The sequence below is a fragment of the Burkholderia sp. Se-20373 genome (assembly GCF_017104705.1).
In the GTDB taxonomy this organism is placed as follows: Bacteria; Pseudomonadota; Gammaproteobacteria; order Burkholderiales; family Burkholderiaceae; genus Burkholderia.
The window spans coordinates 113,357-159,188 of the sequence record NZ_JAAGPH010000001.1; the positions used below are offsets into that span (position 1 = coordinate 113,357).

Below are 45,832 nucleotides of genomic sequence, written 5' to 3' on the forward strand. Positions count from 1 at the left end.
GATGCCGGCTCATCGCGGCGGCGAGATCACGGACGTAGGTGTCCTGGCCGCCGCCGTAGTCGCCGTGGAAGTTGGTATACAGAATGTTCATCACGATGCCGCCTTTCCTCGATCATTCATTGGGCAGGACTGCTGAGAAAATGAGCGCGTCCGCCTGTTGAAAGCAATGACTCGAACCTGGTCCCGCGTGGTCGATGCGGGATCGCGCATCGACGCCCGGGCGGGGCGTCACCGCGAATCGTTTCCAAATATTACAGAAGCATTACGTACCGTAGTGTCAAGGTCTGCGCATCTTTGTGAACATGTGTCGCGATCGTTCGCGGTGTCGTCACGCGGTGCGATGCCGCCGGGGAGGAGAGGAGTTCGGCGATAGGGTTCCTGTCGCCGGTGCGTGGAGCGTGGCGAGCCCGATGCGACCGGTGATGCGGCCCGATTACCCTCGCCGGCGGGGGCAGGAAGCGGGCTGGATCGCGACAAAACCCGCCTTTTCGACGGCATCCGGACGCAGATCAACGCGACGGACTTTCAGATTTGAAAGCCGGACGGCCATTTGCGTTAGAATGCCCCCCCTTGTCCGCCATGGCGACTGCCGAAGGCGGACGCGTCGCACCCAGAGAGACGTGGGTTTCGATTCGTAGCCGGGCGCGGAAGATGTGCCAGCCGTTAGCAACATACGCTTTGTGATTTGGATTACTAATGAAGAAGAAGCACAACATCACCAAGTACATCGTTGTCGCGATGATTCTTGGAATCGCAGTGGGTTACGCCTGTCATAGCGCGTTTCCCGACCCGAACATGGCGAAGGAGGTCGCCGGCTACGTATCGTTGCTGTCCGACGTGTTCCTGCGCCTGATCAAGATGATCATCGCGCCGCTGGTGTTCGCGACGCTGACCGTCGGCATTGCGCAGATGGGCGACGGCAGTGCCGTGGGCCGCGTCGGCGTCAAGGCGTTCGGCTGGTTTTTCATCGCGTCGTTCACGTCGTTGCTGCTCGGCCTGCTGACCGCCACGATCCTGCAACCGGGCAGCCATCTGAGCCTGCCGCTGCCGGCGTCCGATGCGTCCCTCGGGCTGAAGACGGGCGCCTTCACGCTGAAGGACTTCGTGGTGCACCTGGTGCCGAAGTCGATCGCGGAAGCGATGGCGAACAACGAAATCCTGCAGATCGTCGTGTTCTCGATCTTCTTCGGCACCGCGCTGTCGGCGCTCGGCGAGTCGGGCAAGCGCCTGACCGGCGTGATCGACGATCTCGCGCAGGTGATGCTGAAGGTGACGGGCGCGGTGATGTGGTTCGCGCCGGTCGCGGTGTTCGCGGCGCTGGCGTCGACGATCACCACCCAGGGGCTCGGCATCCTGCTCACGTTCGCGAAGTTCATGGCGAGCTTCTATCTGGCCCTGGCGCTGCTGTGGGGCGTGCTGACGCTCGCCGGCGTGACGTTCCTCGGCAAGCGCGCGTTCACGCTGATCCGGCTGATCCGCGAGCCGTTCCTGCTGTCGTTCGCGACGGCGAGCTCCGAGGCCGCGTATCCGAAGCTGCTGGACGCGCTCGACCGTTTCGGCGTGAACCGCAAGATCTCGAGCTTCGTGCTGCCGATCGGCTATTCGTTCAACCTCGACGGCTCGATGATGTACTGCACGTTCGCGGTGCTGTTCATCGCGCAGGTGTACGGCATTCATCTGCCGCTGGGCACGCAGATCACGATGCTGCTGATGCTGATGGTCACGTCGAAGGGGATGGCGGGCGTGCCGCGCGCGTCGCTGGTCGTGATCGCGGCGACGCTCAACCAGTTCAACCTGCCCGAAGCCGGGTTGCTGCTGATCATGGGCGTCGACATGTTCCTCGACATGGGGCGCTCGGCCACCAACGCGGTCGGCAACTCGATCGCGGCGGCCGTGGTCGCGAAGTGGGAAGGGCAGCTCGACGATCCGCGCGACGACAACGGTCCGGGCAATGAACGTGCAATGCAGGTGAAGGTGCAGGAGACCTCGGCATCGGCATGATGTGCGGCAGTGCAGCACTGCGGCAACGCAGCGATAGTGGTGCGCTGCCTGCTTCCCGGTAGTGGATGATCGCCGGCCTGGATTCGAAGCGGATTCAGGCCGGCGATTTGTTTTGGGACAATGATTCCGTCCTGAATGCGGTCGTTTTCCCCGATTCCCCGATTGATACCTGGCGCTCGCCGTTTCAATCCGTCGTCGTTGAACACACGGCGATATTCCCGCAGGCACGCGCAAGCCTGATTTTCCCGATCCACGATTCGACGTGTAAGTGATCGTTCACTGTCGCGCTGTCGCGCTCGCCGTCAGTGCGCATGGGTGCCAACGGCAATGCCGTCAAAGCCGATTCCTCGAAAAGCGCAATGACGCGAGCGATTCGCAATTTTTTTTGATTTATATAACGCTATTCTCGCGCTGCGCATTATCGAACGCATGCTGCACGTAATACCGACTGCGCCGGATGATTCAGGGGAAGTATTTACGCATTACGGTTTTCGAGTCATCCGGCCAGCCCTTCATATGAGTGTTCGCACCATTCAGGAGAGCATCCGTCATGGTCGCCAGACAACGCTTTAAGGCTGCGCTTCTCGCCGCAGCGATCGTCGCGATGACTCCCGCCGTTCACGCAGGCAACACCACCGACTGGCTGGCGAATACGTACGGCACGCTCGCGGCCCACGTCGGCAACGTCGCGCGCGCGATGTGGGTCGCGCCCGAAGGCGTGATCTATACGGCGTCGATGTGGGACGAGGACGAGGGCGGTGTCGCGATCTACCAGAACGGCAAGAGCATCGGCTCGATCGGCACGCACTCGGAGTTCCAGGGCAGCGCGATCACCGGTAACGCGACGTCGCTGTTCGTCGCGCTGCAGCCCGGCAAGACGTACGGCAGCGGCGTGGTGGGACGCTACAACCGCGCGACGAAGTATCGCGACCTTGTCATCCAGGTCAGCGCGGCGACCAACCAGCCGCGCATCGACGTCGTCACCGGGCTCGCGACGGCCGGCTCGCTGCTCTATGCAAGCGATTTCTACGGCAATCGTGTGCGTGTATTCACCACCGACGGCGTGTGGCAGCGGGACATCAACGTGTCGGCACCGGGCGCGCTCGCGGTGGATGGCGCGGGCAACGTGTGGGTCGCGCAGAAGAGCGCGGGCACGATCGTCGGTTTCGGCCCGGCCGGCGCGCTGCTGAACACGATCCGGATGCCGGCCGGGTCGCAGCCGTCGGCGCTGGCTTTCGATGCGGCGGCCGGCCAGTTGCTGGTGGGCGACGAAGGCCCCGACCAGAACATCAAGCGCTATACGGTGTCGGGACGGCCCGCGCTGGCCGGCACGTTCGGGGTGCGCGGCGGCTATCTCGACACGACGACGGGCATCAAGGGGCAGGTCGGCGCGCAGCGCTTCACGCGCATCGTCGGGCTTGGCAAGGACACCGGCGGCAATCTCTATGTGCTCAACAATCCATGGGGCGGCAGCTGGGATCTCGGCCGCAACGGCGCGACCGACATTCACGCGTACAGCAGCACCGGCAGCCTGCGGTGGACGCTGCAGTCGCTGAACTTCGAAGGGATCGCCGCGCCGGACCCGGTCACGGACGGCGCGCTGTTCTACGGCGGCACGCATGTGTACAGCGGCAGCGCGGGCGGCACGTTCGTCGCGAACACGGTCGACCCGTTCACGTATCCGGCCGATCCGCGCATCAACATGAGCGACACGCAGCGCGACGAGCATTTCGGGCTGCTCACGTCGGTGGGCGCGAACCGCATTCTCGTCGCGGCCGGCCAAAACCCGCCGATCTTCTATTTCTTCCACTTCAACGCGGCGAACGGCTATGTCGCGATCCCGGACGGCGCGATCCCGGGCCCCGCGTTCAACACCACGCGGCGCGTGACGAGCGGCTTCAGCATCGACAGCAAGGGCGGCGTGTGGGCCGGCCTCGACAAGACCGGCGCGATTACCCACTACCCGCTGACCGGTTTCGACGCGAGCGGCAAGCCGTCGTGGGGGCCGGGCGTCGCGACCCGCGTGCCCGACAGCATCCAGCCGCTCACGCGCATCGTCTATCTCGCGGACAGCGACACGATGGTGCTCGCGCAGGGCGCCATCGGGAGCAACGACTGGACGTCGATCGGCACGCGCATCGAGGTGTATCACGGCTGGAGCGCGGGTAACACGACGAAGCCCGACCCGGTGATCACGCTGCCGCACAGCGGCGCGAAATCGATCGACGCGGTGGGCAACCATCTGTTCGTCGGCTACTGGTTCAGCAGCAGCGGCCCGCTGTGGCCGAACGTCGACGCGTTCAACCTCACCACGGGCAAGCTCGACACCACGCTGGTCAACGCGAGCCCCGCGACCGTGGATACCAGCAGCGCGATCGATGCGATGTACAGCATCCGCGCATACCGCCGATCGAATGGCGAGTACGTGGTGATGAAGAACAACGTGAAGGGCAACAGCATCACCGTGTACCGGTGGACGCCCTGACGTTGACGATTCACGTTCGGCCGCGTCGGCTTCGGTCGGCGGCCGGGCTCGCGACGCCATGATGTGATTCATCGCGATTTCGCGGGATTTCCATGCCGCTTCCACAGAATTTCCACATCCCGCGTTCGTAATGGCCGGCGTGCGCAACGCGCGCCTCACCGCCCGCCGGGCGGCTGTCCTGAACCTCCCGACACGGAAAACCCGATAAGGGCACAATGACAGCGGCGTCGGCGGCACTGCGCGTGCGCACGACGATGAACCGAATCGACCGAATGGTTGCACCGACGCATTGCCGCGCCGGTGAATGTGCGCGGCAACCCCTGCCGCGTTTTTTGAGCCGAAGTGACGAAAAGATGAAGACGAAAACCACCCCGAATCGCCTGTTGCTGATCGCTGCGCTGGCCGGCGCGCTGAGCGGGACTGCCCACGCAGAGACGGCGGCGACCACGACGACGACCGTTGCGACGGTCAACGGCACGCCGATCACGCAGGCCGACGTCGATACGCTGCTGCGCGCGTCCGGGCAACCCGACTCGCCGCAGATCCGCCAGGCGATCAAGAATCAGCTGATCACGCGCGTGCTGGTTCAGCAGGCCGCCGAGAAGGCGAACTATGCTGACAAGCCCGAGGTCAAGGCGGCGGTGCAGCAGGCGAAAACGAATGCCGAAGTGCAGCTTTACCTGCGCGACAACGTGAAGCCCGAGCCGGTGACCGAAGAACAGGTCAAGGCGCGCTACGACGAACTCGTGGCCACGCTCGGCAAGAACGAGTACAAGCCGCGGCTGATCATCGTCCAGGATCCGGTGACGGCCGCGACGGTGCTCAGCGAGCTGAAGGCGGGCAAGTCGTTCGAAGGGCTGGCGCGTCAGTACAGCATGGCGCCGAGCCGCGACGCCGGCGGCGAACTGCCGTGGGTGAGCTTCCACACGCCGGCGACGGAAGGCAAGACGTCCGGCCTGCCGCTGCCGGTCGCGCAGGCGCTCGAGAAACTGAAGGTCGGTGCCGCGACGAGCGATTCGATTCCGGTCGATGGCGTGCGGGCGATCGTGAAGCTGGATGCGAAGCGGCCGACGCAGGTGCCGGGCTTCGCGACCGCGAAGCCGGGGCTTCAGCAGCAACTGCAGGCGGCGGCGGTGGAGAAGGCGAGTTCGCAGATGATCGGCAACTTGCTGAAAGACGCGAAAATCACGCAGTAATGCCGTCACGCGGTGGCGTTGAAACGCCGGACGTCACGCGCGCCAGATCATGCTCGCGCTCGTGTCGGTGTCGGATTCGCTGCGGAAGCCGAGCCGTTCGTAGAGCCGCCGCGCCGGGTTGCCGTGCAGCACGCTGAGCGATACCGGCACGTGCGCGCGTGCCGCATCGTTCAGCAATGCGTTCAGCACGGCTTCGCCGATGCCCCGGCCCTGATGCGCGGGGAGGATCTGGATCTGGTGCACGTGCCACTCATCGGTGGCGCGTGTCACCTTCAGCAAGCCGATGGCTTCATCGCCTTCGCAGACGATCATCGCATCGTCGAAGTGCGCGCGGATGCGCCGGTCGTGCGCATCGTCGTCGGTCGGCATGCCGGCGCGTTGCAGGTGCTCCGTCATCGTGAGCTTGCGAAGCGTCAGCAGGAACGGCAGGTCGGCGGCAGACGCCGGGCGCAGGCGGATTGCGTATGTCATCGTGCGGGCTCGTTCGTTCGGGAAGGCAGGAGCGTCGACGGGAAGGTCGAACCCCCGCGAATGATTGCCGAATGAGGAAGGCCGGTCAAAGCCCCGGCAACTGAATCTGCCGGCCGCCCGGGCGATGTTCGAGGACGTCCGTGACCTCGTATTCGGTTTTTGCGCCGTCCGAGGTTTGCCACTGCTGCATGCGGACATTGCACACGAGCACGTCTCCCTTGCTGAAACTGATCTGGCCGTTGTGTACGCGCGACAGGAAGCCGGTATCCGTGATCGCTGCATGAATCGTCGACGTGCCGTCGTACAGCCCCCACTTGTTGTCGTCCTCGAATGCGAGCGACACGATCGAGAACGCCATCTTGCAATGTTCGTCGAGGATGAGCGAGTGGGCTGCTGCGGGCGCGTGAAACCATGCGATCTCGCTCCGGTCGACCGTTTCGACGATTTCCGTATCGGTGCCGACCGCAAACATCACGATGCCTTCGTGCGCGAGCGGGGCAAGCACGTGCTCGATGGCGCGGCGCACGCCGACGTCGCGCAGCAGCGTGAGGACGGGCAGGTCGATTTCGAGGGTGTCGCCTTCGACATGCAGGATGGCGGTGTGGCCCTGCATCCGCACCTGCAGGATCTCGCGCCCGCGCAGCCATTTGAGGACGGCGAAGAGCCCCTTTCCCGCCTTCGGCACGGCGATGCCGAGCGCGGTCAGGATCGTGACCGCATTGGCGCGCGCCGTGCCTTCGTTGCCGCTCAGCATGCCGCGCATGCGGCCGAGCAGTGACGTTGCGAGCGTGAAGTCGATGCCGAAACTGCCGGTCTTGAAGCTGCCGCGCACGTTCACCTGCGGCCGCACCTGATCGCCGCACAGCGCGCGGGTCGATGCGTCGAGCAGATCCCCGATGGCAAGCAGCGCGGGCGCGAGTTCGCGCACGTCCCTTTCCGACGATTCGAGCGCAGGCCCGTCGTAGGTGGCGCGAAAGCGGCTCATGGCGCAGAGGGGGCCGGGATCGGCCGGGCCGGTACGGTTTTCATCGAGTGCGGTCATGCGGAAAGTGGGTGGATGACGTGGACGATACTTGAAGCAGATGCTTTCGAATATCTTTCATGCTAGATGCGATCCACCGGCCGCGGGCGATTTTGGCCGTCCGGCCAAGACGACGTTCTGACGTGTCCCAGCCGAACCCGGCACACACCGAACTTTTGCGATAACTTCCCGGTCACAACCGCCAGCGCGCGGGCGCCCCGGCGCCCCTCACGCGGTTCCGGCCCCGGTATTCCCCGGCCCGCCCCGTCCGCATATCATTCGCACATCGCGCGCCTGCCGACCGCGGGCGCAGCACACAGGGATTCTCGATGGACACCAAACGATCGCGGCCGGGCCTCGTAGCCGCGCTGCTCTGGGCGACGCTGTATCTCGCGACCGGCTACATCTCGCACCAGTTCAACGGCCCCGTCCGGCTGACGGGCTACATCTGGCTGCCGGCCGGCGTGACGGTCGGCGCGTTCATGCTGCGGCCGATGCGCGAATGGCTGACGCTGGCCGGCGCATTCCTGGTCGGGCAGCTCGCGCTGAGCGCCATCGAACAGGCCAGCCTGGTCAACGCGGTGCTGTTCACGGTCGACGAGGTCGGTGCGGCCGCGCTCGCGGTGTGGCTCGTCCAGCGCGTGCGCTTCTCGCTCGAAGGGCTGTATTTCCTGCGCTCGGTGATCCTCGCCGGCCTGATCGCGGGCGTGGTCGGCGCGATCGGCGGCGCGGCCTGGTACACGGTGGTCAAGGGCGCGCCGTTCTTCGACGTGTGGTCGGTGTGGGCCGCGTCCGATTTCGTCGGCGTGCTGCTGGTCACGCCGGTGCTCGCGTCATGGTCGCGCTTTCGCGCGCACCGCTCGGGCGATCACGAGCGCTTCGACCTCGTGCTCGGCATGGTCTCGTTCGTGCTGGTCGTGGGCGTCGCGCTCGTGATCTTCGACGGCGACACGTCACGGAAATTCGGCACCGGCGCGGGCTTCGCGCTGACGTATATCCCGTTGTTCCTCACCGTCGCGGTGACGCTGCTGCTCGGCGGCCGCGCGGGCTCGTCGTCGGTGCTGGTGCTCGCGCTGATCGTGATCGAGCAGACCGCGCAGGGCGACGGCCCGTTCTCGTCGTTTCACGAGCATTACGGCAGTGCGTTGCTCGAAGCGCAGCTTTATCTGGCAGTGGCGTCGCTGCTGGTGCTGACGGTGAGCACGCTGAAGACGACGCGCGAACGCGTGCACGAGCATGCGGCCGTTCTGCAGAACAACATGGAGCTCGCGCTCGCGAGCGCCGGCCAGATCGCGTACGTGCTCGACCCCGAATCGGGGCGGATCGAGTGGAGCGGCGACGTCGAGCGCGTGTTCGGCGTCGGCGTCGATGCGTCGCAGATCGCGAGCGTGCCGCTCGTGCTCGAACGCGTGCAGCCGGGCGACCGCGATGCGCTGCGCGACTACTGGGATGCGGAGATCGCCGGCGAGGATCGCGCGTCGCTGTTGCTGCGCGTCGTGCAGCGCGACGGCAGCACGCAGACGATCACCGATCATGGTGCGCCGCTACTCGATTCGAATGTCGACGTGACGGTGGTGGCGGGTGTCTGGCAACTCGAACGCGTGTGGCCGACGGCGGACGAATGAGCGGACGCACATCATGACGGGCCGCACGGGCGTCCTGCTGATCCACGGGCTCGGCGGCACGCAATACGATCTCGGTTCGCTGCACAAGGCGATGCGGCGCGCGGGCGCCGACACGCACATGATCACGCTGCCGGGGCACGGCACGCGCCCCGAGGATCTGGTCGGCGTGCGCGCGGAGGCGTGGCTCGACGCGGTGACCGAGCAGTATCGCGCGCTGGAAAACGAGTACGACACGCTGCATGTCGCGGGCATGTGCATGGGTGCGCTGGTCGCGCTGCTGCTGTGCCACCGCGTGCAGCATGCGCGCGGCCGGCTCGCGCTGCTGGCCACGCCGCTGTTCATCGACGGGTGGTCGACGCCGTGGTATCGCGCGTTGCGGCACGTGCTGTACCGCGTGCCGGGTGTGGCGGAGCGGATGCGTGTGGAGGAAGGCGATCCGTTCGGCATCAAGAATGCGACGATCCGCGCGATCGTGAAGAAGAAGTTCGAGCGCGAGGACAGTTTTCACTATGCGTGGGTGCCGCTCGCGTGCGTGCGGCAGGTCGACCGGATGCGCGGCTGGGCGCTCGAGGCCGCGGCCGGCACGCCGTGCCCGACGCTCGTGCTGCATGCGCGCGAGGACGAACTGACGAGCCTGCGCTCGGCCGATTTCCTGCTCGAGACAATGCCCGATGCGCGCGGGATCGTGCTGGAGAACAGCTATCACATGATCTGCGCGGACAACGATCGCGACGACGTCGCGCGCCACGTGCTCGACTTCTTCGGGTTCGATCCGGTGCATGCGGTCAGCCCGGCGATGGCGCGCCGGATGGGACGGCCGGCATCCTGACGGCGACATGCGCGGCCCGGGATGCGCGATATTCGCTGCCCCCGGTACGCCTCGGATCACGCATGCGTACCGAGGCGTGGCGCATTCATGCCGTTTCCGTCGCGCGTCGCGCCAGCAGGGTCGATGCGGCCAACTGGGCGCGTACCGCATCGATGGCCGCGTCGCTCGGCGCAATGCCTTCGAGGTAGATGAAATCGACCGTCGACAGGCCGATGACGGCGAGCACCTGCTTCAGGTACGGGGTCAGGAAATCGGGCTGCCGTGCCGCCGCGCCGGTGCAGATGCCGCCCGAGCGCACCAGCACGAGCACGGGGCGATCGGCGAGCAGGCCGAACTTGCCTTCCGGCGTGGCCGTGAACGTGCGGCCGATACGCAGCACGAAATCGATCCACAACTTCAGCGCGGCAGGTACCGTGAAGTTGTGCATCGGTGTGCTGATCAACACGCCGTCGCTGTGTTCCACTTCCGCGATCAGTTGTTCGGAGTACGCCAGCACGGGATCGGCATCCGGCCGCCTCGCGACCACCGCATGCGCATAGTCGGCCGATAGCGAAGGCAAGCCGGGTTGACCGAGGCTGCGCGACACGACCCGCGCATCGGGGCGGGCCGCCCGCCATTGCGTGATGGCTTCGTGCGCAAGGCGTGCACCCAGCGAATGACTGCCATGCGGACTGGCATTGACAAAAAGAAGGTTGTTCATCAGAGCGCCTGTAGTGACTGACTGAAATGCACGCCGCGGGACAGCAGCCCCTGGCGGAAATAGAAACGCTGCGCGAGCGCGTTGGAGAGCCCGGTATCGAGCACCAAGTGCCGGCAGCCGTGTTGCCGCGCGTCGTCGCGCACCGCATCGAGCAGCCGCTCGCCCAGCCGTTGACTGCGCGCGTGTTCGGTCGCGACCAGATCGTCGACGTAGACGAAGCGCCCGTACAGCGTGTTTTCGAGGTGGCGGTATCCCGCCAGCGCGACGACCGCGCCGTCCGGGCTGCCGTGCCGCGCGGTCAGCAGCACATAGCCTTGTTCGGCCTGACGGCGCATCTGCCGCACGAACGCATCGGCATCGGTCAGGTGCGGGCGCAGTTCGCGCATCACGTCGAACGTCGACCGGTAATCCGCGTCCGTCACGGCGCGTTTCAAATGGATCTCTGGCATCACGATTGCTCCACGGTAACGTCGTTACTGTACGAATCGGATGGCGTATCCTGAAGGTCCAAAAAGTGACTATTTGACTGGGACATGAAATTCGACGATCTGATGCCGGACCGTCATCTCGACATGCCGGTCTATCGGCAGTTGGTCGGGCGCTTCCGCGATGCGATCGAGACGGGCAAGCTCGCGCCGGGCAAGCGCGTGCCGTCGGTACGGAGCCTGGCCAGCGAACTCAATCTCGCACGCGGCACCGTCGAAGCGGCCTATCAGATCCTCATCGGCGAGGGGTACCTGGTCGCACATGGGCCGGCCGGCACCGTCGTGTCGCCCCAGTTGCCGGATGCCCGGCAGCCGCGCGCCGCGGCGACCCGGCCGGACGAACCGCCGCGCGGCGATTCGGCAGCGAGCGGGCCGAAGCCGTTCCAGATGGGCATTCCCGCGCTCGATGCGTTTCCGCGCATGCCGTGGATACGGCTCACCGGCCGTCATGTGCGGGCGATGGCGATCCCGTCGCTGGACTACGCGCCGCCGCAAGGTCACGACGGGCTCAGGCGTGCGCTGTCCGCGTACCTCGGCGTGTCGCGCGGCATCGACTGTTCGGCCGGGCAGATCTTCATCACCGCCGGGTATCGCGGTGCGCTGGACCTGATCTGCCGGACCTTGCTGCGTCCCGGCGACGCCGGCTGGTTCGAGGATCCGGGGTATATCCACGCACGCCGTGTGCTCGAGCACGCGGGGATGCGGCTCGTGTCCGTGCCGGTCGACGACGACGGCCTGTGCGTGGAAGCGGGGCAGCGCCGGGCGGCCGATGCGCGTTTTGCCGTGGTGACGCCGACCCATCAAAGCCCGCTCGGTGTCGCGCTGTCGCTGCCGAGGCGTCTGGCCTTGCTCGACTGGGCCCGGCAGCAGCGGGCCTGGATCGTCGAGGACGATTACGACAGCGAGTTCCGGTACCACGGCCGCCCGTTGCCTGCGCTCAAAAGCCTGGATCGCCACCACCGCGTGCTTTACACCGGATCGTTCAGCAAGGTGCTGTATCCGGGCTTGCGGCTGGGCTATCTCGTCGTTCCCGACGAGCAGGTCGCAGCCTTTCGCGACACCGCCGGCTGGCTCGGCGGCAGCGGCCAGATGCTGATGCAATCCGTCGTCGCCGATTTCATGGAGCAAGGGCATTTCGCGCGCCATCTGAAGAAAATGCGGGCGCTTTATGCCACCCGCCGCGCGTGGCTGATCGATGCGTTGGGCAAGGTCTTCGGTGATGCGCTGGACATTCCGGCCCGCGCGGGCGGCCTGCATGTGGTGGCCTATTGGCGCACGGCGGTCGACGATCGCGCCGTCGCACGGATGGCTGAGCTGCAGGGCTTGTCCGTCCAGCCGCTGAACGACTGGAGCCCGGGCGGCCGGATGCCGCCCGGCATGCTGCTCGGCTTCACGAACCTGACGTCGGCGCAGCAGGCGTTGACGTTGGTTCGACGCCTGTATCGGCTCGTTCGTGCGTGAACCGGGTGTGGTGGATGACGCACCGGTATGGCGAGCTCGATCCGTCGGTCATCATCGATCGGCCGAACCGAGCCGATGCCGCTACCCGGCCTCCGGCCGCCGTGCGATCCGCGCGCGGGTGGCCGGCGACGCAAGACAGGTCGCCACCGCTTCGTAGCCCGGTGCGCCGGGGTACGGCGCGACGCGGGCCGGCGGGCTATGGTTCGCAGGACACAGAATGATCGCTTCGTCGGGGCCGACGGCCGACAGATCCAGCACGGCCGACGACCGGGTCAGCATGAACAGCGGCCGCATGTCGCCGGTTCTGGCTCGCTGGCGAAGGCACGCGATCAGCGCCGCCTGCGTCGGCTGGTCGAGATCCTGTTCGATCATGTCCACGACCCGGGCGCCGGCGCCGTCCGCCTCAAGGCCGGCGAGCAGCACGGTCAGCGCCACAGACGGCGTGGCGCCTTCGTCCCCGAGCCATGCCGACGTGCGTTCGACGCGCGCCTTCAGCGCCGGATCGGCCCGCAATGCAGCGAAAGCAGCCGCGCCGTCGTCGTCCAGCCGGTCCAGCCCGATGAACGCGGCACCGGGCAATGCGTCGGCGAGCCGATGCGCGAGCCGGGTCTTGCCGCTGCCCAGCGAACCGATGATGTAGTTCAGCGGACGGATATCACGAAATTCGAACCATTCGCCGTCCCACGGCCAGGGGAGGCTGAATGCGACGCCCGCGACTGCCGGAGCGAGCAGGCGCGTCAATTCGCCGTCATCGGGCATGCGGCCGCGTGCAAGATCGGCGCGGATCGCGCGAACCCTGTCGACCTTGCCGACCAGATCCTGAATGCCGCGCTCGAGGGTGTTTTCATGCGTGGCCAATGCGTCGCTCAGGCTGCGGGCATCACCCTCAAGCACGCTCGCGACCTGGGCCAGGCTCAAGCCGAGCGCGCGAAGCGCCGCGACGTCGGCCGCACGTGCCAGATCGTCCGGGCCGTAGGACCGGTATCCGGCTGCCGTTCGCCCCGGCGTGACCAGTCCTTGCCGCTCGTACAGCCGCAGCGCCTTGACCGATACGCCGAGCCGCATCGCGGCTTCCGATGCGCTCAGGCCGCGCGTGACATCGCTCATGGCTCACCTTCAGGTCGTCGATTCGTTGCGACCAGCATAAAGGCGATCCCAAGGGCCGGGTCAAGCGGGTTTCCGCAGGTTCTGGCCGAGTGTGAGGTGGGATCGATGGCGGCGAACCATGCGCCATCGCTCAGTCGGCGGCCGCGAACTCTTCCCGCAGCGCGCGATACAGCCGCCGATACCGCGCCAGCCGCCCCGCCAGCAGATCGACCATGGCGGCATCGGGCGCGACCGTCTCCGTGACGGGCGGCGCGACGCAGACTTCCTCAAGCGTGTCATCCGTCGCGGCGAGGCGTGCGAGCCGCGCGGCACCCAGCGCCGCGCCAACCGCGCCGTCCGCGTGGCGCTGCATCGCGAGCCCGGTCGCATTCGCGCACAGCCGCGCCCAGAACGCGCTCTTCGAGCCGCCGCCGATGAACGACACCGCATCAAGCGTCGTGCCGGCCGCACGCAGCGCGTCGTAGCCGTCGGCCATCGCGAACGCGACGCCTTCCATCACCGCATACGCGAGATCGTCCGCATCGTGCTCGTTGGACAGCCCGAAGAACACGCCGCGCGCGTGCGCGTCGTTGTGCGGCGTGCGTTCGCCACCGAGATACGGCAGGAACAGCGGCGCGCGCGCCGGCTCCGCGCGTTCGGCGCGTACGGCCAGCTCGGCGGCGGTGGTACCGTGCGCACGGGCGAGCCAGTCGAGGCTCGCGGCGGCCGACAGGATCACGCTCATCTGGTGCCAGCGCCCTTCGACGCAGTGGCAGAACGCGTGCACGGCCGCATCCGGGTTCGGCGCGAAGCGATCGTTGCCGGCGAACAGCACGCCCGACGTGCCGAGCGACAGGAAGCCGCTGCCGGCGCCCGTGACGCCCATGCCGATCGCCGAAGCCGCGTTGTCGCCGGCGCCGCCGGCGATCGTCACGGGCCCCGCGATGCCCCATTCGCGCCTCAGCGTGTCGCGCAGCTGCGCGGCGGGCGCGTTGCCTTCGACGAGGCGCGGCATCTGCGCACGCGACAGCTCGGTCGCGGCGAGCATCCGGTCGGACCAGTCGCGGCGCGCGCAGTCGAGCCACAGCGTGCCCGACGCGTCGGACATGTCGGACACGAATTCGCCGGACAGGCGCCAGATCAGGTAATCCTTCGGCAACAGCACCTTGTGCACCGCGCGGAACACGGCGGGCTCGTATTTCGCGAGCCACAGCAGCTTCGGCGCGGTGAAGCCGGGCATCGCCATGTTGCCGGTGATCGCGCGCGACTCCGGCACCAGCGCCTCGAGTTCGACGCACTCGGTGCCGGCGCGCGTGTCGTTCCACAGGATCGCGGGGCGCAGCACCTGGTCCGCGCGATCGATCAGCGTCGCGCCGTGCATCTGCCCCGAGAGCGCGATGCCGCGCAGCGCGGCGAAGCCGGCCGGGTGCGCGGCGCGCACCGCCGCGATCGCGTCGAGCATCGCGTGCCACCACGCCTGCGGGCGCTGTTCCGACCAGTGCGGATGCGGGCGGCTGATCGACAGCGCGGCCGAGCCGGTCGCGAGCGGGGCCGAACGGGAATCGGTGAGGAGTACCTTGACCTCGGACGTGCCGAGATCGATGCCGAGAAAAGTCACGTGTGAAGCATCCTGTCTGGGGCGCGCGGCGGCGTGCGTCGCGGGGGCGGCGCGTCGTCGCGGCCGTGCGGTTCGTTGAGCCGGTGCAGCGCGCGGAACCTCGACGGCGGCACCTGCTTCATCGCGAGAAACTGACGGTTGAAATTCGACAGGTTGTTGAAGCCAACCCGGTAGCAGATGTCGGTCACCGTCAGGTCGGAAAACATCAGCAGCTCGCAGGCCTCGTTGATGCGCAGCCGGTTCAGGTAGCGCACGAACGACGAGCCGGTATGGCGGCGGAAAAACCGCGTGAAGGTGCTGACGCTCATCCCGGCGAACGCGGCGACGTCGGCCTCGCGCAGCATGCCGGGCAGGTTCTGCTGCAGGTACGACAGCACCTGGTTGATGGTCGACGACATGTAGTGCTGCGCGTCGCTGCGGTAGCCGGGGCCGGCGAGCACGCGCCGTTCGCGGCACGACGACAGCCGGTCGAACAGCGACATCAGGATCTCGACGCGCCGGCAGCCGTGCGCGTTCGCGAGTTCGAGCATCAGCGGCGCGACGTCGCGGCCGACGCGGTCCGGAAACTGCACGCCGCGCGCCGCATCGTCGATCAGGTCGATCACCGGCTGCAGCTCGCTGAACGCGCCGACCATCTTCTCGATCGCGTCGCGCGAGAACTGCAGCACGACGTCGCGCGACGGCACGCGTTCGCCGTCGGCGAGTTCGCTGACCCAGTTGTGCGGCAGGTTCGGCCCGGTGACGATCAGGTTGCCGGGGCCGAAATCGCCAATGTGATCGCCGACGAACATCTTGCCGTGCGACGACTGGATCAGATGGATCTCGTATTCGGGATGAAAGTGCCACTTCGCGACCGAGTGCGGATAGTCGTGGACCCACGCGCGGAACGATTCGTCGCGGTGGGTGGGAACGATCTCGAGATCCGGGTTCATCGTGTGCTCCGTCGGGGGCGTGCCGGCGTGCTACGAACGGGACATCGACCAGCCCGTCGCGGCGGGCGGCGTGGTGCGCGTCGCGGCCGCCGGCGGCGCCGCGTGCGCGATCGGGTTCGCGTCCGGCAGCGTGACGTTGCGCTCGGTGCCGGCGTCGAACAGATGCAGGGCTTCTTCGTCGAAGCGGAACGCTACCACGGCCCCCGGCGCCGGGGCCATCGGGGCCGGCACGAGGGCCGCGCACGGCTGGCCGTGCCAGTCGAGCGTGACGAGCGCCTCGGCGCCGAGCAGCTCGACGAGCTCGACCGTGCCGGTCAGAGTAAGCGCGCCCGGGGTCGGATCCGCTTCGGTGACGAGCCGCAGGTGGTTCGGCCGGATCGCGGCCTTCACCTGCTGGCCGTCGTGCAGCCGGGCGAAGCGCGGCGATGCGAGCGGCCAGCGCGCGCCGTTGCAGTCGAGCAGCACGGTCGCGCCGCGGCGCTCGATCGTGCCCGCCGCGAAGTTCATCGCCGGGGTGCCGACGAAGCCGGCGGCGAACACCGTATGCGGTTGCCCGTACAGCTCGGCCGGCGTGCCGATCTGCTCGATGTGGCCGCCGCGCATCAGCACGACGCGATCGGCCAGCGTCATCGCCTCCAGCTGGTCGTGCGTGACGTACAGCGTGGTCGTCTTCAGCCGTCGATGCAGCCGCTTGATGTCGCCGCGCAACTGCGTGCGCAGCTTCGCGTCGAGGTTCGACAGCGGCTCGTCGAACAGGAACACGGCGGGCGTCTTGATCATCGCGCGCGCGATGGCCGCACGCTGCTGCTGGCCGCCCGACATCGCGCGCGGGCGGCGGTCGAGCAGCGCGTCGAGGCTCAGGATGCGCGCGACGTCGCGCACGCGGCGGTCGATCTCGTCGGCCGGCACCTTCAGGCGCCGCAGGCCGAACGCGATGTTGTCGTACACCGTCATGTGCGGGTACAGCGCGTAGTTCTGGAACACCATCGCGACATTGCGCTCGCGCGACGGCAGGTCGTTGACGACCGCGTCGCCGATCACGAGCTCGCCGCCGGTGATCGCCTCGAGGCCCGCGATCATCCGCAGCATCGTCGACTTGCCGCAGCCGGACGGGCCGAGCAGCACGATGAATTCGCCGTCGGCGATCTCGAGGTCGAGCGGGTGCAGCACGGCGGGGCCGCCGTCGTAATGCTTCGACAAACCTTTGCAGGTGATCTGGGCCATGGCTCAATCCATTTCGATCTGAATCTTGACGTCGCGCGGGTGGCCGCTCGCCGCTTCCTCGAACGCGCGCACGCCTTCGGAAAACGGGAACGTGCGCGAGATGAACGGCTTCACGTCGATCGCGCCGGACGCGATCAGCGCGAGCGCGCGCGGAAAGATGTTCGCGTAGCGGAACACCGATTCGATGCGGCCCTCCTTCGCCTGCAGCGCGACCACGTCGAGCGGCACCGGGGCGACCGGCATCCCGATCAGCACCGCGCAGCCGCCCGGGCACATCAGGTCGACGAGGCCCGCATACGCGTTCGCGCTGCCGCTGGCCTCGAACACGACGTCCGCGCCCCAGCCGCCGGTGGCTTCGGCCACGACGTCGGCGAGCAGCTGCGTGCGTACGTCGACGGTCGTGACGGCACGGTTGCCGGCGAACAGCGCGAGCTTGTCGGGCACGACGTCGGCGAGGATCACGCGCGCGGCGCCGCCCGCAAGTGCGGCAAGCGCCGTCATCGCGCCGATCGTGCCGGCACCGATCACGACCGCGAGGTCGCCCGGCTTCATCGCCGCCTTCTTCGCGGCCTGCAGGCCGATCGACAGCGGCTCGACGATCGCGCCTTCGGCGAACGAGACGTTGTCGGGCAGCCGGTACGTGAACGCGGCCGGATGCACGACGTACGGCGTCAGGCAGCCGTGGATGGGCGGCGTCGCCCAGAAGCGCACGTCGGGATCGAGGTTGTAGAGCCCGCGCAGCGTCGCGGGCGAATCGAGGCGCGGCACGCCGGGCTCCATGCACACGCGGTCGCCGATGCGCAGGTGCGTGACGCCGGCGCCGGTCTCGACGACGGTGCCGGACGCCTCGTGGCCGAGCACCATCGGCGCGTCGACGCGAAACGGGCCGATGCCGCCGTGCACGTAGTAATGCACGTCGCTGCCGCACACGCCGACCGTATGCACCTTGATCCGGACGTCGCCAGGGCCGACCGCCTGCGGCAGGTCGATGTCGCGCAGCGCGAGTTCGCGCGTGCGTTCGAGTACGAGTGCTTTCAACACATCCTCCTTATTTTCCCTTGACGATCGAATTGAGCAGGCGGCTCAGCATGCCGACGAACACGAGCGGCGGCAGCGCGAGCAGCACCGTCGACGCGTTGATCACGCCCCAAGGCACTTCCTGGCCGAGCGACGTGAACGCGGACGCGACCACCGGCAGCGTCGCGCTGCGCGACGACGTGAGCGCGAGCGCGATCATCAGCTCGTTCCACACCAGCACGAAGCTGAACACGATGCCGCCGAGCAGCGTGCTCGCGCATACCGGCAGCGCGATGTGCCAGAACACCGCGTACGGGCCGTAGCCGTCGAGCGCGGCGGCTTCCTCGATCTCGCGCGGCAGCCGGCGGAACACGGGGATCGACAGCCACGTGATGGTCGACAGCGTGACGAGCAGGTACGTGACGATCATCGACAGCTTCGTGTCGTACAGCCCGAGATCGACCCAGATCGCGATCAGCGGCAACGCGACCGCGACCGGCGGCAGGAAGCGCAGCGACAGCAGGAAGAACTGGATGTCGCGCTTGCCGCGTATCGGGTAACGCGCGATCGCATACGCGGCCGGCACGCCGAGCACCGCGCCGATCAGCACGGCCGCGCCGACGATCGCGATGCTGTTGCCGAGGCCGATCAGCACCTCGGGGCTCGACAGCACCTGCTCGTAGTTCGCGAGCGTCGGCGTGAAGATGAAGCGCGGCACGGGCGTGACGATGTCGAGCAGGTGCTTGAGCGAATTGAGCACGGCCCAGAACAGCGGGAACGCGGCGACGAGCAGGATCGCGCCGGCGATCGCGACAGTCGTTGCGGTCGAAACGGTCGCGGCGGTGCCGCGGCGGGCCATCAGTCGTCCCATTTGTTGACCCTCTTCCAGATGAGCGTGAAGACGAGCGTGGTCGCGACCATCATCAGCACGGCCATGCCCGACGCATAGGACACCTTGCCGGCGAGGCCGATGCCCTGCTGGTACGCGTACAGGTCGAGCGTTTCGGTCGCGATGCCGGGGCCGCCCTTGGTCATCACGTAGATCAGGTCGAACGAGCGCAGCGACTCGACCATCTTGATGAACACGAGGCTCACGAGCGGCGCCTTCAGCATCGGCAACGTGATGTACGCATGCACCTGCCACGTCGTCGCGTAGTCGAGCCGCGCGGCTTCGAGCGGTTCGGGCGGCAGCGTCTCCAGCAGCTTCAGGATCACGACCGCGAAGAACAGCCCCCATTGCCACACGTCGACCAGCGCGACCGCGTAAAGCGCGAGATGCGGATCGGCGAGGAACGCGGTGTTCTCGATCCCGAGCATGCCGAGCAGCCAGCTCAGGATGCCGGTGAGCGGCGCGTACATGAACTTCCAGATGAACGCAGCCGACACGCGCGGCAGCAGCACCGGCATGATCAGCACCAGCGACGCGAGGCGGCGCCAGCGGCCGTGCACGCGCTCGAACAGGAACACGGCCAGCGCGATCCCGACCAGCACCGCGCCGGCCACCGTGACGACTTCCCACAGCACCGACACCTCGATCGCGTTCAGGAAACGCCGGTCGGACGCGAGCCGGATGAAATTGCGCAGGCCGACGTATTCGCTGTCCGGGTAGCGCAGCACACGGTTGCGCAGCGCGAGGTTGATCGCGGCGACGGTCGGGACGAGGCTCAGGACGGCGAGCAGCGCGAGCGTCGGCGCGAGGAACACCCACGGCAGGCTCGTGCGGTCGCGGCGTGCGCGGCCGCGCCGGGCGGACGGCGCGGAAGGCGGGGCAGGGGCCGGACGGACGCCGAGCGCGCGTCCGCCGGCGCCGTCATTTGCGAGCGCCATGTTCGAGCGCATCCTTCGCGTACTGGTCTGCGTCGTCGAGCGTGCCGCGCACGTCCGTCTGCGTGCCGGTGAACACCTGCTCGAGCGCGATGCCGAGGTTGTCGCCGATATCCGGCCACTGCGGCGTGCGCCAGATCGTCACCTGCGTGACCGGGTTGGTGTCGTTCAGCCCGGCCTGGATCTGCGGCGCGACATGCTGCTTGAAGTACGGGCTCGCGATCGTGCTCGACCGGTTGTAGTCGCTGAACACGCCGTTGCGCAACCGCGCCTGCTCCTGGTCCTTGCTGGTCGCCCACGCGATGAAGCGGCCGGCGGCCATCCGCGTGCAGTCGTCCTTCGCGCCGACCGCCGAGATCGCGAAGCCGTGGCCGTGCGCGGCCGACGGCAGCGGCGCGGGCGGCCGCGTGTAGCCGACCTTGCCGGCCACGTTCGACTTGCTCGCATCCTCCATCCAGTCCGCGAACGGCGTCGATTCGATCATGAACGCGACCTTGCCCGAGCGGAACGCTTCGAGCGCGTTGCTCCAGTCGTAGGTCGCCGCGCCCGGCGGCGCGTACTTGAACAGGTCGCTGTAGAGTTGCGTGGCTTTCACGGCGGCCGGCGAGTTGAACGCGGGCTGGCCGCCCTTGTCGGTCCACGCGCCACCCATCCCGAGCATGAACGGCGACCAGCGCCACACGTTCATCCCGGAGCCGCGCTGGCCGCGCGCGACCCAGCCGTACAGTTTCGGCGGCGCGTTGAGCTTCTTGATCGCGGCGACGAGCTGGTCGAGCGTCTTCGGCACCGGGATGTGCGCGGCGTCGAGCAGGTCGCGGCGGTAGAACAGGAAGTCGCCGCCGCCGATCAGCGGCGCGAAGTACGCGACGCCGTTGTAGCTTGCGACCGCGCGGCGGCCGGGCAGGAAGTCGTCGTAGTCGTATTCCTTCGGGTAGTACTTGAGGAGCGGCACGATCCAGTTGGCCGACGCGAATTCGGCGACGTTCGCCTCGTCGACGTAGTAGATCTGGTAAGAGCCCGCGCCGGTCGACGCGTCGAGCCGCGATTTCGCGCGGCGGTCGTTCTCGCCGAAATAGCTGATCTCGACCTTGGTGCCGCTCTTCTTCTCGTAGTCGGCCAGCGATTTCTCCATCACCGACAGGCCGAGGCTCTTCTGCGCGAGCACCCGAAGGGTCGGCACCTTGCAGACCTGCGCGGCCGCGACGCCCGGCAGACAGGCGCCGAGCAGCAGGCCGGCTGCGACGATTCGCATCTTGTTCACCCGTGTCTCCTTGATTCTGCTTGTTCGAATGCCGTCGATGACAGCAGGAACAATGGTGTGACGGGGGCGATGCGGGCACCACATCAAAAGAAAACGCCAACCGATACTTTTTGCTCAGGGTTGGTCGTGCGATGCACAAAATGTGGTGGTGGAGGGAGGCGGGACAGTGCGTGATATCCGCGTGACGTGGCGTGACTGCATCAGTCGCTACGACCGGCCGCACACGCTTTTCTGCCGCGATTCGAGTGACTGGCGGGCCGGGGGCTACGGCGTTGCTTTCCCGTTCGGAGAGTACGAGCAGGTGGCGACTGCCATGCGCACCTGCGCCGGCCGGGCTGATCCAGGCGATGCGGTAAAGTAGCGCCTTCGCAGGGGGCACCCGCTGAGAGAGCAGCGCTCTTGCTGGATCAGGAGAAAAATGAATGAGTGAAAACAGGTACACGTACGGCACTTGGCGGGATTTGCGGCCCGTCGACGTGTTCGCCTTGGTGGCGTTCGACGAGACACGCAAGCAGCTCGGCCTGGACGATCTCGCCGCTGCGTCGGCAATGCTTCTCGGTCAGGCCGACGTCCCCGTCCCAGGCAAGTTCACTGGCGCTACGCCGGGCACGTCCGTCGCCTCCCTTGCAGCTCGGAAGTTGTTTCCTCAAACGTTGCCGTTTCGCCTGCCGATGATCATGGGTGTCGGCTTGTCCGGTATTCGGATCGCCTTCACTCGCCGCCTCGGCGCGTGGGTCGGTCGGGCGATCCCCGTCGTGGGCGAGGTGTTCCTGGCTCGCGACGCCTATCTGATCATGCGCAACACCGTGTCGACCTACAACCGATTCGTAAAGCCCGAGGACCGGATGCTCTGAACCATGAAAGACGATACCTGGGAACGCCTCGAAGCCTTCACACGCGAAGAACTCGGTCGGCCGCTGCTCGGCGGCAGGCTGAACCTGCAGCCGGAATCCCGGCTTGAGCAGGATCTCGGCGTCACGGGTCTCGATGGGGTGGAGTTCATCGACAGGTGGGCAGAGACATTCGGCGTCGACGCCCAAGGATTCCCGTACCGGCGCTATTTTGGCCCCGAAGGTCAGGAACTGCTGTCGTCACTTATCGGGTTGTTCGTCAAGCGCCTCCGGCACCCGGAGCGGCGGCCGCTGACCTTGGGGATGCTGGCAGAGGCAACGCGACGCGGGAAGTGGGACACCGACGCGATCGAGGCTGCAGCGGGGGAGTGATCGTATATGGCAGGGCCGGTTGATGTATTGACCGGCCCTTTTCGCTGGCGGAAACACAATTACGTCACGCGAAATTTTTCTGCCTGTCTATTTATTGCGCTTGAGCCGGTGCATTTATCGCGCGCGCGGCTTCATCCGCGCGCCGGCCCGTGCGGCGTGTCGAGCGCGATCCGGTACACCCGCAGCGCGTTGTCATGCCAGACCGCGCGTCGCTCGGCATCATCGAGATGCGTCATCGCACGAGCGAACGTGCGCAGCAGCGCCGGGTACGACACACGCAGCCCGGCCACCGGAAAGTTACTGGCGAACAGGCAGCGCTGCGCGCCGAAGATCGCGATCGTGTCGCGGATGATCCGTGCGTTGTCCGCTTCGTTCCACACTGCATCGCGCAAGCCGAGTTCGGAGATCTTCACGGTGACGCGCGGCGACGCGGCAAGCGCCTCCATGCCGCGTCGCCAGCGCGCGAGCCCTGCATCCGAGCGATCCCACGGCAGCCCTGCATGTTCGAGCACGACGTCGACATCCGGTGCATCGGCGAGCATCGAAGCCGCTTCCTCGAGATGCCAGAACGGCACGCGCAGATCCCAGCACAGCCCGTGCGCGGCGAGGCGCGCCAGCGAAGCCGGCCAGCGCGGATCGCGCAGCGTGCCCGGCCCGTCGACCGACGCATCCGGCTCGGCCGCCGTACGAGGCTTGAAGCGCACGCCGCGCACGCGCGGCCACGCGGCCTGCTCGGCAAGCCGCTCGTCCGCATCACCCGCGAGCAGGTCGACCCACGCGACGACCGCCGACGGCAGCCCACGCGACGCCGCGACTTCATGCAGCCAGCGCGTTTCCGCCAGCGCCTCATCACGCGCACGTTCGGCCTCGACGTGCACGCTCGCGACGATCGGTGCGCCCCGCGCCGCGTGCCGGAGCGCGTCCACCCCGAAATCGCGGCACAGCGCCGCGTAGTCGCCGAACATGAAGCGCGCCGGATCGTAGTCCTCCTGCAGCCACGGATAGCGCGCACCGGCATCGAGCCGCCACAGGTGATGATGCGCATCGACGAGCGCATCCGGCATGCCGTCGAGCGGCGACGTGTCGCGCATGTCAGCGTGCCCCGGCGAGCACGTACGACGCATCGGGCTCGCGCAGCGTCGGCAATGCACTGACGAAACGCCACGTATCGAGATCGAGCTCGCGCACGTAGTCGTCCTGGAACGACACGTACGCGACGCGCCGCGACGGATGAAACGACAGCGCGGTCGGGTTCGCGGGCAGCGCGATGCGTTCGATCTCCTCGAGCTGCCGCGCATCGAACACGGAGATCGACTGCTCGCCCGAATTGGTCAGCAGCAGCAGGTCGCGGCCGTCGGGCGCGCTCGTGCGGTAGATGCGGTTCGGATCGCTGCGCGTCTTCACGCGGCGCCCGCAGGTCATCGTGTCGGTGTCGATCTCGACCAGCGTGTCGTCGCCGCGATTCGCGACGAACAGCGTGCGTTCGTCGCTCGACAGCGCATTGCCTTCGGGGCGCGGGCCGGGCATTACCGCGCGCGGCGCGACCGTCGCGTCGCGCGGATGGAATTGCGTGACCGTATTCGACAGCAGGTGCACGCCGTATGCGCGGCTCGCATCGCGCGTGAGCGTGACGAGGTGCGTCTTCACGCCGCCGGACGGCACGGCCATGTTCGGCACGGGCTGTCGGGTCGGCTCGTCGAACACGAGCAGCATGTCGTGCGCCTCGCTCATCGCGTACAGCCGGCCGTCGCGGTCGCTCGCCATCCCGTGTGGCCGGTAGTACGGCCACAGGTCGAGCATGCGCGTATGCGTGCGTTCGACGAGATCGATCTCGGCGATCCGGTGATCGCCGTCATGGCCGCGCGACCACGCGGTCTCGATCCCGAAGATGCCGACGTACGCAAAGCGCTCGTTCACGTCGACGGTGAACTCGTGCGGGAAGTTCGGCAGCACGACGTGCTTGAGCGCGGCCTTGGTGTCGAGGTCGTAGAAGCTGAAGGTGTGGGCGCATTTCTGCACCAGCAACAGGATGTCGTTCATGGTGGGGTCTCCGTCAATTCGTCAGCAAGCCTGCGTATTCGTGTATCCGGTCTCAGTCCTCGCAGCGTTTCGGCAGCGTCAGCGCGAGCAGGCCGGCCACCGCGAGCGTGATCGCGAGGCTGTACACGCCGGCCGCCGCGCTCACGTGCTGGGTCAGCACGCCGACCGCATACGGGCCGCAGAAGCCGCCGAGATTGCCGAGCGCGTTGATCAGGCCGCGCGCGCTGCCGGCCGTCTCGACGCTGCAGAGCTTCGGCGGAATCGCCCAGAACACGCCGGCGGCCGCCTGCAGGAAGAAGCCGCAACCGATCAGGAACGCGAACGACACGGCCATCGACGCATGCGTGAGCACCGACAGCGCCAGGCACGCGGCGAAGCCGACGAGCGGCAGCAGCACGAACAGGCGGCGCTTGCCGGTTCGGTCAGACAAATACGACGTGACGAACATGCCGATCACCATCGCGACATACGGCAGCATCGCGAGCAGGCCGATCTTGCCCATCCCGGTGTGCGTGAGGTTTTTCAGCAGGGTGGGCAACCACATCGTATAGCCGTAGATGCCGACCTGATAGCAGAAGTTGATGGCGATCAGCAGCCAGATCGTCGGGTTGCGCAGCAGCTCTCCGAACGACGCGGCCGCCGGCGTGCCGGCCGCGCGCTTGCGTTCCTGTTCTTCGCGCAGCGCGTCGAGGATGTACGCCTTCTCGCGCGGCGACACCCAGCGTGCGGTCTCCGGGCCGTCGTCGGCGAACATCAGCCACACGACGAGGCACAGCAGCGACAGCGCGCCCGCGCTGAAGAACAGGTGATGCCAGTCGTACGCGGCGAGGATGAAGCCGGACAGCGGCGCGGTGATCATGCCCGCGAGCGGCACGAACATGATGACCATCGCATTCGCGCGGCCGCGTTCGCGGTCGGGAAACCAGTGGCTGACCATCGTCAGCACGACCGGCAGCATCCCGCCCTCGGCCACGCCGAGCAGGAAGCGCAGCGTCAGCAGTTGCCAGGTGTGCGTGACGAGCCCGGTCAGCACCGACAGCACGGCCCAGCTCACGAGCGACCACGCGATGAAGGTCTTGCCGCTGCCGAGCGCCGCGCGCCGGCCGCCGGGAATCTGCAGGAACAGGTAGCCAAAGAAGAAGATGCCGCCGGCGAGGCCGGCCATCGTCGCGTCCATGCCGAGATCGGCGTTCATCCCGCCGGGCATCGCGAACGCGATGTTCACGCGGTCCATGTACGAAATGATGCAGGCGAGCAGCAGCGGCGGAATCACGCGCAGCCAGCGGCGGCGCGGAATGGCTTCGCCGGCTTCGTAGGCCGGGGTGGCCGGGTTCAACAGGGTCATGGTGTCTCCAATCTGGGTGATGGCGGCGGCGGTCTTCTGATGGACCGCTGTCACGCCGTGACGCGCCGATGCGCAACGCCCTGCGGCGTTGCACGTGTGAACCGATGCCGGGTGCCTAGCGCCCCCAGCGCAGCACGAGCGGATCGAGCCGCCGCGCCGCGTCGAGCAAGCCGGTGCGCACCTGTGGGTGCAGCTCGGGCCACGGTGCGCGCGGCGCGTCGCACGCGATCACGCCGCCTTCGCGCATCAGCGCCTTCGCGGTCAGGAATCCCGACTGACGGTTCTCGTAGTTGATCAGCGGCAGCCAGCGCGCGTACTGCGCGACGGCTTCGTCGCGACGGCCGGCGAAATATGCGTCGGTGATTTGGCGAATCCCGTCCGGATAGCCGCCGCCCGTCATCGCGCCGGTCGCGCCGGCATCGAGATCGGCGAGCAGCGTGATGCCTTCCTCGCCGTCCCACGGCCCCTCGATCGCATCGCCGCCGAGCGCGATCAGCTCGCGCAGCTTCGACGCGGCGCCTGCCGTCTCGATCTTGAAGTACGACACCGCGTCGATCTCGCGGGCGAGCGACGCGAGGAACGGCGCGGACAGCGCGACGCCGCTCGCGGGCGCGTCCTGGATCATCAGCGGAATGTCGAGGCCGTCGGTGACGTCGCGGAAGAACGCGCGCACCTGCGCCTCCGGCACACGGAACGTCGCGCCGTGATACGGCGGCATCACCATCACCATCGCCGCGCCCATCGCCTGGGCGTGTCGGTTACGTTCCGCGCAGATTCGCGCGCTGAAGTGCGACGTCGTGACGATCACCGGCACGCGGCCCGCGACGTGCTCGAGCGTGGCGCGCGTGATCAGTTCGCGTTCGTCGTCGCCGAGCGCGAACTGCTCGGAGTAGTTCGCGTGGATGCAGAGGCCGTGCGAGCCGGCATCGATCATGAACTCGATGCAGCGGCGCTGGCCGTCGAGATCGAGCGCGCCGGTCGCGTCGAAGATCGTCGGCACGACCGGAAAGACGCCCTGGTAGCGTGCGTGCATGGCGGGCCTCACTCGACGATGTCGAACTGGTCGAGGAATTCGGTCTTCAGCGTGAGGCCGAGGCCCGGCACGTCGTCGCGCAGTTGCACGAAGCCGTTCTCGGCCACCGGCTCGCCGGCGAAGATGTAATAGAACAGCTCGTTGCCGACCTCGACATCGAACATCGGGAAGTACTCGCTCATCGGCGACGCAAGCGTGCTCATCGTCAGGTGATAGTTGTGCATCTGGCCCGCATGCGGGATCACCGGCACGCTGTACGCCTCGCACAGCGCGTTGATCTTGTGCGCCATCGTGATCCCGCCGACGCGGTTCGTGTCGTACTGGACGACCGACACGGCCTTGCGGTCCAGCAGCTGCTTGAAGCCGTACAGCGAGAACTCGTGCTCGCCGCCGGAGATCGGGATGCGCGTGAGCTGGTTCAGCTCCGCGTAGCCGTCGATGTCGTCGGCGATCACCGGTTCCTCCAGCCAGCGCGGCTGGTATTTCTCGAGCTTCGGCAGGATGCGCTTCGCGTATTCGAGGTTCCAGCCCATGTAGCACTCGAGCATCAGGTCGTTGTCGTAGCCGATCACCTCGCGGATCGCCGCGACCGACTTCAGGTTCTCGGTCACGCCCTGCTGCCCGTGCGCGGGCCCGTAGCCGAAGCGCATCTTGAACGCGCGGAAGCCTTCCTTCAGGTAGCGCTGCGCCTCGTCCTGCATCTCCTTCAGGTCGGTGCGGTAGAGCTTCGAGTAGTAGCAGGGGATCTTTTCCTTGGTGCGGCCGCCGAGCAGCTTGAACACGGGCTTGCCGACGCTCTTGCCGAGGATGTCCCAGATCGCGATGTCGACCGCCGAGATCGCCGCCATGCCGATGCCCTTGCGGCCCCATGCATGCGTCGCGCGATACATCCGCTGGTTCAGGTATTCGTAGTCCCACGGGTCCTGGCCGATCACGAGCGGCGCGAGGTACTGGTCGATGATCACCTTCGCGACATGCGGCGCGAGCGCGACGTTGCCGAGGCCGACGATGCCGTCGTCGGTCTCGACTTCGACGACCGTCCACGCATGGAAGCGGAACGTGCTCATCGTTTCCTGCGGCGCGTACAGCAGGTCCATCGCGTTCGAGCAGAAGTTGCCTTGCGGCGGGACGGTCTTGCCTTTCCACTGGAATACGCGGGCGCGCACGGAACGGATCTTCATCGGGTGTCTCCGGAGTTCGGTGTGATGTTGTCGTGTTGAAAAGCGGTCGGCCGGCGGGGCCGTCGGGTCAGGCGGAAACGGGCTGTGCGCGGCGCGCGGCGCCCATCCGGCACGCGATCTGCAGCGCCTGCCACGTCGCGCCGACGTCGGCCGTGCCGCGGCCCGCGATGTCGTACGCGGTGCCGTGCGCGGGCGTCGTGATCGGCACCGGCAGCCCGCCCTGCACGGTCACGCCGCGCGAGAAGCCGAGCAGCTTGATCGCGATCTGCCCCTGGTCGTGGTACATCGTGACGATCGCCTGATAGTCGCCGGCCTGCGCCTTCAGGAAGATCGTGTCGGCGGGGAACGGGCCGTGGAACGGCGCGTCGGTCGGCCAGTCGCGCGACTGCAGCCGGCGTACGGCCGGCTCGATGATGTCGACTTCCTCGCGGCCGCAGCTGCCGCCGTCGCCGCCGTGCGGGTTGAACGCGGCAATCGCCACCTTCGGCGCGGCGATGCCGTTCGCGAGCAGCGACCGGTAGATCAGTTCGGATGCCTGTTCGATTCGCTCGATGCTCAGGTAGCCCGGCGCATCCTTCAGCGGAATGTGCGACGAGATGCGCGCGGTCCACAGCTCGCCGAGCGTGTTGAATTCGCAGAAGTAGCCGGACACGCCGAGCGCCTCGGCGAAGTGGTGCAGCTCGTCCTCGTGCTTCAGCCCGCCGAGCTTCATCGCGTACTTGTTCAGCGGCGCGAAGCAGATCGCGTCGATGTCGCCGGCGAGCGCCGCGTCGAGGCACAGGTCGAGCACGGTCAGCGTCGAGCGGCCGCCGGCCGCGCCGGGCTGCCCGACCGTGACGTCGGCCGGATCGATCGTGTCGAGGGCGACGAACGCGGCGCGTTCGGTCGACGGCCGGCCGCGCGCGGCGGCGAGTGACGCGACGGGTTCGACGTCGACCGTCACGCCCGCGACGCGCTGGCCGGCTTCCCACAGCCAGCGGTCGCCGATCAGCACGAGATTCGCGCGGGAAGTTGCGTCGGGGCGGGCGAGCAGTTTCGCGATCAGCTCGGCGCCGATGCCGGCGGGGTCGCCGAGCGTCAGCGCGACGACGGGGAGCGGCGTGGCGGGCGAGGGGGGGGTCATGTGGCGTCTCCGGTGGCGGCGCGTGGCCGTTTGTGTATCGGGTTCATGCTAGGTAGACGGAATGAGTCGGTAAATTGAAAACTCTTGATGAATCGATAACCTGGAGTAATCAAAGATGGGCTCGATCGACCGACGAGACTCGACGCCGCAGCTGCTGAACCGGCTGCGCATGCGGCAGATCGCGCTGCTGCTGGCCGTGGACGAATGCTCGACGCTGCGCGCGGCCGCCGACCAGATGGGCCTCACGCAGCCGGCCGCGACGAAGATGCTGGCCGAGCTGGAGAGCGCGCTCGGCCAGCGGCTGTTCGATCGCATCGGGCGCGGGCTCGTGCTGAACCCGGCCGGCGAGCGCGTGCTCGGCTATTTCCGCGGGATCCGCGGCAGTGTCGAGGCGTTGAACCGCGAACTCGGCGAGCTGCAGCTCGGCAGCGCGGGGCGGCTGGCGATCGGCAGCATCATGGCGGCGTCGCCGGGGCGGCTCACCGAGGCGCTGGTGCAGTTGAAGGCGCGTTACCCGCTGCTGGCGATCGACATCGCGGTGGATACGAGCGACCGGCTGATGCCGCAGCTGCGCGAAGGCGTGCTCGAAGTGGTGATCGGGCGCCACGTCGGGACCGATTGCGATTTCCGCGTGGTGGACGACGAGGCGCTCGCGATCATCGCGGGCCGCGACCATCCGCTCGCGGGGGCGGGGCCCGTGGCGTTCGACACGCTGCTCGATTACACGTGGATCCTGCAGCCGGCCGGCAGCCCCGCGCGCGAGGTCGTCGAGCGCGAGTTCAACGCGCGGCACCAGCCGATGCCGCGCGGGCTGGTCGAAACGGGGTCGATCCTGACGACGATGAACCTCGTCGACCGTTCGACGATGCTCGGCGTGATTCCGCTGACGGTGGCGCAGCGCAATGCGGAGCACGGGCTTGTCGCGATCATCGATTACACGCTCGAACAGAAGCTGCCGTCGTACGGCAGCCTCGTGCGGCGCGACCGGCCGCTGAGCATTCCCGCGCAGCAGTTTCTTGCGCTGTTTCACCGCGAAGGGGGCGGAGATGATGGCGGCGCTTGATGGGGCGGTTTGCCAGCCGAGGAGGCCGAGCCAGCCGCGCCGGCCGAGGTGGCCGAATCAGCCGAGGTGGCCGAATCTGCCGAGCCGGCCGAATCAGCCGAGCAGGCCGAGTCAACCTGGCCAGCCGCGCTACCCCGGCCAGCCGAACCAGCCGAGCCAGCCGAACCAGCCGGATCAGCCGAGTCAGCCGGATCAGCCGAACCAACCGAACCAGCCGAGTCAGCCGAGTCAGTCACGCACCGCCATCGCGGAACATAGCGAAGCGTGATCGCGACGCCGGCGAGACGGCCGAAGCCGGCGAAACCGCGTCGACCCGCTTCAGTGCGACGGCGCCGCGGGCGCGTCAACGAGCGCCGGCATCGATTCCGCCAACGAGCGGTCCGGGCGAATCCGCAGCGCGGCGACGATACCGATCAGCAGCATCGCGACCGAGCCCATGAACGGCACCGTCCAGCTCCCCGTGCGATCGACGAGATAGCCGAACAGGATCGGCGACAGGATCCCCGAGATCGCGGAGCCCGCGTTCATCATCCCGCTCGCGATGCCGGCGTGGGTCGGTGCGATGTCGCTCGGCACGGCCCAGATCGGCCCGATCGTCAGTTCGAGGCACAGGAACGACCCCGACAGGCACAGCGCGACACCGGCCGTCGAATGCACCACCGCGAGCGGCAGCAGGCACACGAGTGCGCCAACGAAGCTCGCGACGATCACGCTCTGGCGCGACAGCGCGAGGTTGCCGGTCTTCCGGTAGACGCGGTCGCACAGCCAGCCGCCGAGCGTGTCGCCGACCACGCCCGCGAAGAACACGCCGGACGCGAACAGCGCGGTCGACTTCAGGTTCAGGCCCTGGCCGTTCAGGAAGAACGTCGGCAGCCACGTAAAGAACAGCCAGGCGGTCCAGCCGTAGCAGAAGTAGACGAAGATGGTCGGCGCCATCCGGCGGAACAGCGGCCCCCACGGTGTGGGGCCGGCGGGCGGCGCGGGGCGCGCGGCGCGCGGCGCGAGGCAGTCGACCGCGAGCGCGGTCGTGCCCGCCGTGCGTTCGACGGTCAGCAGGCCGGCGTCGCACCACATCAGCGGCTGGCCCGTGCGCATCGACATCAGCGCGGTCCACGCGGTGACGATTGGCTTGCCGCCCGTCACGACATACGGCGACAGCTTCGCGCCGAACACCTGCGCGTCGGCGAGCGCGCCGAGATACGTGATGAAGTCGCCGGCCTGGTCGGGAAACAGCGTGAGCGTTTGCGGCGGCTGCACCGCGCGCGTCGCGGCGAGCGACGCGAACATGCTGCGCAGCGTGCCGAGCACGTCGAGCGACGGCAGGGCCGCGCGCACCGCGGCTTCGTCGACGGTCAGCGGCAGGGTCGGGGGGGGGGGCGTCATGGGGACATCTCCGGTCGGGGCCGGACAGGACAGTCTCGATCGACGGTGTCCGGCAGTGTTCGTGATGGACTAAAAGTCTAATATAGACAAACGAAGTCGGGAGAATTTTTCTTTTCGAGATGCCGTGCCGTCGCGGGGTTCGGAAAAATATCAGGTAAATCAAGGGAGTTAGGGATGAGTGTCGAATTTTCGACGTCGCGTATCGGGGCACGATTCTCGTATCCCCTGTAGTCTATAGTAGACTTTGAGTCTATATTTCGCGTGCAGGACACGATATGTCGCCGCGTGGCGGCTGGCTGGTTCGAATGCCGATCCGGCCTCCGGCCCGGCCCGAGCCGTCGTGTACCGATCTTCATCGCCTCAATCCGGAACGGAAGGACCGTCATGAACTGGAAGCTCTCCCTTTGCGCCGCTGCGGCGCTTGCCTGCGCGGCCGTCACGGCCCATGCGGAACAGACCACGTTGCGCTTCGGCATCGAAGCTGCCTATCCGCCGTTCGAGAGCAAGACGCCGGCCGGCCAGTTGCAGGGCTTCGACGTCGACATCGGCAACGCGGTGTGCGCGAAGCTGAACATGAAATGCGTGTGGGTCGAGAATGCGTTCGACGGCCTGATTCCGGCGCTGCAGGCGCGCAAGTTCGACGCGATCAATTCGGCGATGAACATCACGTCGAAGCGTCGGCAGAGCATCGACTTCACGCCGGCGATCTACGTGGTGCCGATCGTGATGATCGCGAAGCACGGTTCGCCGTTGCGGCCCGACGTCGCGAGCCTGCGCGGCAAGCACGTCGGCGTGCTGCAGGGCTCGTCGCAGGAGGATTTCCTGAAGGCGCACTGGGCCAACGCGGGCGTGGCCGTCGTGTCGTACCAGGATCAGGACCAGATCTATGCGGACCTCGTCGCCGGTCGTCTCGACGCGGCCGTGCAGGAAGCGCAGACCGCGCAGGACGGTTTCCTCGACAAGCCGGCCGGCCGCGATTACCAGATCGTCGGCGAGCCGCTGAAGGATCCGGCGACGCTCGGCGAAGGCACGGGCTTCGGGATGCGCAAGAACGACAAGGCGCTGCAGGCGAAGATCGTCGGCGCGCTCGATGCGCTGAAGAAGGACGGCACGCTCAGCGCGTTGTCGCAGAAGTACTTCAAGCGCGACATCGTCTCGAAGTAATCGTCATCACCGCCGTGCGCCGGCCGCCGCGCCGGCGCGTGTCGCATCGAATCTCGACGCAGTACGGGGAACCATGGATTTCGACGTCATCGTTCTGGGGGCCGGCATCGTCGGCGTGTCGTCGGCGCTGCATCTGCAGGATCGCGGGCTGCGCGTCGCGCTCGTCGACCGGCGCGCGCCCGGCGAGGAAACGAGCCACGGCAATGCGGGGCTGATCGAGCGCTCGTCGGTCGTGCCGTACGCGTTTCCGCGCCGGCTCGGCACGCTGCTGCGCTATGCGCGCAACCGCTCGGTCGATCTCTACTGGGACTACCGCGCGCTGCCCGCGTATGCGGGCTGGCTCGCGCGCTTCTGGCGCGAATCGTCGCCGCAGCGGCTCGCGGCCGCCGCGCGCGACCTGTTGCCGCTCGTCGCGGCGAGCGTCGTGGAGCACGACGCGCTGCTCGCGCGCACCGATGCGCAGCCGCTCGTGCACGACGGCGGGTGGATCGAGGCGTTCCGTTCGCCCGCGCTGTTCGATGCGGAAACGCGCGCGCAGCAGCGCGTGGCCGACGCGCACGGGCTGCGGATGACCGTGCTCGACGCACGTGCGTTGCGGGCGTGCGAGCCCGGTATCGGCGACGCGTTCTGCGGCGCATTCCACTGGCAGGACCCGAAGACCGTGTCGAGCCCGGGCGGGCTGACCAAGGCGTACGCGCGGCTGTTCGAGCGCGACGGCGGCACGTTCGCGCTCGGCGATGCCAGGACGCTCGTGCAGGTGGATGACGGCTGGCAGGTCGGTACCGAGCACGGGCCGATTTCGGCGCGCTCGGCCGTGGTGGCGCTCGGGCCGTGGTCCGATCACGTCTTCGAGCCGCTCGGCTACCGGATTCCGCTGCGCGCGAAGCGCGGCTATCACATGCACTACCGGCCGACCCGCGCGCCGCTGAACGTGCCCGTGTGCGATACCGAGGCAGGTTTCGTCGTCGCGCCGATGGAAGGCGGCCGCCTGCGGCTCACCACCGGCGTCGAGATCGCGCTGCGCGGCGCACCGCCGACCGGCGTGCAGCTCGCGCGCGCCGAGCCGCTGGCGCGCGACGCGTTCGGCATCGGCGAGCGGCTCGATCCCGAGCCGTGGCTCGGGATGCGGCCGTGCACGCCCGACATGCGCCCGGTGATCGGGCCCGCGCCGCGCCATCGCCACCTGTGGTTCGCGTTCGGCCATTGTCACCACGGGCTCACGCTGGGTCCCGCAAGCGGACGCCTGCTCGCCGAAATGATGACAGGCGCGCCGACCTATATCGATCCCCATCCGTACCGGCCCGCGCGCTTCGGCTGATCCGGCGGCGCGCGCCGCGTCGCGCGTGCCGGCCTTTACAATGTTTCAGTCTGCTATCCGAATTATCGGAAATCACGCAATCGGAAATGATCTGCGTAATCGGCAAGAAAGATAATCGCGAAATAAAGAAAATCAGCAAATCGGCGATTTATCAATGCATTTTCATATTGCTGAAATGCGTAATGGGCAGTTGCTCGCGACGGTGACGCACGCTGTCGCAGTGGGTGTTCCGGTGTTACGCGTAATGTACCGGAACACGTTACCACGGGGCTCGCAAACGTTACGTTACATCCGCGTTCCGTCGGCCTTTTTCGTCAGATGATTGCGGCGCCAAGGCCGTGGATTTCGTCTGAAATCGATTAAAAAAGCGTTATTGCCAGTCATTAGGCAGACGAATCAATCCTCTTTTTTTGAATTGGCACACTTCGTGCAATCCGTCCCCATGCTTTATCAACGTTGTGCCAACCGAGATGGGGAAAATAAAGATGGGACACAATTTGAAATTGACGGGTGTAGCGCTGTCGGTCGCGACGGTGTTCGGGGTACTGGCTTCGGGTTCCGCGATGGCGGGGGCCCTTGATGCGCTGCCGATTCCGCAAGTGATCGTCAACCCGCCGACGAACAGCGTGTCGGTCGGGTTGGTCGCGACGGGTACGTCGCCGCTGGGCTCGGTCACCGTGGCGGCAGGCGGGGCGGGCGCGATCCAGACGTCGCTTGGCGACCCCGGCCAGGTACTGTCGGGCGCCGTCGGGGCGGTGACGGGCGCACTCGGCGGTGGCGGCGGCACGGTACAGCCGCTTGCGCCGGTCCAGGGCGTGCTGAATCAGGTGACGGGCGCGCTGAGCGGCGGCAACCCGGCAGGTGCGTTGACCGGTGCGCTGAATACGGCGACGGGGACGCTGAGCAATGCGGTTGGCACGGTAACGGGGGCACTGGGTAATGTCGGCGGTGGGTCGAACCCGCTGGCGCCGGTTCAAGGTGTCGTGAATCAAGTGACGGGCGCGCTCGGTGGCGGCAACCCGGCTGGTGCGTTGACGGGTGCGCTTGGCACGGTCACGGGTGCACTGGGTGGTATCGGCGGCGGGTCGAGCCCGCTGGCGCCGGTTCAAGGTGTCGTGAATCAAGTGACGGGCGCGCTCGGTGGCGGCAACCCGGCTGGTGCGTTGACGGGTGCGCTTGGCACGGTCACGGGTGCACTGGGTGGTATCGGTGGCGGGTCGAGCCCGTTGGCGCCGGTACAAGGTGTCGTGAATCAAGTGACGGGCGCGCTGGGTAGCGGCAACCCGGCAGGCGCACTGACCGGTGCACTTGGCACGGTGACGGGTGCACTGGGCGGTATCGGCGGCGGTTCGAACCCGCTGGCGCCGGTCCAAGGCGTGGTGAACCAAGTGACGGGCGCACTGGGCGGCGGCAACCCGGCCGGCGCACTGACGGGCGCACTCGGCACGGTCACGGGGGCACTGGGCGGTATCGGCGGCGGTTCGAACCCGCTGGCACCGGTACAAGGTGTCGTGAATCAAGTGACGGGCGCGCTCGGTGGCGGTAACCCGGCTGGTGCGTTGACGGGTGCGCTTGGCACGGTCACGGGTGCACTGGGTGGTATCGGTGGCGGGTCGAGCCCGTTGGCGCCGGTACAAGGTGTCGTGAACCAAGTGACGGGCGCACTGGGCAGCGGCAACCCGGCCGGCGCACTGACGGGCGCACTCGGCACGGTGACGGGTGCACTGGGCGGTATCGGCGGCGGCTCGAACCCGCTGGCGCCGGTTCAAGGTGTCGTGAATCAAGTGACGGGCGCACTCGGCAGCGGCAACCCGGCCGGCGCACTGACGGGCGCACTCGGCACGGTCACGGGTGCACTGGGCGGCATTGGCGGTGGCTCGAACCCGCTGGCGCCGGTCCAAGGCGTGGTGAACCAAGTGACGGGCGCACTGGGCGGCATCGGCGGCGGTTCGAACCCGCTGGCGCCGATCCAGAGCGTCGTCGATCAGGTCACGGGTACGCTCGGCAGCGGCAACCCGGCCGGCGCATTGAGCAACGCGGTCAACACGATCACGGGCACGCTCGGCAACGTGGGTGGCGCGGGGAGCCCGCTGGCGCCGGTGCAAGGTGTCGTCACGCAACTCGCGGGCACGCTCGGTAACGATCCGGCCGGCGGGCTGACGAACGCGCTGAACTCGGTGACGGGTGCGCTCGGCGGCTCGAATCCGCTGGCGCCGGTGCAAGGCGTCGTGAACCAGGTCGTCGGCACGCTGTCCGGCGCCGGTGGCGGCAGCCCGATCGCGCCGATCACGAACCTCGTCAACGGCCTGCAGAACGCGCTGCCGACGGGTGGCAACGCAGCCGGCGCGCTGACCGGCGCACTCGGCTCGGTGACGGGCGCACTCGGCAACCTCGGCGGCTCGAACCCGCTGGCGCCGGTGCAGGGCGTCGTGAACCAGGTCGTCGGCACGCTCAGCAACAACAACGCGGTCGGCACGGCCACGAACGCATTGGGTAACGCGGTCGGCTCCGTCGTGGGCGCACTCGGCAACCTCGGCGGCTCGAACCCGCTGGCGCCGGTGCAAGGCGTCGTGAACCAGGTCGTCGGCACGTTGTCGGGTGCGGCGGGCAACAACCCGATCGCCCCGATCACGAACCTCGTGAGCGGCCTGACGGGCGGCAGCAACCCGGCAGGCGCACTGACCGGTGCGCTCGGTTCGGTGACGGGCGCACTCGCGAACGGTCCGGTGGCCCTCGGACAGGCGGCCGGCGCGCTGTCGGGCGCGGCTGGCTCGACGGCAGCGGCGGGCGGCAGCCTGCTCGGCTCGGGCGCGAACGCGGCCGGCGGCACGGCGGGCGCAGTCGGTTCGCTGCTGTCGACGGGCGCCAACGCGACGGCAACGGTCGTCAACGCGGTCGGCACGACGGTGGGTACGGCACTCGGCTCCGCGCCGGGCCTGTCGGTCACGCCGCACTCGGGCAACAGCGCGCCGGGCAACCCGCTCGCACCGGTGTCGTCGCTGCTCCAGTCGCTGACGGGCGCACTGCCGAAGTAACTTCCCGCGCACGCACGGCGGAGCCGGATCGGCCGCCGTGCGCAACGGGCCGCGCCACGCGGCATGACAGCGATGTCATGCCGCGTTGTCTTTTGGTGCCCCTTTTTCTTTCGTCGCACGAATGGCCGCCGCCAGCGACGCTCGCCGGCCGGCGTGGAATAACCGGTCGCCTCCATCCGTTTACCTACCGAATTCCGGCAGCACCGACCGGCGGGATAATGGTCGTGACGAAGCCGATCGTCCCGGCCGGTGCCGCCGTGTCGCGATGCCGTGTCAAGGAGAAAGGGCATGAAACGGATACTCGTCGCCGCCGCGCTGACCGCGTCAATCGTGCGGCCGGCCGCCGCGGAACCACCCCGTGCCGGCGACGGAAAGCTCGTCGACGAAGATCACATGACGCTGTACGTGTTCGATCGCGATGCGCCCGGCAAAAGCGCGTGCGACAGCGCGTGCGCGGCCAACTGGCCGCCTGCGCGCGCTGACGCGTACGACAAGCCAGTGGGTGCGCTGAGTCTCGTCGCGCGCGACGACGGCAGCAAGCAATGGGCGTACCGCGGGCACCCGCTGTACCGCTGGAAGCAGGATCGCAAGCCCGGCGACGCGGGCGGCGACGGGATCGGCGGCATGTGGCACGTCGCACGTCCGTGACCGCACGGCGGTGCGCGAGGCATCCTGATGAGCTACGAATCGGATCTGCTGGTGTGGTTGCCGCATCTCACGCGCTATGCGCGTGCGCTGACGGGCGACCGGGCCTGGGCGGACGATCTCGTGCAGGACACGCTCGAGCGTGCGCTGAACCGCCCGCCGCGCGACTGCGGCAACCTGCGCGCATGGCTGCTGACACTGCTGCGGCACCGCTTCATCGACCAGTTGCGCGCGCGCCACGAGATCGCGGTCGACGATGCGACGGCGCCGTGGCAGACGATGGCCGCGCCGGCAGGCGAAATCGGCGGCTTGGTGCTGCGCGACGTGCAGCGTGCGCTGTACCGGTTGCCGGTCGAACAGCGCGAGGTGCTGCTGCTGGTCGCGCTCGAGGAATTGAGCTATCGCGATGCCGCGGAGGTGCTCGGCGTCCCGGTGGGCACGGTGATGTCGCGGCTCGCACGGGCACGCGGGCAGATGCGCGCGCTGCTGTCGGACGAGCCGTCTGCGCACGGCACGGCTTCACTACGAGTGATCGGGAAGACATGATGGACGATCCGCACAAGCCTTCGAACGAGCGGGACGACGATGCGTCGGCGCAACTGCTGTCCGCGCTGCTGGACGGCGAGCTGTCCGGGCAAGAGCGTCGCGAGGTGCTCGAGCGCGTGCTGGCCGATCCGCAGGAAGCCGAACGATTCGCGCATTACCGCGCGCAGCGCGACGCGCTGCAGGCGCTGTTCCCGCTGCCGGGCGCTGCGCCCGCGCTGTTCGTGCAGCGCCGTGCGCCGCGTTGGCGCGCGATCGCCTATGCATTCGCGGGGCTCGCGGCCGGGCTGCTGATCGGCGTCGCGCTGCATGTGGGCTGGGTGACGTTCGGCAGCGAACCGGCGTTCGCCGCGCGCGCGGATGTCGCGTACGCGACGTATGCGGCCGACCGCGAACATCCGGTCGAGGTCGGGGCGGGCGACCCCGAACGTCTCGTCGCGTGGCTGTCCACGCGTGTCGGGCGGCCCGTGCGCGCGCCGTCGCTCGACGAATACGGCTACGTGCTGCTCGGCGGCCGGCTGCTCCCCGGCGAAGCGGGGCCGGCCGCGCAACTCATGTACCAGCGCGCGGACGGCGCGCGCGTGACGCTGTACATGACGGCCTACGACGCACGACGCCTCGCGCCGCAGGCGATGTCGGCCGGCGGCCGCTATACGTATTTCTGGTCGGATCGCGGGATGGGCTACGCATTGTCCGGCCAGGGCGACGAACGGCGCCTGCGCGAACTCGCGATCGACGCGTGCGGCGCGCTAGGCGGCCCGACCGACGCGTGGAAGGGGTAACGCGCGTGGCGCCGCCGGCAGGGAGCGGGTGATGAAGACGACGATGACGATGCGGCGCGTGCCGATGCTGGTGCTCGCGGCGCTCGCCGTGGGCACGGCGCTTGCGCAGGCGGACGGTGACGCGCCGCTGCGCGTGCCGGTCGACGCCGACGGCGTGCAACGGGTGGCGATCGTCGGCGGCAGCTATTTCTTCCGACCGAACCACGTGATCGTGCGGGCGCACGTGCCGGTCGAGCTGACCGTGTCGGCCGAGCCCGGCCCGGTGCCGCACAGCTTCGAAATCGATGCGCCGCGGGCCGGCATCGCGGTGCGCACCGCGCTCGGCACCACGCCGAAGACGTTTCGCTTCACGCCGACGCAGCCGGGCCGGTTCGCCTACTATTGCTCGCATCGGCTGCTGTTTTTCAGGAGCCATCGCGAGCGCGGGATGGAAGGCGTGCTCGATGTCGAGGCGGCGCCGTGATCGCCGCGTTGCTGGCCGCGAGCCTGATAGGAGCGAGCATGACCGCCGATCCCGTGACCGTTGCGCAGGCGCATTTCGACCACGTCCGCTCGTACCGCGCGACGATCCGCTCGTCCGCGCGCGGCGGCGCGCACACCGAGATCCATTACGCATACCTGAAACCGGGTTTCGTCCGGATGGATTTCGTGTCGCCGCATCACGGCGCGGTGCTCGCGTACGATCCCGGCGACGGCAAGGTGCGGCTGCGTCCGTTCGGCGTGCATGCGCCGCCCGCGCTGACGCTGTCGCCGTCCAATCCGCTCGTGCGCGACCGCAGCGGCCACCGGGTCGACCGGTCGGACGTCGGCGAGCTGCTGCGCAACGTCCATGCGCTGCAGGAAGGCGGCGCGACGGTGACCGAAGGCGAGGAGGCCGTCGGCGGCCGGACCGCGCTGCGCGTGTCGGTCACGGGCGCGCCCGCGCATATGGTCGACGGCGTGCATCGCTACCGGCTGTGGCTCGATACCGAGGACGGCTTTCCGCTGAAGGTCGTCAGCTTCGCGGACGATGACGACGTGCCGCTCGAAACCGTGACGCTCGACGATATCGAAATCGATGTCACGTTTCCCGAACGCTTCTTCGCGCCCTGAGCGGTGCGCTGACTCATGCCCGTGACGGGCATGCCGGAGGCTGCATGGCGGAATACCGGTTCTCGACGACCTGGCGCGTGGACGCGCCGCTTGCGGTGGTGTGGGACGCGATCTACCAGGTCGACCGCTGGCCCGACTGGTGGAAGGGCGCCGTGCGCACCGTCGAGATCGAGCCGGGCGACGCGCGCGGCGTCGGCGCGCTGCACTGTTACACGTGGAAGGGCGCGCTGCCGTACCGGTTGACCTTCGACATGCGTGTGCGACGCGTCGAGCCGCCGCATGCACTCGAAGGCTGCGCGAGCGGCGCGATCGAAGGCGACGGATGCTGGTCGTTCGTCGCCGACGGCGCACGTACGATCGTGCGCTACGACTGGCACATCCGCACGCACGTGCGCTGGATGAATCGGCTGGAGCCGTTCGGTCGCCCGCTGTTCCGATGGAACCACGACGTCGTGATGCGCGAAGGCGCGAAGGGGCTCGCGCGGCTGCTGGGCGCGACGGTCGAGACGGAGGGCCGGACCTTCCGGCCGGTGTCGGATGCGGGCTGCGCCGATGCCTGAACGCGGGTGAACGCGGGTGAACGCGAGTCAACGCGAGTCAACGCGCGTCGCGACGGCCCGCGCCGCTCAGCGCGCGTACGCCATCACCGCGCCATCCACCACCAATGCGACACGTTCGCCGACGGCCGGACACCGGTGTCCCGGCACGCGTGCGCGCACGCGTACGTCGCCATCGGCATCGAGGCGCACGAGCACGTCGGCGTCCTGGCCCGCGAACTGCGCGGCTTCGACACGCGCGGTATGGCCGCGCGCCGCGTCGCCGTGCGTGACCGGCACGATGCCGATCTGCTCGGGACGCAGCATCGCATCGGCCGGCCCGTCGGGCAGCGGCGCGACGAGCGGCAGGTCGCCGAGCGCGCAGGCGATGCGCATGTTGCACACGCGGCCGGCGAGCAGCACCGCCTGCCCGACGAACGACGCGACGTCGCGCGTGACGGGCTGCCGGTACAGCGTCTGCGGCGCGGCCGTCTGCACGAGCCGGCCGTGCCACATCACCGCCACTTCGTCGCCGAGCGTCATCGCCTCGGGCTGGTCGTGCGTGACGAGCACCGAGGTCGCGCCCGCCGCGGCGAGCGCATCGGCAACCGCGCTGCGCGTTTCGTGGCGCAGCGACGTGTCGAGCGCGGAGAACGGTTCGTCGAGGATCACGAGCGACGGTTCGGGCGCGAGCGCACGAGCGAGCGCGACGCGCTGCTGCTGTCCGCCGGACAGCTGCTGCGGCGCGCGGCTCGCATACGACGCGGGCAGCCCGACCATCTCGAGCAGTTCGTCGACGCGATGATGGCGCCGCCGCGCCGCGCGCGGCAGCCCGAACGCGATGTTGTCGGCCACCGACAGATGCGGAAACAGCGCGCCTTCCTGCGGCACGTAGCCGATCCGGCGCTGCTCGGGCGGCACGTGCACGTCGGGTGCGGCCACGCGGCGGCCATCGATTTCGACGGTGCCGCGCTCGGCGCGCTCGAAGCCGCACAGCACGCGCAGCAGGGTGGTCTTGCCGCTGCCGGACGGGCCGAGCAGCGCGAGGCGCGAGCCGCGCCGCACCGTGAGGTCGATGTCGTGCAGGACGGTATGCGCTCCGAACGATTTCGACAGGCCGTGGATGCGTAGTTCGCTCATGGGCGGTTCCGGGGGAAAAGGGCGGCGCTCAGTCGCGCACCGACGCGCGGCCGAGCAGCAGGAACAGCAGTCCCGATGCGCCGAGCGACAGCGCGACGAGCAGCGCCGCATAGGGCGCCGCGGCGGCGAACGCGAGCGTTGCCGTATCGCTCCACACCTGCGTCGCGAGCGTGCGGGTGCCGATCGGCGACAGCAGCAGCGTCGCGTTGAGTTCCGTCACGACCGAGATGAACACCATCGTCGCGGCCGCGCCGAGGCCGGGCGCCGCGAGCGGCAGCACCACGCGCGTGAGCGTCGCGCGCCAGCCGAGGCCGAGCGAGCGCGCGGTTTCCTCGAGCCGGACCTGCACGTGCGACAGCGCGGCGCGCACGCTGACGACCGCGAGCGGCAGGAACAGGATCGCGTAGGCGCCGACGAGTGCGGGTGCGCTCTGGTAGAGCGGCTGCAGCAGTCGCACCGTGATCGACACGATCGCCAGCGCGACGACGATGCCCGGCACGCCCTGCACGGTCATCGCGGTGCGCTCGAGCAGCGTCGCGACGCGGCCGGGATAGCGGACCAGCAGGAACGCGAGCGGCAGCGCGAGCAGCGTCGTGACGGCTGCGGCCATCAAGCCATAGCCGGACGATGCGAGCGTGGCCTGCCACAGCAGCTCGGGCGACACGTCGGCCGGCGTGACGGCGGCCGCGCCCTGTTGCGTGAGCCAGTAGCCGATCATCGCGAGCGGCACGCCGAGCGTCGCGGCAGCGAGCGCGGCGAACGCGACGGTGACGGGGCCGCGCAGACGGCCGAGCGGATAACGCATCGCGACGCGGCGCGCGGCGCGGTGCGTATGACCGTAGCGTGCATGGCCGCGAGCGCGTGCCTCGATCGCGAGGCACAGGAGGCACAGCGCGATCAGCACGCAGCCGAGCAGCGATGCGCCGCCGCCGTCGAACGCGGTGCGGTATTCCGCATAGATCTCGGTCGTGAACGTACGAAAGCGCAGCAACTGGAATGCGCCGAACTCGGACAGCACGCCGAGCGCGACGAGCAGCATCCCGCCGCACAGCGCGGGGCGCAGCTGCGGCAGCACGACGCGAAAGAAGGTATGCCACGGCGAGCAGCCGAGCGTGCGCGCGCTTTCTTCCAGCGCGGGATCGAGCTCGCGCAGCGCGGCGGCCACCGGCAGGTAGACGAGCGGGAAGTACGCGGAGGTCAGCACGATCAGCGCGCCGAGGAAATCCTGCAGGTCGAGGCTCAGCGACACCCACGCATAGCTCGTGATGAACGGCGGCACCGCGAGCGGCGCGGCCGCGAGCGCGGTCCACAACGGCCGGGCCGGCAGGTCGGTGCGCTCGATGAACCACGCGAGCGCCGTGCCGAGCAGCGTGCACGCGAGGGTCGCGGCGAGCGTGATCGACAGCGTGTTGACCAGCAGTTCGCCGACGAGCGGGCGCCACAGCAGCTCGATCGCATCGTCGACGCCGAAGGTGGCCGCGCGGTACAGCGTGAAGCCGAGCGGCAGCAGGATCGCGAGCGGCCCGCACGCGGCCGCGGCGACGAGCGCGCGTGGCGGGCGGCGCCGTGTCGCGGTGGGCGCGCCGTCGCGTGCGCTGCGTGCCGTGCGGGACACGGCGTCGCTCATGGTCAGAGCAGGCCGGCCTGGCGCAGCAGCTTGCCGGCCTGGCTGTCGTCGCCGAGCTGTTCGAACGTCAGTGCCGGCGGGCTCAGTTCGTTGAACGGCTTCAGGATCGGATCGGGTGCGACGCCCGGATGCAGCGGATACTCGAAGCTGATGTGGCCGCCGGCCATCAGTTTCTGCGCGCGCTCGCTGACGAGATACGCGACGAACTTCTGCGCTTCCGGCTGGTGCTTCGACGCCTTCAGCACCGCGGCGCCGGACACGTTGACGGCCCCGCCGACGTCGCCCTTGCCGAAGTGATGGATCGCGCTGCGGGTCGACTTGTCGCCGAGCTCGGCGTGCAGGCGGTCCCAGTAGTAGTTGTTGATGATGCCGGTCAGCACGCCGCCGCGGTTGACGGCCGCCGTCACGCCTTCGTCGTCGTCGAAGATCTGCGCGTTGGCCTTCAGGCCCTTCAGCCATTGCAGCGTCGCGGCTTCGCCGTGCAGCGCGAGTACCGCGCTCACGAGCGGCAGGAAGTCCGCGTCGCTCGGCGCGACGCCGACCTTGCCCTTCCATTCCGGCTTCGCGAGATCGAGCAGCGAAGCGGGCAGCTGCTGCGGCTGGATTTTCGCGGTGTTGTAGACGAGCACGTTCTCGCGGGCGAGCACGCCGACCCAGTTGCCGTCCGCCGGGTTGAAGCGCGCGGGCACCGACTGCAGCGTGGCGGCGTCGGTCTTCGCGAACAGGCCCTTGCGGTCGAGCAGCACGAGTTCCGGCGAGTTCTCGGTGAAGTACACGTCGGCCGGCGTGCGGTCGCCTTCCGCGACGATCTGCGCGGCGAGCGCCGGGCCTTCGCCCGAGCGCACCTTCACGGTGATGCCGCTCTGCGCTTCGAAGTCCTTGACGAGCTGGTTCACGACTTGCTCGTGCTGCGCGTTGTACAGCGTGAGCGTCGCGGCATGCGTGCGGGTGGCGTGCAGCGCGCCGGTCAGCATCAGCGCGGCGGCCGCCGCGGAAATCAGGTGCCGCAGCGGGCGGCTAACGGGTGAAGTGATCATGTCGTTTTCAGCAGGTTGCATCCGGCCGGGCCGGAAAGGTGTGCGTTGGCTGGCGTGGCGCGACGTCATGCCTCGAACAGCGCGGCGCCGATGTACGAACCGGGTTGCGCGCCCGGCGGGCACGCGAAGATCGCGCTGCCGACGTGCGTGGTGAACTGGTTCATGATGTCCAGCTTCGAGAGCTTCTCGTTGATCGGAATGAAGCCCTTGCGCGGGTCGCGCTGGTGCGCGACGAACATCAGCCCCGCGTCGTACTCGGTCTGCTGGCGCCACGGCGGCCAGCGCTCGATGTAGAAGCTCGTGCTGTCGTTGTACGAGTACGCGCGGCGCAGGATCTGCGCGCCGTTGTTCAACTGCGGCGACGCGAGACGCGCGTGCGCGTTGTCGGGGATCACCGGGTTGCCGTCCTTGTCTGCCGCGTCGAGGTCGAGCGCCTCGAACTCGTGCTTCTGGCCGAGCGGCGCGCCGCTGTATTTATGGCGGCCGACCACCTGTTCCTGGAAGCCGAGCTCCGTGTTGTCCCAGTGTTCGAGCGTGATGCGGATCCGGCGCACGACCGTGTAAGTGCCGCCGTTCATCCATGCCGGGCCTTCGCTGCCGGCCCACACGAATTCGTTCATCGCGGCCGGATCGGACATCGGCGGGTTCATCGTGCCGTCCTTGAAGCCCATCAGGTTGCGCGGCGTCTCACCGGGCTTGCCCGACGTGAAGCCGGCCTGGCCCCAGCGCATCTGCGCCGCTTTCGCGCCGAGGCGCACGAGCTGGCGCACCGCGTGGAACGCGACCTGCGCGTCGTCCGCGCATGCCTGGATGAACAGGTCGCCGCCGGTCTTCTCGGGCAGCAACTGGTCGCCGTTGAAACGCGGCAGGTCGACGAGCGCCGCGGGGCGATGCTTCGCGAGGCCGTAGCGGTCCTTGCCGGCGAGGGCGAACATGCCGGGGCCGAAGCCGAACGTGATCGTCAGGCGCGCGGGGCCGAGGCCGAGCGCGTCGCCCCCGTCCGCCGGCGCGACCTCGTCGCCGCCCGTCGTGGCGAGCGGTTGCGCGGTATCGCCGCGTGTCATCCGCGCGGCGGCGTCGGTCCAGGTTTTCAGCAGCGTGATGACATCCGCGCGCTGGGCCGTCGTCAGGTCGAGCGCCGCGAAATACGCGTGGCGCTGCTGCGGCGTCGTGATGCCGCTCTGGTGCTTGCCGTAGAACGGCTCGACGCCGTCATGCGAGGAAGCGGGCGCGGGTGCGGCGGCGGGGGCATCCGCGGCCTGCGCGGCCGGGATCGACGCCGCCGC

43 protein-coding genes (1 of these 43 only partly in view) are annotated in these 45,832 nt (G+C 68.2%); 19 read left to right on the top strand and 24 right to left on the bottom strand.

The features are described 5' to 3' along the window. Positions 1–91, bottom strand: the beginning of a protein-coding gene (locus G3N96_RS00535) for a glycosyltransferase family 4 protein (RefSeq protein ID WP_206135840.1). The gene continues 1,055 nt to the left of window position 1, outside the view; 91 of the gene's 1,146 nt are visible here — the first part of the coding sequence; its start codon is at positions 89–91; the stop codon falls past the left edge of the window. A gap of 605 nt (positions 92–696) precedes the next feature. Between G3N96_RS00535 and G3N96_RS00540 the strand changes: the two genes are divergently transcribed. The 4 genes from G3N96_RS00540 (at position 697) to G3N96_RS00555 (ending at position 5,682) form a co-directional block, all read left to right on the top strand. Further along, positions 697–2,001: a dicarboxylate/amino acid:cation symporter gene (locus tag G3N96_RS00540; RefSeq protein ID WP_124580339.1), complete on the top strand. Its 1,305-nt coding sequence runs from the start codon at positions 697–699 to the stop codon at positions 1,999–2,001. 65 nt (positions 2,002–2,066) lie between these two features. Continuing rightward, positions 2,067–2,273 (top strand): hypothetical protein, encoded by a 207-nt coding sequence (locus G3N96_RS00545; protein WP_206135841.1) that lies wholly within the window; start codon positions 2,067–2,069, stop codon positions 2,271–2,273. A gap of 278 nt (positions 2,274–2,551) precedes the next feature. Continuing rightward, complete coding sequence (locus tag G3N96_RS00550) at positions 2,552–4,486, top strand: SMP-30/gluconolactonase/LRE family protein (protein WP_206135842.1); 1,935 nt, start codon at positions 2,552–2,554, stop codon at positions 4,484–4,486. A gap of 353 nt (positions 4,487–4,839) precedes the next feature. Further along, a complete protein-coding gene (locus G3N96_RS00555; protein ID WP_206135843.1) occupies positions 4,840–5,682 on the top strand; it encodes a peptidyl-prolyl cis-trans isomerase in 843 nt (280 codons plus the stop codon). A 33-nt stretch (positions 5,683–5,715) separates the two neighbouring features. Here G3N96_RS00555 and G3N96_RS00560 read toward each other — a convergent pair whose 3' ends face one another. Together G3N96_RS00560 and G3N96_RS00565 are read right to left on the bottom strand one after the other, a co-directional pair. Next, positions 5,716–6,153 carry a GNAT family N-acetyltransferase gene (locus G3N96_RS00560; protein WP_124580347.1) on the bottom strand — a complete coding sequence of 146 codons (438 nt, stop codon included), beginning with the start codon at positions 6,151–6,153 and terminating at the stop codon, positions 5,716–5,718. Positions 6,154–6,238: 85 nt separating this feature from the next. Further along, the gene (locus tag G3N96_RS00565; protein ID WP_206135844.1) at positions 6,239–7,195 is read right to left on the bottom strand and encodes a hypothetical protein; all 957 of its coding nucleotides are present in this window, start codon (positions 7,193–7,195) and stop codon (positions 6,239–6,241) included. 308 nt (positions 7,196–7,503) lie between these two features. Here G3N96_RS00565 and G3N96_RS00570 point away from each other — a divergent pair, with 308 nt between their 5' ends. Both G3N96_RS00570 and G3N96_RS00575 read left to right on the top strand, forming a co-directional pair. After that, positions 7,504–8,799 carry an MASE1 domain-containing protein gene (locus G3N96_RS00570; protein WP_206135845.1) on the top strand — a complete coding sequence of 432 codons (1,296 nt, stop codon included), beginning with the start codon at positions 7,504–7,506 and terminating at the stop codon, positions 8,797–8,799. A 13-nt stretch (positions 8,800–8,812) separates the two neighbouring features. Then, positions 8,813–9,628, top strand: coding sequence for an alpha/beta fold hydrolase (locus tag G3N96_RS00575; RefSeq protein ID WP_206135846.1), 816 nt, complete (start codon positions 8,813–8,815; stop codon positions 9,626–9,628). Between the two features lie 85 nt (positions 9,629–9,713). Here G3N96_RS00575 and G3N96_RS00580 read toward each other — a convergent pair whose 3' ends face one another. After that, on the bottom strand, positions 9,714–10,328 hold the full coding sequence (locus G3N96_RS00580) for an NAD(P)H-dependent oxidoreductase (RefSeq protein WP_206135847.1): 615 nt from the start codon (positions 10,326–10,328) through the stop codon (positions 9,714–9,716). Continuing rightward, the gene (locus tag G3N96_RS00585; protein WP_206135848.1) at positions 10,328–10,777 is read right to left on the bottom strand and encodes a GNAT family N-acetyltransferase; all 450 of its coding nucleotides are present in this window, start codon (positions 10,775–10,777) and stop codon (positions 10,328–10,330) included. The genes G3N96_RS00580 and G3N96_RS00585 overlap by 1 nt, the downstream gene beginning before the upstream one ends. 84 nt (positions 10,778–10,861) lie before the next feature. Between G3N96_RS00585 and G3N96_RS00590 the strand changes: the two genes are divergently transcribed. After that, on the top strand, positions 10,862–12,274 hold the full coding sequence (locus G3N96_RS00590) for a PLP-dependent aminotransferase family protein (RefSeq protein WP_206135849.1): 1,413 nt from the start codon (positions 10,862–10,864) through the stop codon (positions 12,272–12,274). Positions 12,275–12,355: 81 nt separating this feature from the next. Here the strand turns inward: G3N96_RS00590 and G3N96_RS00595 are convergent, their stop codons facing one another. From G3N96_RS00595 to G3N96_RS00630, 8 genes are all read right to left on the bottom strand, one after another. Then, complete coding sequence (locus G3N96_RS00595) at positions 12,356–13,381, bottom strand: MerR family transcriptional regulator (RefSeq protein WP_206135850.1); 1,026 nt, start codon at positions 13,379–13,381, stop codon at positions 12,356–12,358. Between the two features lie 130 nt (positions 13,382–13,511). Next, positions 13,512–14,978, bottom strand: a complete 1,467-nt coding sequence (xylB, locus tag G3N96_RS00600) for a xylulokinase (protein WP_206135851.1) — start codon at positions 14,976–14,978, stop codon at positions 13,512–13,514. Further along, a complete protein-coding gene (locus tag G3N96_RS00605; protein WP_206135852.1) occupies positions 14,975–15,910 on the bottom strand; it encodes an AraC family transcriptional regulator in 936 nt (311 codons plus the stop codon). The genes xylB and G3N96_RS00605 overlap by 4 nt, the downstream gene beginning before the upstream one ends. Before the next feature lie 30 nt (positions 15,911–15,940). Next, on the bottom strand, positions 15,941–17,134 hold the full coding sequence (ugpC, locus tag G3N96_RS00610; protein WP_206135853.1) for a sn-glycerol-3-phosphate ABC transporter ATP-binding protein UgpC: 1,194 nt from the start codon (positions 17,132–17,134) through the stop codon (positions 15,941–15,943). Between the two features lie 3 nt (positions 17,135–17,137). Then, positions 17,138–18,172 (bottom strand): NAD(P)-dependent alcohol dehydrogenase, encoded by a 1,035-nt coding sequence (locus G3N96_RS00615; RefSeq protein WP_206135854.1) that lies wholly within the window; start codon positions 18,170–18,172, stop codon positions 17,138–17,140. 10 nt (positions 18,173–18,182) lie between these two features. After that, positions 18,183–19,022, bottom strand: a complete 840-nt coding sequence (locus G3N96_RS00620) for a carbohydrate ABC transporter permease (protein ID WP_089473861.1) — start codon at positions 19,020–19,022, stop codon at positions 18,183–18,185. After that, positions 19,010–19,978, bottom strand: coding sequence for a sugar ABC transporter permease (locus G3N96_RS00625; protein WP_241022388.1), 969 nt, complete (start codon positions 19,976–19,978; stop codon positions 19,010–19,012). Before G3N96_RS00625 ends, G3N96_RS00620 begins: the two co-directional genes overlap by 13 nt. Next, complete coding sequence (locus G3N96_RS00630) at positions 19,962–21,236, bottom strand: sugar ABC transporter substrate-binding protein (RefSeq protein WP_206135855.1); 1,275 nt, start codon at positions 21,234–21,236, stop codon at positions 19,962–19,964. The genes G3N96_RS00625 and G3N96_RS00630 overlap by 17 nt, the downstream gene beginning before the upstream one ends. A gap of 422 nt (positions 21,237–21,658) precedes the next feature. Here G3N96_RS00630 and G3N96_RS00635 point away from each other — a divergent pair, with 422 nt between their 5' ends. After that, the gene (locus G3N96_RS00635; RefSeq protein ID WP_206135856.1) at positions 21,659–22,090 is read left to right on the top strand and encodes an STM2901 family protein; all 432 of its coding nucleotides are present in this window, start codon (positions 21,659–21,661) and stop codon (positions 22,088–22,090) included. A gap of 3 nt (positions 22,091–22,093) precedes the next feature. Then, positions 22,094–22,459 carry a DUF1493 family protein gene (locus G3N96_RS00640; protein WP_206135857.1) on the top strand — a complete coding sequence of 122 codons (366 nt, stop codon included), beginning with the start codon at positions 22,094–22,096 and terminating at the stop codon, positions 22,457–22,459. A 131-nt stretch (positions 22,460–22,590) separates the two neighbouring features. Here G3N96_RS00640 and G3N96_RS00645 read toward each other — a convergent pair whose 3' ends face one another. The 6 genes from G3N96_RS00645 to G3N96_RS00670 all read right to left on the bottom strand — a co-directional run bounded on the left by G3N96_RS00645 (position 22,591) and on the right by G3N96_RS00670 (position 29,181). Next, complete coding sequence (locus G3N96_RS00645; RefSeq protein WP_206135858.1) at positions 22,591–23,550, bottom strand: amidohydrolase family protein; 960 nt, start codon at positions 23,548–23,550, stop codon at positions 22,591–22,593. Position 23,551: 1 nt separating this feature from the next. Continuing rightward, positions 23,552–24,499, bottom strand: a complete 948-nt coding sequence (locus G3N96_RS00650) for a YncE family protein (protein WP_206135859.1) — start codon at positions 24,497–24,499, stop codon at positions 23,552–23,554. A gap of 52 nt (positions 24,500–24,551) precedes the next feature. Further along, positions 24,552–25,844, bottom strand: a complete 1,293-nt coding sequence (locus tag G3N96_RS00655; RefSeq protein ID WP_039344369.1) for an MFS transporter — start codon at positions 25,842–25,844, stop codon at positions 24,552–24,554. A gap of 115 nt (positions 25,845–25,959) precedes the next feature. Then, on the bottom strand, positions 25,960–26,877 hold the full coding sequence (locus tag G3N96_RS00660) for a dihydrodipicolinate synthase family protein (protein WP_206135860.1): 918 nt from the start codon (positions 26,875–26,877) through the stop codon (positions 25,960–25,962). A gap of 8 nt (positions 26,878–26,885) precedes the next feature. Then, a complete protein-coding gene (locus G3N96_RS00665) occupies positions 26,886–28,058 on the bottom strand; it encodes an L-rhamnonate dehydratase (RefSeq protein ID WP_124580385.1) in 1,173 nt (390 codons plus the stop codon). Between the two features lie 67 nt (positions 28,059–28,125). Further along, positions 28,126–29,181, bottom strand: coding sequence for a 4-hydroxythreonine-4-phosphate dehydrogenase PdxA (locus tag G3N96_RS00670; protein WP_206135861.1), 1,056 nt, complete (start codon positions 29,179–29,181; stop codon positions 28,126–28,128). A gap of 115 nt (positions 29,182–29,296) precedes the next feature. Here G3N96_RS00670 and G3N96_RS00675 point away from each other — a divergent pair, with 115 nt between their 5' ends. After that, positions 29,297–30,244 (top strand): LysR family transcriptional regulator, encoded by a 948-nt coding sequence (locus G3N96_RS00675; RefSeq protein ID WP_206135862.1) that lies wholly within the window; start codon positions 29,297–29,299, stop codon positions 30,242–30,244. Positions 30,245–30,562: 318 nt separating this feature from the next. Here the strand turns inward: G3N96_RS00675 and G3N96_RS39020 are convergent, their stop codons facing one another. Then, positions 30,563–31,627, bottom strand: coding sequence for an MFS transporter (locus tag G3N96_RS39020; RefSeq protein WP_241022389.1), 1,065 nt, complete (start codon positions 31,625–31,627; stop codon positions 30,563–30,565). 384 nt (positions 31,628–32,011) lie between these two features. Between G3N96_RS39020 and G3N96_RS00690 the strand changes: the two genes are divergently transcribed. The 9 genes from G3N96_RS00690 to G3N96_RS00730 all read left to right on the top strand — a co-directional run bounded on the left by G3N96_RS00690 (position 32,012) and on the right by G3N96_RS00730 (position 40,766). Continuing rightward, positions 32,012–32,791, top strand: coding sequence for an ABC transporter substrate-binding protein (locus G3N96_RS00690; protein ID WP_089424638.1), 780 nt, complete (start codon positions 32,012–32,014; stop codon positions 32,789–32,791). A gap of 73 nt (positions 32,792–32,864) precedes the next feature. Continuing rightward, positions 32,865–34,109 carry an FAD-binding oxidoreductase gene (locus G3N96_RS00695; protein WP_206135863.1) on the top strand — a complete coding sequence of 415 codons (1,245 nt, stop codon included), beginning with the start codon at positions 32,865–32,867 and terminating at the stop codon, positions 34,107–34,109. A 485-nt stretch (positions 34,110–34,594) separates the two neighbouring features. Further along, entirely contained in the window at positions 34,595–37,144 is a 2,550-nt protein-coding gene (locus tag G3N96_RS00700) for a hypothetical protein (RefSeq protein ID WP_206135864.1), read from the top strand. 288 nt (positions 37,145–37,432) lie between these two features. Beyond that, positions 37,433–37,792: a hypothetical protein gene (locus tag G3N96_RS00705; protein WP_206135865.1), complete on the top strand. Its 360-nt coding sequence runs from the start codon at positions 37,433–37,435 to the stop codon at positions 37,790–37,792. A 27-nt stretch (positions 37,793–37,819) separates the two neighbouring features. Next, positions 37,820–38,335: a sigma-70 family RNA polymerase sigma factor gene (locus tag G3N96_RS00710; protein ID WP_011351125.1), complete on the top strand. Its 516-nt coding sequence runs from the start codon at positions 37,820–37,822 to the stop codon at positions 38,333–38,335. Next, on the top strand, positions 38,332–39,114 hold the full coding sequence (locus G3N96_RS00715) for an anti-sigma factor (protein WP_206135866.1): 783 nt from the start codon (positions 38,332–38,334) through the stop codon (positions 39,112–39,114). Before G3N96_RS00710 ends, G3N96_RS00715 begins: the two co-directional genes overlap by 4 nt. Positions 39,115–39,145: 31 nt before the next feature. Next, positions 39,146–39,577 carry a quinol oxidase gene (locus tag G3N96_RS00720; protein ID WP_206135867.1) on the top strand — a complete coding sequence of 144 codons (432 nt, stop codon included), beginning with the start codon at positions 39,146–39,148 and terminating at the stop codon, positions 39,575–39,577. Continuing rightward, positions 39,574–40,206, top strand: coding sequence for a DUF1571 domain-containing protein (locus G3N96_RS00725; RefSeq protein WP_206135868.1), 633 nt, complete (start codon positions 39,574–39,576; stop codon positions 40,204–40,206). Before G3N96_RS00720 ends, G3N96_RS00725 begins: the two co-directional genes overlap by 4 nt. Before the next feature lie 44 nt (positions 40,207–40,250). Then, positions 40,251–40,766 carry an SRPBCC family protein gene (locus tag G3N96_RS00730; RefSeq protein WP_206135869.1) on the top strand — a complete coding sequence of 172 codons (516 nt, stop codon included), beginning with the start codon at positions 40,251–40,253 and terminating at the stop codon, positions 40,764–40,766. 66 nt (positions 40,767–40,832) lie between these two features. On the opposite strand, the gene G3N96_RS00735 is transcribed toward G3N96_RS00730, so the two are convergent. The 4 genes from G3N96_RS00735 to efeB form a co-directional block, all read right to left on the bottom strand. Beyond that, on the bottom strand, positions 40,833–41,882 hold the full coding sequence (locus G3N96_RS00735; RefSeq protein WP_206135870.1) for an ABC transporter ATP-binding protein: 1,050 nt from the start codon (positions 41,880–41,882) through the stop codon (positions 40,833–40,835). Between the two features lie 28 nt (positions 41,883–41,910). Continuing rightward, entirely contained in the window at positions 41,911–43,509 is a 1,599-nt protein-coding gene (locus tag G3N96_RS00740; RefSeq protein WP_206135871.1) for an iron ABC transporter permease, read from the bottom strand. A 2-nt stretch (positions 43,510–43,511) separates the two neighbouring features. Further along, entirely contained in the window at positions 43,512–44,546 is a 1,035-nt protein-coding gene (locus G3N96_RS00745; protein ID WP_206135872.1) for an iron ABC transporter substrate-binding protein, read from the bottom strand. A 65-nt stretch (positions 44,547–44,611) separates the two neighbouring features. Then, the coding region (gene efeB, locus G3N96_RS00750; RefSeq protein ID WP_206135873.1) for an iron uptake transporter deferrochelatase/peroxidase subunit at positions 44,612–45,832 on the bottom strand (1,221 nt) is incomplete at its 5' end.

Coding starts and splice junctions, on each gene's coding strand:
- G3N96_RS00540 (WP_124580339.1), top strand. CDS start 697: ATGAAGAAGAAGCACAACATCACCAAGTACATCGTTGTCGCGATGATT.
- G3N96_RS00545 (WP_206135841.1), top strand. CDS start 2,067: ATGATCGCCGGCCTGGATTCGAAGCGGATTCAGGCCGGCGATTTGTTT.
- G3N96_RS00550 (WP_206135842.1), top strand. CDS start 2,552: ATGGTCGCCAGACAACGCTTTAAGGCTGCGCTTCTCGCCGCAGCGATC.
- G3N96_RS00555 (WP_206135843.1), top strand. CDS start 4,840: ATGAAGACGAAAACCACCCCGAATCGCCTGTTGCTGATCGCTGCGCTG.
- G3N96_RS00560 (WP_124580347.1), bottom strand. CDS start 6,153: ATGACATACGCAATCCGCCTGCGCCCGGCGTCTGCCGCCGACCTGCCG.
- G3N96_RS00565 (WP_206135844.1), bottom strand. CDS start 7,195: ATGACCGCACTCGATGAAAACCGTACCGGCCCGGCCGATCCCGGCCCC.
- G3N96_RS00570 (WP_206135845.1), top strand. CDS start 7,504: ATGGACACCAAACGATCGCGGCCGGGCCTCGTAGCCGCGCTGCTCTGG.
- G3N96_RS00575 (WP_206135846.1), top strand. CDS start 8,813: ATGACGGGCCGCACGGGCGTCCTGCTGATCCACGGGCTCGGCGGCACG.
- G3N96_RS00580 (WP_206135847.1), bottom strand. CDS start 10,328: ATGAACAACCTTCTTTTTGTCAATGCCAGTCCGCATGGCAGTCATTCG.
- G3N96_RS00585 (WP_206135848.1), bottom strand. CDS start 10,777: ATGCCAGAGATCCATTTGAAACGCGCCGTGACGGACGCGGATTACCGG.
- G3N96_RS00590 (WP_206135849.1), top strand. CDS start 10,862: ATGAAATTCGACGATCTGATGCCGGACCGTCATCTCGACATGCCGGTC.
- G3N96_RS00595 (WP_206135850.1), bottom strand. CDS start 13,381: ATGAGCGATGTCACGCGCGGCCTGAGCGCATCGGAAGCCGCGATGCGG.
- G3N96_RS00605 (WP_206135852.1), bottom strand. CDS start 15,910: ATGAACCCGGATCTCGAGATCGTTCCCACCCACCGCGACGAATCGTTC.
- ugpC (WP_206135853.1), bottom strand. CDS start 17,134: ATGGCCCAGATCACCTGCAAAGGTTTGTCGAAGCATTACGACGGCGGC.
- G3N96_RS00620 (WP_089473861.1), bottom strand. CDS start 19,022: ATGGGACGACTGATGGCCCGCCGCGGCACCGCCGCGACCGTTTCGACC.
- G3N96_RS00625 (WP_241022388.1), bottom strand. CDS start 19,978: ATGGCGCTCGCAAATGACGGCGCCGGCGGACGCGCGCTCGGCGTCCGT.
- G3N96_RS00635 (WP_206135856.1), top strand. CDS start 21,659: ATGAGTGAAAACAGGTACACGTACGGCACTTGGCGGGATTTGCGGCCC.
- G3N96_RS00640 (WP_206135857.1), top strand. CDS start 22,094: ATGAAAGACGATACCTGGGAACGCCTCGAAGCCTTCACACGCGAAGAA.
- G3N96_RS00645 (WP_206135858.1), bottom strand. CDS start 23,550: ATGCGCGACACGTCGCCGCTCGACGGCATGCCGGATGCGCTCGTCGAT.
- G3N96_RS00650 (WP_206135859.1), bottom strand. CDS start 24,499: ATGAACGACATCCTGTTGCTGGTGCAGAAATGCGCCCACACCTTCAGC.
- G3N96_RS00655 (WP_039344369.1), bottom strand. CDS start 25,844: ATGACCCTGTTGAACCCGGCCACCCCGGCCTACGAAGCCGGCGAAGCC.
- G3N96_RS00660 (WP_206135860.1), bottom strand. CDS start 26,877: ATGCACGCACGCTACCAGGGCGTCTTTCCGGTCGTGCCGACGATCTTC.
- G3N96_RS00665 (WP_124580385.1), bottom strand. CDS start 28,058: ATGAAGATCCGTTCCGTGCGCGCCCGCGTATTCCAGTGGAAAGGCAAG.
- G3N96_RS00670 (WP_206135861.1), bottom strand. CDS start 29,181: ATGACCCCCCCCTCGCCCGCCACGCCGCTCCCCGTCGTCGCGCTGACG.
- G3N96_RS00675 (WP_206135862.1), top strand. CDS start 29,297: ATGGGCTCGATCGACCGACGAGACTCGACGCCGCAGCTGCTGAACCGG.
- G3N96_RS39020 (WP_241022389.1), bottom strand. CDS start 31,627: ATGACGCCCCCCCCCCCGACCCTGCCGCTGACCGTCGACGAAGCCGCG.
- G3N96_RS00690 (WP_089424638.1), top strand. CDS start 32,012: ATGAACTGGAAGCTCTCCCTTTGCGCCGCTGCGGCGCTTGCCTGCGCG.
- G3N96_RS00695 (WP_206135863.1), top strand. CDS start 32,865: ATGGATTTCGACGTCATCGTTCTGGGGGCCGGCATCGTCGGCGTGTCG.
- G3N96_RS00700 (WP_206135864.1), top strand. CDS start 34,595: ATGGGACACAATTTGAAATTGACGGGTGTAGCGCTGTCGGTCGCGACG.
- G3N96_RS00705 (WP_206135865.1), top strand. CDS start 37,433: ATGAAACGGATACTCGTCGCCGCCGCGCTGACCGCGTCAATCGTGCGG.
- G3N96_RS00710 (WP_011351125.1), top strand. CDS start 37,820: ATGAGCTACGAATCGGATCTGCTGGTGTGGTTGCCGCATCTCACGCGC.
- G3N96_RS00715 (WP_206135866.1), top strand. CDS start 38,332: ATGATGGACGATCCGCACAAGCCTTCGAACGAGCGGGACGACGATGCG.
- G3N96_RS00720 (WP_206135867.1), top strand. CDS start 39,146: ATGAAGACGACGATGACGATGCGGCGCGTGCCGATGCTGGTGCTCGCG.
- G3N96_RS00730 (WP_206135869.1), top strand. CDS start 40,251: ATGGCGGAATACCGGTTCTCGACGACCTGGCGCGTGGACGCGCCGCTT.
- G3N96_RS00735 (WP_206135870.1), bottom strand. CDS start 41,882: ATGAGCGAACTACGCATCCACGGCCTGTCGAAATCGTTCGGAGCGCAT.
- G3N96_RS00740 (WP_206135871.1), bottom strand. CDS start 43,509: ATGAGCGACGCCGTGTCCCGCACGGCACGCAGCGCACGCGACGGCGCG.
- G3N96_RS00745 (WP_206135872.1), bottom strand. CDS start 44,546: ATGATCACTTCACCCGTTAGCCGCCCGCTGCGGCACCTGATTTCCGCG.